We start from the raw sequence: 56,061 nt of genomic DNA on the forward strand, positions 1-56,061 counted from the left end.
GTCCGGGTGGCGGCGGCCGGCGAGGAAGTCCGCTATCGCGGGCACGAGCAGGTCGGGCGGCACGACGTGCTCTTGGTCCGCCAGGACGATCTGCCGGCCGCCCGGTATGCCGTCCGCGATCCGCCTGCCAGCGTCGATCATCCAAGCGGGGCACGCCCCGCCGTTCACGACGAGGGTGGCCGTCGCCACCCTGCCGACCTGATCGGCGGGTATCGTGCCGCCCCTGCTGATGTCGCCCATGACCTCGGAGTCGTACGCGAGCGTGTGGGCGATCGCCTCCAGCCCCGCCCACCAGGGTTCACCGCGCATCTGGGCGACCGCCTCCGACGGCACTCCCGTCCATGTCATGAAGAGCGCCGCCGCGTCGCCGCGGCGATCCTGCTCCAGGAGGGTCCGGAGCTGCCGCCCCTGCTCCCGCGCGGCCCGCTCCTGCTCGCCGGCGGGTACGAAGGGCGGGTCGTGCAGCGCGAGCCTGGTGATGGGCAGGCCGTGCGCCGCCGCGTGCAGGGCGAGGCCCGCACCTGACGAATGGCCGTACACCGACACGGTGCCGCCGGCCTCGGTGATGAGCGCACCCAGATCCTCGATCTCGCGCTGCACCGCGTACGGCGCGGTGTCGCCGCTGTCGCCACGCCCCCGGCGGTCGTAGTTGATGACGGTGAAATGGTGTGCGAGCCGCTCGGAGACCTCGCGCATCTTCGCCCGGTCGCAGGTCGCACCGCCCACGACGACGACCGGACGGCCGGAACCGAACCGCTCGAACGCGATGGGGGTACCGTCCGCCGAGATCACCTTGTTCATGACGCCTCTCTCTCCGGTGTACATCCGCGTTCCTCTCCTTTGTCGTACACGGGGTGTCTGCCACTCATCAGTGAGTCGAGGCCGTGAGAGGCGAAGGCGACATCATCATGCACAGTCCGTGACGCTGAGCCACGACGCCGGCCCCGGCGAAACGGACTGCCTATCGTGCGGTTCGATCTCGCAGGGCTTTGCCGATCAGGTCGTGGATCAGGAATTCGCCCGGTGAGCGGTTCTCTTTGAGCCGGTCGAGGTCGGCGGGGCCGAACCAGTCATAGGCCGAGTGCTTGGACCACTCCAGTGCCGGGTGCTCCAAGTCGCCTGCCGGACGGCTGACCGGGCGGTAGCCGAGATGGAGAATGTTTCACGACCCGGTGCGGTGGACGTCCGAGACGGGCCGATGGCTCCGACGTCTCCGGTGCGAGGCACCGGAGAGGTGCCGACGGAGAGGAGAGATCGTGAAATACATGATCATGATGTACGGCTCGCAGCAGGACTACGACATGCTGTCCGGGCAGCCCACCGACGGCTCGGCCTGGTCCGCCGAGGACGTCGCGGCGATGCACGGGTTCATGGAGTCGTGGAACACCGAACTGGTGAAGTCCGGGGAGTTCGTCGACGCTCAGGGCCTGAGCGAACCCGTGCACGCCAGGAGGATCGAGTTGAAGGACGGGGTTCCTGTCGTCACCGACGGGCCGTACCCCGAGACCCAGGAGGTCCTCGCGGGCTACACGATCGTCGAGTGCGAGAGTTTCGATCGGGCGACCGAGATCGCCGCACGCCTGACGAACACGCCGCACCCCGAGAACGCGGATCTGGGCCGCGAATGGTACGTGGACGTGCGCCCGATCCTCGACGGCATCGGTGATCTGGAGATCTGATCGCCTCCGTGCCCGGCACCGAGATCGAGGGCCTGTTGCGCCGGCTGGCGCCGCAGGTCCTCGGCGCGGTCGTACGACGTTACGGACATTTCTCCACCGCCGAAGACGCGGTGCAAGAGGCACTCCTCGCGGCGGCCGTGCAGTGGCCGAGGGACGGAGTTCCGGACAGTCCGCGCGGGTGGCTGATCAAAGTCGCCTCGCGCAGGCTGACCGACCTGCTCCGCAGCGAGCAGGCCCGCCAACGTCGTGAGGACGCCCTCGCCCAGTGGACGCTGCCCGACGAATGGCTGGTGCCACCCGCCGATGCGGCCGTGGCCGGTGGCGGGGGCCGCGCCTCGGAGGCCGACGACACGCTCATCCTGCTGTTGATGTGCTGTCACCCGTCACTGTCGCCCGCCTCGCAGATCGCGCTCACCCTGCGGTCGGTCGGCGGCTTGACCACCGCCGAGATCGCCCGTGCCTTCCTCGTGCCAGAGGCGACCATGACCCGGCGGATCACCCGGGCCAAGCAGCGGATCAAGGACAGCGGTGTCCCCTTCGGCATGCCGCCCGCCCCGGAGCGCGGCGAACGGCTCAACGCGGTCCTCCACGTGCTCTACCTGATCTTCAACGAGGGCTATGCCAGTACGTCGGGGCCGAGGCTGCAGCGCGGTGAGCTATCGGCCGAAGCGATCCGGCTGACCCGCATGGTCCACCGGCAACTGCCGGGCGATGGGGAGGTGACGGGACTACTCGCCCTCATGTTGCTCACCGACGCGCGCCGGCCCGCGCGTACCGGACCGGACGGCGAGCTGATACCGATGGCCGAGCAGGACCGCGGCCTCTGGAACGCAGACTTCATCGCCGAGGGCGTGGCCCTCATCAGCGAGGCGCTTCCGCAGGGCGCGGTCGGGCCGTACCAACTGCAGGCCGCGATCGCCGCGGTGCACGACGAGGCGCCGAGCGCCGAGGCGACCGACTGGCCACAGATCATGGCACTGTACGAGCTTCTGCTGCGCATCTCCGACAACCCCGTCGTAGCGCTGAACCACACCGTCGCGGTGGCCATGGCGCACGGCCCTCGGGCGGGGCTCGGCCGGCTCGAGAAGCTCGAGGACGACGAGCGGATCGCCGGGGACCACCGCCTGCACGCGGTCCGCGCGCACCTTCTGGAGATGGCCGGTGATCGGCCGGCGGCGCGCGACGCCTACCGGGCGGCGGCCCGGCGTACGACCAGCCTCCCGCAACAGCGCTACCTGCACGCCAGAGCCGCTCGCCTGGCAGCCGACGAGTGAGGCGTTCGCCGTCGCGGGAGGCCGCTCGAAGTCCCCTGAGGCGTGCGGCGCCGAGGCCGCAGTGGGAGGTCGGTCACGCCGGGCGGGTCATTCGAAAGCGGAGACGTTGCGCCTGGCCCACTCGGCGAAAGTGCGCGGGCTCCGGCCGAGAATCTGCTCGACGACCGGGCTCACCCGCTGTTCGGCCTCCGACGGCGCGCCCAGGATGTCGAGAGTGCCGTCGATGACCGGCCCGGGCATGAACCGCATCATGTGCGCTCGGGCCTCCTCGCGGCTCTGCTCGACGAACCGCACAGGTGTCCCCAGCGCGTCCCCGATCGCCTGGGCCCGCTCGCGCGGAGAGATCGCCGACGGCCCGGTGAGCTCGTAGGTACGGCCGGCATGAGCCCCGTCACGCAACACCACGGCCGCGACCTCGCCGATATCGGATGGGTCGATGTCCGGCAGCGCGACGTCGCCGAACGGCGCTGAAACGGTCCGCTGCGAGCGGACCGCCTCAGCCCACAGGAAGGCGTTGGAGTGGAAGCCTCCCGGCCGCAGGATCGTCCAGGCCGGACCGGACTGCCGGAGTGCGTCCTCGAACGCCCTGAGGCGGGAATGGGAAGGGTTCTCCGGCCGCCCTCCGGCACCCTGGGAGGACAGCAGGACGACCCGCCCGACCCCGGCGGTCCTCGCGAGATCGAGGATGTCGTGCGGCTTCAGGTCCTCACCGGCACCGGCGACGAGCAGGAACAGCGCGTCCGCTCCGTCGAGGACCGGCCGAAGGGTTTCCGGTTCGGCCAGGTCGGCTCGCCGGAACCGTACGCCCTCGGGGCCGTCGGCCGCCGAAGGCCGTCGCGAGACAGCTGTCACCTGCTCGCCGGCCGCGGCGAGGGCCCGGACGAGTGGCCGCCCGACGTTCCCGGTCGCTCCCGTAACTACGATCATGAACTGCTCCTCTTCTGGGTATCCACTGTGGTCGCTCACGCCGACGGCGCCGCGACTCGTCGACGCTAACAGCCTGCGTATAGTAGGTACCTAGAAGAAAGTGACTATCTCGTAGGGGATCCGCATGAGCGGCAACACGACCCGGCCGGCCCGCATGCCGGTCGACTCCGAGCAGGCCTGCCCGATCGCCCCGGTGGTCGACATCGTCTTCAGCCGCTGGACCACGCCGATCCTCTGGACGCTCAACGAGTACGGCCGGCAGCGTTTCGTCGAGCTTCAACGACGCATCTCCACGATCACACCCAAAGTGCTGACCCAGCGTCTTCGACAGCTGGAACGCGACGGCCTGGTCATGCGCGCTTACCACGCCGAGATCCCACCGCGGGTGGAGTACGAGATCAGCGAGCTCGGGCGCAGCCTGGCGCCTCTGTTCGCGACGCTCGCGACGTGGTCCGCCGTCAACCTCGACAAGGTCGAGCAGTCGCGACTGGACTACGACGCCGCCGACCGGCCCCCGGGCCGCCGGTCCTGATCCCGGTCCGGGCCGCCCGCCGGGCGGGCTGGAGACCAAGACCGTACGACCCTCGGCGGCCAGCCGGCGGAACAGGCCGCGTACCCACAGCACGCCTTCGGGTCGGACCGTCGGCCACATCTCGCGGCGACGCCTGTGGCCCGTGGGCGTACGCCCACGGGCCGATGCCCCGGCCGGGATCGGGTGTTTACGATCGGTGGGTGCCCGCCACGTCATGTCCCCCAACGCTCCCGCTGCTGAAGCGCGTGCTCCCGGTTGCGTGGTCGGCTCTGGCATGGTGCGGGGCCATCGCGTTCCCTTTTGTTCTGTTCGTCATGTTGAAGAATGGTTCGCAGGACCCGGCCGGCTTGCGGCTGCTTCTCCCTGCGATCACTACGGTGCTGCCCACGGGTCTCCTGCGGCGGAGACCACTGCCGGCCTTGGCGCTGATGCTCGCCGGTTCGTTCGCCGCGACGACGACGGTCCATTCGTGGGAGGTCGGGTATCTGCAGGTTCTGGCGAACGACGTCGCCGTCGGCTTCATCGTGGCCACCCGGCCGCGCCGGATCTGGATCGTCGCCGCCGTCATGGCGCTCAGCGTGCAGATCGGCTCCGCCACCTACTACACGTCCGGGTCGGATTTCTTCGGCAGAACCGTCGCGTTCCTCGTCATGGCGATCATCACCGCCTGGATGATCGGTCATTCGATCCGCGAGCGCCGCGAGCACTCCGCGGCCCTGCGTTCGCAGGCCGCGGCTCAGGCCGTCACCGCCGAACGGCTCAGGATCGCCCGCGAACTGCACGACATCATCGCGCACAGCGTGGGCATCATCGCCATCCAGGCCGGAGTGGGCAGCCGGGTCATGGACACCCAGCCGGCCGAAGCCCGCAACGCGCTCACCGCCATCGAGGCCACCAGCAGGGAGACGCTCGCCGGGCTGCGCCGTACGGTGGGAGCACTACGCCGGACCGAACCCGGTCCGGGGCCGGGCTCCGCGCCTCTCGACCCGGCACCGGGGCTCGCCGACGTCGACCGGCTCGTCGCATCGACGATGGACGCCGGTGTTCGTGTCGAGGTGCGATGGCGGGGCAAGCGGCGCCCGCTTCCCGATGACATCGACCTGGCCGCGTTCCGGATCATCCAGGAGGCGGTCACCAACGTCGTACGCCACGCGGGCACCCCCGACTGCCGCGTGACCATCGACCATGGGGACACGGAGCTGCTCATCGAGATCGACGACGACGGCCAGGGCGGCGGCTCGGTCACCGGATACGGCATCGTCGGCATGCGGGAGCGGGCCGGCCTGCTGGGCGGCCGGTTCAGCGCCGGGCCGCGTCCCGAAGGCGGCTTTCGGGTGGCGGCTCGGCTGCCGTTGCCATCGGAGCGCCGATGACGGTCCGCGTCCTGCTCACCGACGACCAGCCGCTGGTGCGCGCCGGACTGCGCGTGCTCATGGCCGACGCCCCCGATCTCGAGGTGGTGGGCGAGGCCGGCACGGGAGCCGAGGCGGTCCGCCTGGTGAAGGACGCCCGTCCCGACGTGGTGGTGATGGACCTCCGCATGCCCGGCATGGACGGTATCGAAGCCACCCGGATCATCACGGGCTCAGGCGCGGCACGCGTCCTCGTCCTCACCACGTTCGACGATGACGACCACGTCTACTCCTCCCTTCGGGCGGGCGCCAGCGGTTTCCTGGTCAAGGACATGGCGCTGGAGGACATCCTGGCGGCGATCCGCGTGGTGGCGGCCGGAGACGCCCTGATCGCACCGAGTGTCACCCGCCGCCTGATCGAAGAGTTCGCCGCCCGTCCCCGGCCCGCCTCCGCGCGACGCATGCCCGACGGCATCACCGCACGGGAATGCGAGGTGCTGACCCTCGTCGGACGCGGCATGTCCAACGCCGAGATCGCCGCCCACCTCTTCATCAGCCCCGCCACCGTCAAGGCGCACGTGGCGCGGCTGTTCACCAAGCTGGGCGCCCGCGACCGGGTCCACCTCGTCATCATGGCCTACGAGACGGGGCTGGTATCGCCGCCCCGACGACCGTGCACTTAGCGGCGCAGGGCGGTCTCCCGCTCCATATGTGACAGCTTCTCGGGATTGCGCACGGCGTAGAGCCCGGTGATGAGGCCGTCGTCGATGCGCACCGCCATGACGGTGTCGATCTCGCCGTTGAGCCGCATGATCAGCGCCGGGTAGCCATTGACCGGTGCCGGCTGCAGCGACGCCGCGACGTGGAGCCGTGCTGGGGTGATGCACGCGGTGGCGGCCAGCCCTTACCCGACCCGCTGCAGGGCCTTCTCGCGGCGCTCCGCCACGCTCGAACCCGACTCCCGCCGCGCCATCCGGCGCAGGACGATCGGCGCCACGGCCAGGCCGAGTACGGCCCAGGCCCCCAGCACCCCGGCGGTCTCCAGGTGCCGCCAGGATTCGCCTATCTCGACGCCCACCGCGGCGTCCGGGAGCAGGGCCGAACGCATGCCCAGGCCGAGCCAGTAGATCGGGGACACCTGCGCGACCCATTGCAGCCACTCCGGCATCGAGGTGATCGGGTAGAAGATGCCGGAGATCGCGATCATGCCCAGGATGGGCAGCTGGATCAGCCCTTGGCTGCGCGCGCTGGGGAACACCGATCCCAGCACAGCGCCGATGGGCAGGGTCGCCACCATGCCCAGTACCAGCACCCAGGCCAGGGTCAGCCAGGCACCCGGGCTGCCGGCCACCAGGCCGTCGACGATGAACAGTCCGGGGATCAGCAGGATCGCGAGGTCGGCGAGCAGGCCGCCGGCCACCGAGACGACCTTGCCGACGAGATATCCCCGCATCCCGTTCGGCGTCGCCTTGGCGCGCAGCAGGGTCCCGTCCTCACGTTCGGCGGTGAGCTGCTGGCTCATGCTCACCATGCCGAGGGCGGCGTTCATCCCCAGAATGCTCGGCAGGGCCAGGGTGCCGAGCAGGAGTCCGCTGGAACCGAACCCCGTGTCTCGCATGAAGTACATGACGATCAGCATCAGTACCGGCCAGAGCAGGTGGGACAGCAGATCCGCGCCGTTGGTGAACGACTGCCGCAATTCGATCAGGCCGCGAGCCCACCCCGCCCGTATCGCCGTGGTCGTCGGGTTCATCGGGCCGTCTCCTTCGACTCGCGCGCTGCGGCTTCGCCCTGGCGTACCAATGCCATGTAGGTGTCCTCCAGCGACGCCCGGCGGACCTCGAGTTCGCTGATCCCCTTGCCGTACCGGCTGAACAGCCCGCGTACGAATTCAGTGGATTCGGTGGTCGATGTCACGAAGTGCTGCCCGTCGTGCGTCCAGCGCACCTCGTCCTCGCCCGCGATCCGCCGAGCCAGTTCGTCCGCCGAGCCGTCCGCGATGATCAGGCCGCCGGTCAGGATCATGATGCGGTCGGCGAGCTTGCCGGCTTCGTCCAGGTCATGCGTGGTGAGCAGGATCGTGGTCTCGTGGTCGTCGGCGAGACGGTGGACGAGGTCGTGGAACTCATGCCGAGCCTTCGGGTCGAAGCCGGCGGTGGGCTCGTCCAGGAACAGCAGCTCGGGGCGGCCCACGATGCCGATCGCCACGTCCAGCCTGCGTCGCTGCCCTCCGGACAATGTCTTGATCTTCTTGCCCGCGTGCTCGGTCAGGCCGACCGCCTGAATGAGTTCGTCGGCGTCCCACGGCCGCTGGATCATGTCGCTGGAGTACGAGGCGTAGTAAGTGCCGAGGTGGGCGAGCAGTTCACGTACCCGCCACTTGCCGTGATCGCGCCAGGACTGCAGGACGACCCCCAGCCGCGCCCGCCACCGCTCGTCGCCGTGCGCCGGATCCGAGCCGAGCACCTGCACCCGGCCCGCCGACCGCATCCGGAAACCCTCGAGGATCTCGATCGTGGTGGTCTTACCCGCCCCGTTCGGGCCGAGCAGGGCCAGCACCTCCCCGTGGCGCGCTTGGAACGTCACATCGTTCAGGACGTCGGTCGTGCCATAGCGCATGCGCAGGCCGTCGACATCGAGTACGACTTCCTTGCTCATGGTCACGTTCTCACCCTCGTCATGGTCCGCGCCTCGTGTTCAACAATCACGAAAGCTACGTTGCGTTTCACATGTGGTCAACAGAAATGCGCGGAATCAATCGCATCGCACCGGGCTTTTATCGCGAAAATTGCAATGGCACTGTCAGTGAATGCAATGCCCGGCCGATCGATCGTTGCAATGTGTTGACGGTGAATGCACACTGGACCCGACCATCGACCCAGCAGGAGGCGAGCGCGGATGCCGGGAGGCAGGCTGACTCACCAAGATCGCCGGGACATCGGCGCGGGGCTGACCGAAGGGCTCGGGTACGCCGAGATCGCCAGGCGGCTGGGCAGGCCGACGTCGACCATCAGCCGGGAGGTCGCCCGGAACGGCGGGCCCGCCGGATACCGGGCGGACCACGCACATCAGGCCACCGACCGGCGTGCCCGCCGGCCCAGTCCGGCCCAGCCCCTGGAGCCACCGGCGGCCGTCGACGCCGACGGGCGTGACCCCGAGGCGGTGCGAAGCTTCGTCGAGCAGTTCGCGGAGCTGATGGTCCACGCTGGGCTGCCGCGGATGGCGGCCCGGGTGCTCGCCTGCCTGTTCACCACCGACTCCGGCACTCTGACCGCCGCCGAACTGGTCCAGCGTCTGCGGGTCAGCCCCGCGTCGGTGTCCAAGGCCGTCGGTTATCTGGAAGGGCTGGAGGTGGTCCGGCGCGAACGCGGCCACCCCCGGCGGCGCGAGCGCTACGTCGTCGACGACGACGTCTGGATCCGGGCCTGGACGACCGACGCTCGCAGGCACGCCATGTGGGCGGACGCCGCCCGCCGGGGAGCCGAGCTCTTCGATGTCACCACACCCGCCGGGGCGCGGCTGGACCACATGTTCCGGTTCTTCGCACGCCTCAGCGACGACATGGCCGGCGGCCTCACCGAAGCCGCCGTCGGTGACGCACTGACGGTGCTCGCCGCGCTCGTGCACGCCGGCGCTCCACTCACCGTGGACGGACTGGCGACCGCGCTGGGCTGGCCCCCGGGCCGCGTCACCGGCGCCTTGGACGACGCCGAACAGCACCCGGACATCACCGACCCGGTCGCTCTCCGGCGCATCCCGACCGGCAGCTACACCGTCGCCGCCAGACCCGACCGGCTCACCACGACACAGCGCGAGGCCCTCGGCCAGCTCCGGTAGGAGACCCCTGGCCTCGTCTCCGTGTCGCCGTGCCCACCAGACGGACGCGGCCGGCCCCACGCCCCTGGACCCTCGTACTCTGGGGAAACAGGCACCGAGGGTTGTGGGAGGTCGGCGTGTCGGTCGGCGTAGACGGATCGGCCGCGTCCGGGGCGAGGCGGAGACCGGGGTTGTACGGACGATTTCTGGCCTTGGCCCTGACCGTCCTCATCGCAGATCAGGCATCCAAGCTGTGGGCCGTCTCCGCGCTCTCGGACGGCCGGCACATGGCGGTCCTCTCACCCTTGCTCGAACTGCGGCTGGTGTACAACGCCGGGGCGGCGTTCTCCTTCGGCGAGACGATGACCTGGGTCTTCGCCGTGACGGCGGCCGTCGCGGTGTTCGGCATCCTGTACGCCGGCCGGCGGCTCGGTTCGGGCGGCTGGGCGCTGGCGCTGGGAATGATGCTCGGCGGTGCGACCTCCCATCTGGGCGATCGGCTGTTCCGTGCCCCGGGCTTCGCCCAGGGACATGTGGTCGACTTCATCGACTACAACGGGCTGTTCGTCGGGAACGTCGCCGACATCGCGCTCACCGCCGGTGCCGCCGTGATCATGCTGCTCGCCCTGCGCGGCGTTCCGCCCGGCGGCCACGCCGACGACCGGCCGCCCTCCGGCAAGTGATGTTCTGTTCCGATCCGAAGCTCCGCGATGAGGACGTGACTTCGCCGTCGATCCGGTGACTTCGTCACCGCCTCCATGGCCTGCCGGTCCCGTTCCACGACCCCCCGCTTCGCGAATTCCGGCCACGAGATGTCGAGACCGGGCCTCCGTGCTCCGACCTCTGCTCTGAGGCGCCCGCACGCGACCCCACCGGACGCCGTAGACATCATTCGCATACCTGGATAGGAGCGCTGGACATGGACCGTGACGAGATCCTTTCGTGGGTGAAGGCCGAACGGCTCGGCCTCGCCGACCTCCTCGACGACCTCGAGGATCACGAGTGGGAGGCGGCCTCCCTCTGCTCCGGCTGGACGGTGCGGGATGTGGCCGCTCACCTGACGCTGTCCACGGGCTCCCCGCTCCTCGGCACGATCAGGGACGTGATCCGGGCGCGAGGCGACTTCAACCGGATGGAGGCCGACAAGGCACGGGAGCGCGCGGCCAGGTTCGAGCCCGCGGAGCTCGTCGCGCATATCCGTGCGACTGCGGGCTCGGCTCGTCGCAGTCTGGGCTCCCGCCCGCTGGACCCGCTCGTCGACATGCTGGTGCACGGGCAGGACATCGTGCGACCGCTCGGGCGCGTACGGGAGATGCCCGTGGAGCGGGCGATCGCGGCGCTCGACCACGTCCGGGTCGACATCTCACCGGCCTACGGCGCCCGTAAGCGCTTGCGCGGCACCAGGCTGGTCGCCACCGACGTGGAGTGGTCGGCGGGTAAGGGGCCGGACGAAGTCCGGGGGCCGGTGGGCGACCTGCTGCTCGTGGCGACCGGGCGAGCCGCGGGACTCGCAGGCCTGTCCGGGCCGGGTGCCGAACGGATCGCGGCCACCCTGTAGGAAGGTGGCCGCCCGGCCGTACAGACCACTGGTCGTACGGCCGGGCAGGAGAGGTACGACCTGGCTCACACGCGATGTTGGAGGGCGGTGGCGAGTTCGCTGAGGTGCTCCGAGACCGGGCCCAGGGTGAGCAGGCCGCTGCCCGCCCCGGCCAGCTCCGCCGCCGCTGGGGTGAGCTCGGCGTGGGCGCGCTCCATCGTCTCCAGGTCGCCGACGGCGATCGCCGCACGGGCGGCGAGGCACCACAGGGCCTCGAACAGCAGGTCGCGCGGAGGGTCTGGGAGGCGGCGCAGCGCCGCTGCGGCTGCACTGCGGCGGCCTCGGGCCAGCAGCATCAAAGGGCCGGCCCACGGCTCGTACGGTCCCCAGTCGGTACGCTCGTCGGCCTGGACCGGCAGTCCGTGCAGCAGGCGCAGGCACAGCAGGGCCAGTGGCAGCAGCCCGCGTTCCAGTCCGGGCATGCCGGCGCCGTCCAGTCGCGCGGCGGCGTCCTGGTAGGCGACCTCGACCTCGGCCGCCGGCGCTGCGGGTGCCGCCGGTACCTGCCTGGTCGCGGCGAGCCGGAGCGCCCGGTACCACTGGGTGAACACGCCCACCAGCGGCAGTTCGTGGCGCTCGGCCAGGTGGTCGGCGGCGGCCGCGTGCCCGTCCGCTTCGGGGAAGTCCGCGAGCGCGCTGCGGGCCTGGAGCCGGATGAGGTGCCCGAGCACCTCGTATGTGGCCAGGCCGTGCCGGACGGACAGGGCGACCAGTTCGGCGCCGATCGTGTCCCGGCGCCGAGCCAGGCCGGCGCGGTGGAAGGTCTGCATGAACACACCGTTGAGGGCGAACGCCAGCAGCGCGGGGTCGTCCAGGCGGCGGGCGATCTCCTCAGCCTGCCGGGCCGCTTGGGGCCCACGTACCGAGCGGGTGCCGCGTGACTCCAGGGCGATCGTGGCCAGCAGACGGGCCCGCGCCGCTTCGTGCACGCCGGGCGGGAGGGCGAGCAGGGTGCGCTCGGCCGCCGCCACGACGCTCGCGGCCTGCTGCGGGTCGTCGACACGGGTCCAGATCGCCGGGACGTCGTAGGCGCCGATCACGCGGGCGGTCAGTTCCGGATCGCCCAGCTCCTCCGCCGCCGTGATGGCCGCCACGCGGTGCCGGCGGGCCGCCTCGAGGCCGCCGCCCCCGGTCACCGCGAGATTGCGCAGCAGGCCGACCGTCGACTCCAGCCGGGCGCGGGCACCGGCCGCCACGGTGCGGTCGTAGGCGGCGGCCGCCTGTTCCCACACCCGTCCCGCCGGATCGCGCGGCCCGAACGCGGGGTCGAGGTGGCCGGCGTGCTGGAGGATGTCGGCCTCCAGGCGGCGTAGTCCCGGTCCCGGATCCACCCCCAACTGCTCGATGAGGAGCGTTCGTGCCCGGCGTAGCACCGCGAGCGCGTCGCCCTGGCGGCCGGTGCGGTACAGCGCGAGGGCCAGCTGTCGCCAGGCGTCCTCGCGCCAGGGATGCTCGGCCACGTGCGCGTCCAGATCCGGCACCGCCTCGGCGGCGAGTCCCAGGGCCAGCCGGGCCTCGGCCTGACGCTCGACGGCGTGCAGCCGCAGCTCGCCGAGGCGGGAGCGCTCCGCACGGGCCCAGGTCTCCTCGGTGAACTCGGCGTAGGCGGGACCGCGCCACCATCCCAGCGCCTCCTCCAGCCGGGCGAGCGCGTCCTTGGGCGGCAGCGTCGCGGCCGCGGCCACCGCCTGCTCGAAACGCCAGGCGTCCACGGCGCCCGGCTCGGCGCGCAGCGCGTACCCCGGGCCCTCGGTGACCAGCAGCCGGGCCGGCGTACGGGGCGGGCGCTGCGGTTCCAGTGCCCGGCGCAGCGCGGCGACGAAGGTGCGCACCGAGCCCACGGCGCCCTCGGGTGGATCCGTCCAGAGGTCCTCGGCCAGGCGGGTGACCGGGACGACGCGGCGGCGAGCGACGATCAGCCGGGCCAGCACCGCGCGGTGCCGCGGCCCCTTCAACGCGATCGCTCCCCCGGCACCGTCCCAGGCCGCCACCGGCCCCAGCACCCCGAACGCGACCTGCACCCTTGACCACCCTTTCCGGCGCATCGCCCCTGGTCACGGTAGCGCGCTCATTCGATGCTAATCCGCGCCCGGAAGGCTCTAGAGCACCTGGTCACCTATGAAGAAGGACGAGATCATGACGCCTGCCATCGACGGCTTCACCTACGAGCGCGTTCCCGTCGCCGACGGCGTGTGCCTGAACGCGGCCGTCTCCGGCTCGGGCAGTCCGATCGTGCTGCTGCACGGCTTCCCGCAGACCCACCTCATGTGGCGGCATGTCGCCGCGGACCTCGCGGTCGACCACACCGTGATCTGCCCCGACCTGCGCGGCTACGGCGCCAGCGACAAGCCCGCCGAGACCGACGGGGCCACCTACGCCAAGCGCACCATGGCCGCGGACATCGTCGCCCTGGCCCGAGCGCTGGGCCACGAGCGTTTCGCGCTGGCCGGACACGACCGCGGTGCCCTGGTCGCCTTCCGCGCCGGGCTCGACCACCCCGAGACGATCACCCACCTGGCCTGTCTGGACGTGCTTCCGACCCCGGACATGTGGGAGGCGATGCGCGGGGTCACCGCCGCCGTCGGGTTCCACCTTTACCTGATGGCCCAGCCGCCGGGCCTGCCCGAGCAGATGATCGCCGCGGGCCCGGACGCCTTCTTCGGCCACTTCCTCGACATCTGGGCAGGCGACCCGCAGGCGATCCCCGGCGATGTACGCGCCGCCTACCTGGACGCCTGCCGCGAAGCGGTGCCCTCCATCGTGGCCGACTACCGCGCCTCCGCCGGCATCGACATCGTTCACGATCAGGCCGACCGGGACGCCGGCAACCGGCTGCGGATGCCGGTCACCGTGCTCCAGCAGGACTGGGGCGCCGCCCTCGGCTTCGACGCGGCGGCCCTGTGGAGCGTCTGGGCGGCGGACCTGCGGCATACCACGGTCACCTTCGGCCACTTCATGGCCGAAGAGGCCCCCGCCGACATCGCCAAGGCCCTTCGAGAACTTCTCGCCCGCTGAACGACCGGGGCACGTACCGGACCCGGGCGGCAAGACCATCGCGAAGCATCGCACCGCCCGGGCCCATGCCCTACTCGCAGACGTTCGTTTCCGGTGCGCAGAAGTCGACCTCGGGGTAGCGGGCCGACGGCCGTTCCAGCAGTGGTTGGCGTCCTGCGCAGGTGCAGGTCAACGAAGGCCCGGACGTACCTGCGGGTGAGCTCCACGGATCGGGGTCCGGCCAGGTCACTGCCGAGGTTCACGCCGCTGCCGATCGTACTTTCGACTGGTACAGGATGCGGGTCGAGATCTCCTAGCCTGAACGGTCGTCAACGTCGGGATCCGCCATCCACCCGCTCGGAGCCGACAACCCCGATGACGGCGTACGGCCCCGGCGCCGTCACGCGTTCGCGTACCGCCGCCCAGGCGGATCTACGGGCACGTTGACGCCGCGGGAGCGCGCCGGGTCGCGGCGCGCCCGCCGTCACCGATAACGCCGGGAACGCTGCACCGCGGTGTCTTCCTGCCGCACCCGTGTCGGGTCCACGCGCTCGAGCTTGGTCCAGCCGGTCCAGCCCCGCTTCTCCAGCAGCTCGATCAGTCGACGGGCCGGCGGCGCGGCGTCGAACACCAGCGTGTCCCCGAGCTCGACGAACGGTGGCTCGATGTCGTCGTCGACGTAGTCCTCGCCTCGCTCGTCGGCCATCCGGGTGATGTAGGCGGCCAGCCTGTCGGCCAACTCGACCAGCCGTGGGTCGTCGGCGGTCCAGTCGAGAGCCTGGCCCAAAGTGAGATAGAAGTCGATGAGCTCCGGGTCGGCGATCTGCTCCCGCTTGAGCGCCATCCACTCCGAGGCCAGCTCGGGCGAGTGCGCGGCCAGCAGGATCCAGCCGTCGCGCTCGACCTCGACGATCCGCTCGTCGACCCCGAGCGCCCGCAGTCGGTCGAGAAACTCGACCACCTCCGGTGGCAGCGCCAGGTTGTCCCCGGCGGCGAGCCGGGCCATCCGCTCCCGGTTCCGCTGCCGCTGCCGGATCTCCGCCCGCAGCCGCTTGTCGATGTCCGCGACCGCCGTGGCGAACTCCTCTTCGTCGGCCTGTAGCAGCTCCCGTACCCGCGCCAGCGGGACCCCGGCCTCGGCGAGGGTCCGGACCTTGATCAGCTCGATCACGGCGGCGGCGTCGTACCTCCGGTAGCCGGAGTGGTCCCGCTCCGGCTCCGGCAGCAGCCCCTTGGCGTGATAGTGCCTCACCGCGCGCACCGTCACTCCGGCGTACGACGCCAGCTCGCCGATAGTCAGCATCGGACCAGTCTCCTAGTTCGCGGCGCGGGTCCGGTAGAGACGCCGCGACCAGAGGTAGCCGACCAATCCGATCACCACACACCAGCCGATGGCCCAGAGCGCGTCCGAACCCCCCGGCGATCCGGCCAGCAGACCGCGGAAGGCGTCCATGATCGGCGTGAACGGCTGGTGCTCGGCGAACCACCGCAGCCCGGTGGGCATCGACTCCACCGGCACGAACCCGCTGCCCACGAACGGCAGCAGCACGAAGATCATCGGCCAGTTGCTCGCGGTCTCCGGGTTCGGGCTGGCCAGCCCCAGCCCCACGGTGAACCAGGTCATCGCGAACGACAGCAGCGCGAGCAGGCCGACCAGGCCGAACCACTGCATCGCCGAGGCGGCGGTCTCCAGACCGAGCAGGAACGCCACCCCGAAGACCACCGCGAGCGCGAGCGCGGTCTGGATCATCGCGCCGAGCACGTGGCCGGTCAGCACCGAGACCTTCGCGATGGCCATGGTCCGGAACCGGTCGATGATCCCGTTGGTCATGTCGGTGGCGACCGAGACCGCGGTGCCGATGGACACGCTTGCCACCGTCATCATCAAGATCCCGGGAGTGATGAACGTCAGGTAGTCGCCGCGGTCCCCCGCCGGGGCTCCCGGCAGACCGGCACCCAGGGTGCCGCCGAGGACGTAGACGAACAGCAGCAGGAACAGCAGCGGCAGGCCGATCAGCATCAGCGTCTGCGACGGGTATCGGGCCATGTGCTTCAGGTTGCGGCGCAGCATGGTCGCCGAGTCGCGGAAGGCGTACGTCGTGGTGCTCATGCCGGCACCCCCTGGGGATGCTCGTCGGTGGTGGGGTGGCCGGTGAGGGCCAGGAACACGTCATCCAGGTCCGGGGTGTGCACGGCGAGCCCGGTGACCGCGCCGTCGTCGTCGATCCCGTCCAGCAGCCGTCGCAGCGCGGTGAGGCTGCCGTCGTGCGGCAGGGTCACGGTGAGTGTCTCGGCGTTCGGGATCGCTTCGGGCAACCGGCGCGCAAGCTCGGCCACCCGCTCGCTGTCGGCGACCTGGAGCTCGATGTGACCGCCGGGGACCAGCCGCTTCAGCTCGGCCGCGGTGCCCTCGGCGACCAGCCGGCCCCCGTCGAGCACGCCGATCCGGTCGGCGAGCTGGTCGGCCTCCTCGAGGTACTGGGTGGTGAGGAAGACGGTGACCCCGCCGGCCACCAGCTCCCGCACGATCCCCCACAGGTCACGGCGGCTGCGCGGGTCGAGGCCGGTGGTCGGCTCGTCGAGGAAGATCATCCGCGGCCCGGCCACCAGGGTCATCGCCAGGTCCAGCCGCCGCTTCATGCCGCCGGAGTACGCCGCCGCGCGCCGGTCGGCGGCATCGACCAGGTCGAACCGCTCCAGCAGTTGCTCGACCACGGTCTTCGCGCGGCGCCGGTCAAGGTGGCCGAGGTCGGCCATCAGCCGTAGATTCTCCCGCCCGGTCAGCAACTCGTCCACGGCGGAGAACTGTCCGGTCACTCCGATCGACGCGCGCACCTGGTCGGCCTCGCGGCGTACGTTGTACCCGGCGACCCGAGCTTCACCGGCGTCCGCAGGGAGCAACGTGGACAGGATCCGGACTACGGTGGTCTTGCCGGCCCCGTTGGGCCCGAGCAGGGCGTAGACGGTGCCTTCGGGGACGGTCAGGTCGACTCCGGCGATCACCTCGTGGTCGCCGTACGACTTGCGCAGTCCGGCGACCTCGATCGCACTGGTTTTCGTGGTCATGCCAACATCCTGAGACGTTGACGCTGCGTCAGTGTCAACCGTCGCGGCGACATGAAGGCCGCCACGCCCTAGCCCGCAAGGTCTTTCACGGCAAGAGCGGACAGCTCCACCAGAATCGGTACGCCGGCGTGCGACCGGCCGTCCCGAAGTACAACGGGAGGATCGGCGGTCAGAAGAGCGTCAGCGGCTCGGTCGGCATGGGCTCGGGCAGCGGCTCGAGTTCGGGTAGCCGGGCGCGCACGTCGTCATGAAAACGACGGGCGAGCGTCAGCGCATCGGCGTTGTCGGGGGTATGGATGAACACCGTCGGCGAGCGGCCTTCGCGCAGCCAGTCGGTGACCGTGCCGATCCACTGCTGCCAGCCCTCGATCGTCCGCGCCGTGGAGTCCCGGCCGAGGTAGCGGACCATCGGACGGTCGGTGAGAGCGACGGTCCGGCGTGGCAGCCGTGGTTTCTTCGTCCACGCATCCCGCTCGGCATCGCTGGTCGGAGGACTCTCGAAGAAGGCGGTGGTGTCGAACGGAACCCACTCGGCATCGGCGTCGGCAAGCACCCTTTCGAGCAGCCGTTCCGACCGCGCGTCATCGAAGAACGCGCGGTGGCGGACTTCGACGGCGTACTTGTGCGAGCGGGGAAGCAGGCGAAGAAACCCCGCAAGGGTGCCGAGATCGGCCGGGGCGAATGACCCTGGCAGTTGGACCCAGAGGGCGTGGGCCCGTGGCCCGAGTGGCTCCATCGTCTCCAGGAACGATCGGAGCTCCTGATCGATGCCGGTGAGGCGGCGCTCGTGCGTGATCGACTTGGGCAGTTTGACCACGAAGCGAAAGTCAGGGGCGGTCTGCCGCGCCCACGACTCCACTGTGCTCCTCGCCGGTGTCGCGTAGAACGTCGTGTTGCCCTCCACAGCGTTGCACCAGGTCGCATAGGACCGCAGACGCTCCCCGGCAGGGAGTGGATGAGGCAGGAAGCGCCCCCGCCATGGCGCGTGAGTCCACATCGCGCATCCCACATGAAGCCGCATGACCTTGACGGTATCCAAGGTCGCCACGGGAGTACCGAGCACCGTTGTAGTGGCCAAGTGACGGGGCTTGAGCAGCAACCACTCGGTCAGTGGCGTTTGGTGGCGGGTGCTGTTTCTTTGACGAGGGTGATCGTGTCGGTGGTCTGTGCGGTCACCTCGAAACCCTCCCTGCGGTAGAAGGCGATGTTGTCCAAGCTCTTCGCGCCGGTGGATAGCACGATGCGCGCGCGGTCGGGTGCGGCGGTTTGCGCAGTGCGCAGCAGCCACCGGCCCAGTCCCTGGCCTCGCAGGTCGGGCACGATGGCGAGCCGACCCAGGTGCCAGTCGGTTCCGTCGGCGCGGACCCTGACCATGCCCAGCAGCCGGCCGTCCAGCCACAGGCCGGTGGCGTGCCAGGCCGTCAGCCAGTCGCGTACTTCGTCGACGGTCTCGTGCAGAGGCGCCAGGGTGATGGTGTCGTTGGCGATGGCCTCATCCATCCAGCAGCACCGCTGCAGCACGGTGACTTCGGGTGCGTCCTCGGGAGACAGGGGTCGCAGGTAGGAGCCCGGCAGCGGGCCGGGCTTGGAGTCTGCATGCTGACGTTCGCGCATGGGGCGCAGGGCATTGGCGACACGGGTGAGTTCCTCCAGCAGCCCTATGGCCGCGTCGTCGCGCGCCGCGTCGGGCCGCAGGCGCCCGTTCTGCAGGGCCTCGGAGATGCGGATGGCGACTGTGGCGCTCACCGGCACCAGGCGCAGCGTGGTCACGACCTGCTTGGCATGCTGGACCGACCGGGTGCCTGCCGAGGTGTTGCCGTAGCTGACGAACCCGATCGGCTTCCACGCCCATTCGCGGCTGAGGTAATCCAGCGCGTTCTTCAGGCTCGCCGGCATTCCGTAGTTGTACTCGGGGGTGACGGCGACGAAGCCGTCCGCCGCATCGACGATCGCGCTCCACCGCCTGGTGTGCTCGTGCCGGTAGACGCCCGAGGACGGGTGCTCCTCTTCGTCCAGGAACGGCAGGTTCAGCTCGGTGAGGTCGACCGGTACCAGCTCGGCGCCGAGCTCGGCAGCGCGTTGCCGCACGGCCCCGGTCAGCCACCGTTGGATCTGGGGGCCCAGGGCGCCGGGTCGGGTGCTGCACGTGAGCACCATGACACGCAATGATTTCGTTGACATGGAAACGAAGTGTAAGTGGTAGATTGATTACATGTCAACGAAATCGCCGGGCACCTCAACGGGTGCGATGCGCTGGCTGGACGCGGACGAGGAGCGGGCCTGGCGCGCGTTCCGGCGGATCATGGTCGCCGTTCAGACCGGTACGGCGCACGATCTGGCCGCGATCGGACTCTCCGAAGCCGATTACGAGGTCCTCAGCACGCTCTCCGAGCGCCCCGGCCACACCAGCAGCCTGGGCGAGCAAGCGATGAAGATGGGCTGGTCACGCAGTCGACTGTCCCGGCACGCCACGCGAATGGAGGCGCGCGGCTTGCTGCGGCGCGCACCCGATGCGGCCGACGGCCGGGGCTGCTTGCTCGTGCTCACCGACGACGGCCTGGCCACACTGCACACTGCGGCACCGGCCCACCTCACCTCGGTACGTCGCCACTTCATCGACCGACTCACCCCAGGCGACCTCACCGCCATCGAACGCATCGCCCAGCACCTGGAATCAGACTGATGTCCACCCCGGTGGTTCGGTCACTCACGGGCTAGTGAAGCAAGCCCGCGCCCTGATCCGTGGGCACACCCGTCACACACATCGGCGCGGTGGGTGGCGGTAACTCCGCCCAGGCCGCCTCGCTAGCGGCGATCGACCCTAGATCAGTCATCCGGCCCAGTAGATCCTCGCGGTCCAGTGTCGGCCAGTGCCTGTACGGGGAGGAGGCGCGGGCGTTTGGCCGTGCGGCCGTCTCCGGACGAACGGCCGCGCAGGCGTCTGCCCAGCCATGGGCCGAGGAAGGCGGCGACCCAGCGCAGTTCACCGGGGACGGCACGCCATCCGCCGGGCGAGGAGGTTTCCGGAGGCAGGGGGTGCGTCCAGGAGTCGTCGCTATCGGGCAGGGCAAGGGCGTGGGCGATGGCGGCGGCGATCCGCTGGTGACCGAGCGGGCCGGCATGAAGCCGATCCAGGGTCCACAGGCGGGCATCGGTGACCACCGGGTGGTGGCCGGTCTCGGCGACGGTGACCCCATGGCGGCGGGCCGCGTGGCGGATGCGGTCGTTGAGGGCGGTGACGCGGGAGGTGAGCGGGCGGGCGAGGGGCGTGATCCGCGCCACGTCCGGGAAGGTGACCGTGGCGACGCGGGCGCCCTGGGCGGTGAGTGCGGCGAACATCGCCTCCAGGTGGCCGGCGACCTCGTCGGCGTCGAACCGCGGCCGCAGCAGGTCGTTGACCCCGGCGACCACGGTGGCCAGGTCGGGGCGCAGTGCGAGGGCGGGGGCCAGCTGCTCGGCGTGGACCTGCCCGGCCAGGCGTCCTCGTACGGCCAGGTTGGCGTATTGCAGATCGGGGCTGTGCTGCGCGAGGTGTTCGGCGAGTCGGTCGGCCCAGCCTCGGAGGCCGACGATGTCGTCGCCGTCACCGAGGCCCTCGGTCTGGCTGTCGCCCAGGGCGACATAGCGCAGGTAGCGCGGGTCAGTGCCGTGCATGGGCGCCTTGCCTCTCCCGCAGGACGGCGGCCGTGCGCTCGCACCAGTCGCGGTTGCCTTGCTCGAAGGCGAGACCGCGCAGGCATGTCAGGTAGGGGCCGATGCGCTCGCCGTGGCGCAGGAACTCCTCTTCGGTGCGGTCGCCCCGCATCGTGTGCAGCAGCCTGCCGAACAGGTCGATCTTGGCCTGCGCGAAGGCGGAGCGCTCGGTCAGTTGCGCGATCAGCGTCTCGGTGTCGACATGGTCTGCGGCCTGGACCTTGACGGCCAGGTCGTCGCGGATGAACGAGGGCTTGGCGGCAAGCGCCGTGAAGCGCTCCAGCTCGGCCAGGCCGGCGCCGGTGACCCGGAACACGCGCTTGTTGGGCCGGGTGTCCTGGACCACCTCCCGGCCTGCGACCAGCCCGTCCCGCTCCAGCCGGGTCAGCTCGGCGTACAGCTGCTGTGGCTGGGCGTGCCAGAAGTTCGCCACACCCAGGTCGAACACCTTGGCCAGCTGGTACCCGCTCAGCTCCTCGTCGAGCAGCGCCGCCAGTACGGCGTGGCGCAACGCCATCGGATCTCCTCCTCCGTGTCCCTGTCCACGAACGCCGTCACATGCTACTCATGAGCATGAGTAGCCATATTCATGACTATAGACGACGGGTCGTGATCTCAGCAGACCGCTTCCGCACTGTTGGCCATCTGGCCAGTCGCGCAGGTCGGCAGCGTCACGAACCGGCCGGGGACGTCAGTCGGTGACCTTGATCTTCTTCATGGTGGGCTGGGAGATCACGCGTGCGACACCGGGGATACCGATGATCTTGTTGGTCTGGAAGGCTTCGTAGGCGGCGTAGTCGGCGACGAGGACGCGCAGGTAGTAGTCGGGGGTGCCGAACACGCGGCGGAACTCGACGACTTCCTCGTAGGCGGCGATCGTGGTCTCCAGCCCCTCCAGGGTCTTCAGGTCGCTGACGGAGACCTCGATGGAGACCATGACCTCCAGCCCCCAGCCGACCGCCTCGGGGTTGATGCGGGCCCGGTAGCCGCTGATGATCCCGGCCTCCTCCAGCCGCTTCACCCGCCGCAGGCACGGCGGGGGCGTCAGTCCGACCCGCTTGGCCAGTTCGACGTTGGTCAGCCGACCGTCCCGCTGAAGGTGAAACAAGATTTCGCGATCAAGCTGATCGAGTTCACGTTCATTACCCATGAGATGATCCTAGGGTCATATTTCGAAACCATATAAGCCGCAATTCTTCCTAGAATTGCCCCCATGGCAACGCCTCCGGCCGAGCGTACCGACTCTCCCCCAACTGCCCTGACGCCTCGCCGTGGGCTGCGATCCGACCTGATGCGAGCACTGAAGGACTCCGGCTCCGTGGGCCTGGGCGCGTTCCCGATGGGCGTAGCCTTCGGCGTCCTGGTCGTTCACTCAGGCCTGCACTGGTGGTGGGCGAGCGTCTTCTCCGGCTTCATCTACGCCGGCTCCCTGGAGTTCCTCTTCCTCGGCCTGGTCCTGGCGGCCGCGCCGCTCGCCTCGGTCGCCGTGACGGCGTTCCTGGTCAACTTCCGGCACGTCTTCTACGCCCTGTCCTTTCCCCTGCACCGCGTACGAGGACGCCTCGGCAAGGGGTACAGCACCTTCGCCCTGTCCGACGAGGCGTACGCGGTCACCACCGGCGAGGCCGCCCAGTCCTTCTCCAGCCGTCGCGTCCTGTGGCTCCAGGGGTTCATCCACCTCTACTGGGCCGGCGGGGCGACGACCGGCGCCCTGCTCGGCTCGGTCATCCCCGCTCAGATCACCGGCCTGGACTTCGCGGTGACCGCCCTGTTCACCGTCCTGGCCATCGACGCCTTCCGCGCCCGCCGCGACATCCCCATCCCCCTCCTGGCCCTTGCGTGCGCGCTGGTCGGCCGGTTCGCCTTCCCCGGCCAGATGCTGCCGGCCGCCTTCGCCATCTTCACCGCCGGCCTGCTGACCCGCTACGCCTGGACACGGAGGGAGCGTGCTCATGCCTGACACCGGCTACCTGATCGCCGCGGTGGCCACCGCCGTCGCGGTCACCTGGGCTCTGCGCGCCCTCCCCTTCGCCGCCCTCGCGCCCCTGCGGTCCAGCCCGCTGGTCGCCTACCTCAACACCGCGATGCCGGTCGGCGTGATGGTCATTCTCGCCGTCTACACCCTGCGTAGCTTCAATCCGCACGTGCCCGATCGGGCATGGCCGACCGCGCTGGCGCTCGCCTTCACCGTGGCCGTGCACCTGTGGCGGCGCAACGTCCTGCTGTCCATCCTCGGCGGCACCGCCGTCCATGTCGCCCTCGCCAGCACTCTCTTCGTCCACTGACCGGTCGCACGCTCACGTGCCCGATATCGAGATGGCCGCTGAGTACTTGGTACCCGACGACGTCGAAGCCGACGTTGTTGGACTCCTCGAAGTCGGGCCGAAACCGACGGCTTTTGGTCGTTTCCCACAACTGGGGCCGCGTAGCGTGCGCTGTCAGCGACATGGCGCTGCCAGCCGATAGACGGAAAGGTGAACACTGCCAGGGGGCCGCCGCGTCGCGGCGCGCACATCGTTGGTCTACAGGAGGGCTCGGTCGGGTGTTCAGTCGTGTCGCCATCGTCAACCGTGGTGAGGCCGCTATGCGGCTCATCCACGCCGTACGGGACATCGCCGCGGAGACCGGAACGCGGATCGAGACCGTCGCCCTGCACACCGACGTCGACCGCACGGCCACCTTCGTCCGCGAAGCGGACCTGTCCTACGATCTCGGTCCCGCGTCCGAGCGCCCGTACCTCGACCTGAAGGCGCTGGAGCGCGCGCTGGTGGAGACCAGAGCCGACGCCGCGTGGGTCGGCTGGGGCTTCGTCGCAGAGGACCCGGCGTTCGCGGAGCTGTGCGAGAAGGTCGGAGTCACCTTCGTCGGTCCGAGCGCGGAGGCCATGCGCAAGCTCGGCGACAAGATCGGCGCGAAGCTGATCGCCGAGGAGGTCGGCGTGCCGGTCGCGCCGTGGAGCCGCGGTGCGGTCGAGACCCTGGACGCCGCCCTGGCGGCGGCGGCCGACATCGGCTACCCACTGATGCTGAAGGCGACCGCGGGCGGCGGCGGGCGCGGCATCCGCGTGATCACGAGCGATGCCGAACTGGCGGATGCCTACGAGCGCACCAGCCAGGAGGCCGCGCGAGCGTTCGGCAGCGGCATCGTGTTCCTGGAGCGCCTGGTCACCGGTGCCCGCCACGTTGAGGTGCAGGTGATCGCTGACGGCGAGGGCACCGCGTGGGCGCTCGGCGTCCGCGACTGCTCGGTGCAGCGGCGCAACCAGAAGGTGATCGAGGAGTCGGCGTCGCCGGTGCTCAGCCCTGTGCAGACAGCCGAGCTCAAGGCGTCGGCCGAACGGCTGGCCGTCGCGGTCGGTTACCGCGGCGCGGCGACCGTCGAGTTCCTCTACCACCCCGGCGACAAGCTGTTCGCGTTCCTGGAGGTCAACACCCGCCTGCAGGTCGAGCACCCGATCACCGAGTCCACCACCGGGTTCGACCTGGTCAAGGCGCAGCTGCGGGTGGCATCCGGCGGCAGGCTCGAAGGCGAGCCGCCGGTGGAGCGCGGGCACGCCGTCGAGGCCCGGCTGAACGCCGAAGACCCCGACCGCGACTTTGCGCCCTCCCCGGGCCGCATCGTGCGGCTGAGCCTGCCCGCCGGGCCGGGCATCCGCGTGGACACCGGCGTCAGCGAGGGCGACACCATCCCCGCCGACTTCGACTCGATGATCGCAAAGATCATCGCCTACGGCCACGACCGCGACGAGGCGCTCGGCAGGCTGCGCCGGGCGATGGCGCAGACCACGGTGATCATCGAGGGTGGCGCGACGAACAAGAGCTTCGTACTCGACCTGCTCGACCAGCCCGAGGTGATCGACGCCAGCGCGGACACCGGCTGGATCGATCGCGTCCGCGGCGAGGGCAGGCTCGTCTCGCACCGGCACTCCGCCGTCGCGCTGGCGGCCGCCGCCACCGAGGCGTACGAGGAGGAGGAACGCGTCGAGCGGCAGCGGCTGCTGTCGACGGCGTTCGGCGGACGCCCGCAGGTGCAGCACGAGAGCGGCCGACCGCTGGACCTCAAGCTGCGTGGCGTCGGCTACCGCGTGCGCGTCGCGCGGGTCGGCGCGCATCGGTTCCGCGTCGGCGTCGAAGCGGGTGACGACGTCCGCACCGCCGACGTCGAGCTCGACCGCTTCGACCGGCACACCGGGCGGATCGTCGTCAACGGCACCCGGTACCGCCTGCTCACCGGCACGCACGGGCCGATCCACCTGGTCGAGGTGGACGGCGTGACGCACCGGGTCAGCCGCGACGAGGGCGGCGTCGTCCGTTCGCCCGCGCCCGCGCTGGTCGTCGCCACGCCGCTGGAGGTCGGTGCCGAGGTCGAGGCGGGCGCGCCGGTGCTGGTGCTGGAGAGCATGAAGATGGAGACGGTGCTGCGGGCGCCCTTCAAGGCGCGGCTGAAGGAATGCGTCGTGTCCGTGGGCAGCCAGGTGGAGACCGGTGCGCCGCTGCTGCGGCTGGAGCCGCTGGCCGACGACGACGCCGAAGCCGAGGACACCTCGGCCGCCGAGTCCGTCGAGCTGGACCTGCCCGCCGTTTCCGGGAAGATCCCGGCGCGGGAGCGCACCACGCGCGGCCAGGAGGACCTGCGCAGCCTGCTGCTGGGCTTCGACGTCGACCCGCACGACGAACGCCGGGTGCTCGACGACTACCTCGCCGCGCGCCGGGCGGCCATCGAGGAGGGCCACCGGCCGGTGGCCGCGGAGCTCGAACTCGTCGACGTGTTCGCCGACCTCGCCGAACTGAGCCGCAACCGGCCGGTGGGCGAGGGCGGCGGCGGTGACGGCCACGTTTACAGCGCCCGCGAGTACTTCCACACCTACCTGCAGAGCCTCGACGTCGAGCGGGCCGGGCTGCCGGAGGCGTTCCAGGCCAAGCTCGCCAAGGCGCTCGGGCACTACGGCGTCACCGAGCTGGAGCGCTCCCCCGAGCTCGAAGCCGCGGTGTTCCGGATCTTCCTTGCCCAGCAACGCGCGTCCACCGACGCCACGGTCGTCACGACGTTGATGCGCGAGTGGCTGCGGGAGCCGCCGCCGGACGAGACGCTGCGCGAGCCCGCCGGTCTCGCGCTGGAGCGGCTGGTGGCCGCGACGCAGGTCCGCTTCCCCGTGGTCTCCGACCTCGCGCGCGGCGTGGTGTTCGCCTGGTTCGGCCAGCCGCTGCTGCGCCGCAACCGCGCCCGCGTCTACGCCGACGTCCGCAAGCACCTGCGCCACCTGGACGCGCACCCGGACGCGCCCGACCGCGGCGAGCGCATGGCCGAGATGGTGCGCAGCACCGAGCCGCTGGTGCGGCTGCTCGGCCAGCGGCTTGTCCGCGACGACCTGGACAACGCGATCATGCTGGAAGTGCTGACCCGGCGGTACTACGGCAACAAGGGTCTCACCGGCGTCCGCACTGTGCTTACCCCCGACCAACGCAACCCCGACCGACCTCCCGGCGAGGCCGCGGGCTGCACGTTCGTGGTCGCCGAGCGCGCGGGCTCGTGCGTGGTCTCCTCCGCGGTGAGCTTCGAAGCGCTGGGCAGCGCGCTGCGCGGGCTCGCGGAGCTGGCGAGCGGCGAGGACGCAATCGACGCCGACATCTATCTCGCCTGGGAGAAGCAGCCGGAGGACTCCGACGCGATGGCGGCCGCGCTGCACCAGGTCGTCAGCGCGCACCCGCTGCCGAACCAGGTCCGCAGACTCACCGCCACCGTCGCCGGCCGCGGCGGCGCGGTGATGCACCACCACTTCACGTTCCGCCCGTCGACCACCGGGATGACCGAGGAGCGGCTGATCCGCGGCCTGCACCCGTACATCGCGCAGCGGATGCAGCTGGAGCGGCTGAGCAAGTTCGACCTCACCCGGCTGCCGTCGTCGGACGAGGAGGTCTACCTCTTCCAGTGCGTGGCGCGGGAGAACCCGTCGGACGACCGCCTCGTCGCGTTCGCACAGGTGCGTGACCTGACCGAGCTGCGCGAGCACGATGGCAGGCTGGTCGCGCTGCCGACGGCCGAGGACACCATCGCCACCTGCCTCGACTCGATTCGCCGCGCGCAGTCGCTTCGACCGTCGAAGAAACGCTTCAGCACCAACCGGATCGTGGTCTACGTCTGGCCGCCGAGCGACATCACCCGCGCGGAGCTGGCGATGATCGCCGGGCGTGTGCTGCCGACGACCGCGGGTGCCGGGCTGGAGGAGATCTTGTTCATCGCGCGGCAGCGCGACCGGAAGACCGGCGAGCTGACCAAGATCGCCGTGCGCATCTCCTTCGACGCCACCGGCGGCACCGAGCTGACCGTCGGCGAGCCGTCGGACGAGCCGGTCGAGCCACTCGACGACTACCGGCAGAAGGTGCTGCGCGCGAGCAGCCGCAGCACGGTGTACCCGTACGAGCTGACCGGCCTGCTCGGCGACTTCGTCGAGCACGACCTCGACGACGACCACGCGCTGGTGCCGGTCGACCGGCCGAAGGGGCGCAACACCGCGGCGATCGTCGCGGGCGTGATCACCACGCCGACCCGGCGGCACCCGCAGGGCGTCACCAGGGTCGTGCTGCTCGGCGACCCGACGAAGTCGCTCGGCGCGCTGTCGGAGCCGGAGTGCCGCCGCGTGATCGCCGCGCTGGACCTGGCCGAGCGGATGCGGGTGCCGCTGGAGTGGTACGCGCTGTCCGCCGGCGCCCGGATCTCCATGGAGTCGGGCACGGAGAACATGGACTGGGTGGCCGCGGCGCTCAAGCGGATCGTTGAGTTCACCCAGGACGGCGGCGAGATCAACATCGTGGTAGCGGGCATCAACGTCGGCGCGCAGCCGTACTGGAACGCCGAGGCGACGATGCTCATGCACACCAAGGGCATCCTGGTGATGACACCGGACTCCGCGATGGTGCTCACCGGCAAGCAGTCGCTCGACTTCTCCGGTGGCGTGTCGGCCGAGGACAACTTCGGCATCGGCGGCTACGACCGGGTGATGGGCCCGAACGGGCAGGCGCAGTACTGGGCGCCGAACCTGGCCGCCGCGCGGGGCGTGCTGATGTCGTACTACGACCACACGTACGTCGCACCCGGCGAGAAGGCGCCGCGGCGGACAAAGACGACCGACCCCGTCGACCGCGACATCTCCAACTTCCCGCATGCCGTGGCGGGCAGCGACTTCACCACCGTCGGCGAGATCTTCTCCGCCGACGCCAACCCGGACCGCAAGAAGCCGTTCGACATCCGGACCGTGATGCGGGCGCTCTCCGACCAGGACCACCCGGTGCTGGAACGCTGGGCGGGCATGGCCGACGCGGAGACCGCAGCGGTGCAGGACGTGCATCTCGGCGGCATGCCGGCGTGCCTGCTCGGCATCGAGTCGCGGGCGGTGCCGCGGCGCGGCTTCCCGCCCACCGACGGCCCGGACACCTACACCGCGGGCACGCTGTTCCCGCGGTCGTCGAAGAAGGCCGCGCGGGCGATCAACGCGGCCAGCGGCAATCGGCCGCTGGTGGTGCTGGCGAACCTGTCGGGCTTCGACGGCTCGCCGGAGTCGATGCGGAAGCTGCAGCTGGAGTACGGCGCGGAGATCGGTCGCGCGATCGTGAACTTCCGCGGGCCCATTGTCTTCTGCGTGATCTCGCGGTACCACGGCGGCGCGTTCGTGGTGTTCTCGAAGGCGCTGAACCCGAACATGACCGTGCTCGCGCTGGAAGGCTCGTTCGCCTCGGTGCTCGGCGGCGCCCCCGCCGCCGCCGTGGTGTTCTCCGGCGACGTCAACGCCCGCACCGCGGCCGACCCGCGCGTGCGGGACCTGGAGACCCGCGTCGCGGCCGCCTCCGGCGCCGACCGCGCCGCGTTGACCGCGGAGCTCGACGAGCTCCGCTCGTCGGTCCGCGCGGAGAAGCTCGGCGAGGTGGCCACGGAGTTCGACCGCGTGCACAACATCCAGCGCGCGGTCGAGGTCGGCTCCGTCGACGCCGTCATCCGCGCCGCGGAACTGCGCCCACGGATCATCGAGGCCATCGAATCCCGCCTGCGCTGAGTGAGACGCTACGTTGAGGACCTCGCTCAAGCCAGACTGCTCGTACGCCAAGCGCCTGCACCGGTGCGGACGCGTTCTGCGCCTCGCGCCTCGCGAATGGCGGACGGCTGTACGGGACGCTGCCCACCCCTTTCGGCGGAACGAGGAGTCAACGCCCCTGCGCCTCGGGCGTGGCGAGGGCGTCGAGCAGGCCGGGGAACGCCTCGTCCATCTCGGCGCGGCGGAGGGCGTTCATCAACTACGGCTGGTACTAGGCGCCGAGACCGGCGACACCAGCGAACCAGTGATCACATGTCCTCCGAAGGCCGGTTGTTCCTCCACATCCTTGCCGCGGTCGCCGAAGATGACCGCGCGGCCAACCACCAGAGACCAGCCGAGCCGTCTACGTCCCGCCCTCAGTCCGGCATCACATAAGGTGACCGACGACGGAGAGGCGGGCGCGATGTCCGGGGAGATGAACTGCGCAGCAGCTCTCGAGTGAGGGCGTCCAACCGCGCCGCGGCGTCCTTGTCAAAGGACGGATGCAGGAGGCTGATACGTCTGCCCTCCGCAAAGGCGCTCAGTGGTTCACGGGGCGGAGTGTCGACAATTGCAATGATCGGGACGATCCCCACTTCAACCGGCTGCGCGATCCTCTTCATTTCGGCGACATAGGCCGCGGTGGGAGCATCGAACTCGCCCGCGAAACCGGTCCGTGTTCCGCCGGGGAACAGCAGCACATAGCGAGTACGGTATCCGCGATGCTCAGCGGCGAATGAGACCCCGAGGAGGTCGTTCAGCTTACCGCCCTGGAACATGGCCGACCAGCCGTCGTAGCCGTGTTCCATCCCGAGGTCATCCCACTGGATGCTCCCCGCGCCCACCCCGGGGCCAGCGACGTTCATGATGACAGGATCGTCGGCCTTCTCCATCTGGTCGACCAGGCCGTATCCGAGCAGGAACCGACTCAGGTAGTACAGCGCAAAATTGTGCTCGAACCCTTCGGAGGTCACCGTGCGATAGGAACGGAAGTATCGCGCGCACAGCACGAGAACGTCCACTACCGCGAATCTTGCTTTGATTTCCCCGATTGACGCGTTGGTTTTCGCTGACGAGGCTGAGGTCCGCCCGTATGAAGAAGGCCCGGCCGCCGGAACCTTCCTTCTCCGCCGCGTCGAGAAACCTCTTTCCCTTCGCCGAATCGGGACCGATGATGATCACTTGATCGCCCCGGTCGAGGTAGGTATATCCGAGCGCCTCCCCGATACCCGAGGTGCCTCCTGACACAACAATTGTTTTCAATGCGATGCTCCTCCGAATACAGTCGCCGCCCGGACACTCCCTCACACCGACTCAGGAACGTAAGCGACGTCCGGATCCTGGCCGTCTCCGGTCGTCTCGGTGATTCCGTGATCACGGGGTACCAGCAGTTTTCCGACCTGTGTCCCAGGCATTCACATGGTTAAGACTCAAGCTGGTGGACCTTCTCCGCGTCGCGGGACGGCGTGGCCGCGGGGGCTGCCGCGGGACGCATCCGGAAAGCGACGATCAACGCGAGGACGACGACCACGGCCATGGCCAGGAAGGCATCGGAGAAGGCAGCGCCTTCGTGACCGGGGTACAGGGGGTTGATGGAACCGCTGCCGCTTTGCTGCCTTGCGGTCACCAGCACGCCGAACAGAGCCGGGCCGGTGCCGGCGCCGAGAAACTGGGCTCCTTGGAGGATCCCGAGGCCGACGCCGACCTGGTCGGCCGGCAACACGCTCGCCGCGGCGCTGATGATCGGGGTCATCACGAAGATGAAGCCGACACTGAGCCCGAGAATCCCGACCCCCGCGGGGATCACCGACGTACCTCCCGCGAAGGTCGAGAGGAACAGGGTGAACAGTCCCATGGCCGCGAGGCCCGTCAGCACGAGGGGTCGGGTGCCAATGCGGTCGGCGAGGCGCCCGATCAACGGCGAGAGGACGGCGACGGCAACCCCGGCCGGGATCATGACCAGGGCCCCCTCCCCCGGGCCGAGACCGTTGACGTCGACCAGCAGCAGCGGAACGAATACCAGGCCGCCAAGGTTGACGATCATGGCCAGGAACGCGACGACGATCGCGGTCCGGTAGACCCGGTTGGTGAACAGCGCGGGCGGGACGAACGGCTGCGCGACGCGGACGGTGCGCCGCCCGAAGAGCGCGATGGCCACGACCGCCACCACGAGGCTGACCCAGGACGAGGGTGCGGCAAAGCCGGCGACCTGTGCCTGGGTAATGCCGAACAGAACCAGCCCGGCGCCGAGACCCAGGAGGATGCCGCCGGGAAGATCGAACCGACCCGCACCCGCCGGGGGCTCGCCCGGTAGCACGCGCAACACCGCGGGAAGCAGCGCCAACGCGGCCACGAGCATGAGCCAGAACAGCGCGGGCCATCCGAGGAACTGGCCGATCCCGCCGCCAACGGCCGGTCCGGCGGCGGTACCGATACCCGCGGCCGCGGAGACGACGCCGATGCCCATCCCCCGCTTGTCCAGCGGCATCAACCTGGTGACGGCAATGATCGAGAGCACGGGTATCGCGGCCGCGCCCACCCCCATCACGATCCGCCCGAGCACGAGCACGAGGAGATCCGGGGCGAGCGCGCAGATCAGGCTCCCGGCGGCGTAGGTCAGCAGAGCGAAACCGAAGAGTCGCCGCAGGCTCACTCGGTCGGAGATGCGGCCGTAAAAGGGGATACCGACCGAGAACATCAGCAGGAAGCCGGTGACGACCCACGCGAGCTCCGCCTCGGAAGCCCCGAACTCCGCTCCGATCGACGGGAGCACGAGATTGACCATGTCGCTGGCGATGACCGTGACGAGCATCGCCGGCATGAGCACTGCCAACAGGGCCAGCCCTGAGCCGGTTCGTTCGGTTGTGGTCGACGTGGGTGTCATCCGACGTAATCCTCCGCGCCATCTACTGCCACTGTCATAGTTACAGTTAGGACAAAAGAACGGCGGAGGACCTGCCTCCGCCACTGCTCAGCTAGCGATTCTGTAGCGCGAGTTCACGCTCCCTGGCCAGCACCTGCCGGAGCAGGTGGGCGATGGTCGTTCGGCCGAGCCGTTCTTCCATGGCCCGTTCGGCGTCCCGGAACTCCGCCTCGAGCAGGGCCTGCATGTGGCGCCCGACCGCGCACGCGTCGCTGGGTGGATGGGCGTGCCGCGACAGGATCGGCCCCGCCTCGACGGCGGTGTACGCGTCGTAGAGCGTGATCTCGCGTGGGGCGCGGGCAAGGGACCAGCCGCCACCACGCCCCTCAGTGGACCACACCAGGCCGGCGTCCCGCAGGCTGCCGAGGATGCGCCGCACGAGAACCGGATTGCTCGCCAGGCTGTCCGCGATCTCCGCGGAGGTCAGCGAGTGGTCACCCCAGCGCGCCAGCATCGTGAGCGCGTGAATCGCGACCGCGCTCCTGCTACTGAGACCCACTGTGCCCCCTTCGCGCTCCGTCGCGGCACCGATCAAACTGCAATAAGGCTAGTTGCAGTTCGATCGCTCGTCAATCCGGCACCTGATGGGCTGGGGCACGGAGGCCCGACGATGCCTCACCGGAACCGAACTGCAGGGGTCGCACGACCCGTCCGGGATCGTTTCACCGTGCTGACCTCGTCCAGCAGGGTGCGCAGCAGCCGGAACCAGACACCGACGTGTACCGCTCTGCGGGGCAAGGTGACCGTGCCGGTGGTCATGCCCTGATGGGTGAGCCGGTCCATGGCCGGGATGGGCTCGGTTGCGGCGCGGTCGGGCGCGGGTTGTCCCAGGGCGGCCGCGACAGCGACGGTGCCGGCGTTCTCCAGGCGGCGGCCGTGCCCGGGGCAGCTGAGCGTGAGCGGGATCGTGGCGGTCAGTGGGACGCCGCAGTCGGGGGCGGACAGCGCCTCACTGTGAAACTCGGCGGCGTTGTCCACGTAGATCACGCGCGGCTTGCCGCTCATCGGCCAGGTCGCCTGGACCTCCAGCCGCTCCAGCCAAGCCCGCTTATCCGTCACCATGTGCGCCAGGCACAACCCCACCGACAACGCCGACGGAGCCTCCAGCGTCACGACCAGACCGACCACGCAACGCCGCCGACGATCGAGGTCCTGCTGACCGTAGTGCACACGAGTACGGACAGCAGGAACATCCGAAGTTCCCTGCAAATCGACCCATAACCGCAGGACGTTAGTGCAGAGGAGTTCGGACATCGACAGCAGAGCGATCTTCAGAAAACGAAGGGTTTTTGAAGATCGTCGGGCGCGATCCCCCTCCCCGACTGGCCGTGATCGGGACCGGAACCCGCCAAGGGCGTGATTTAATGAATGAACGGACATTTATTAACGAGGGTGGCAATGGTGGGACGTCCCCGAGGGGTCGAGGATGCGGTGATCCTGCATGCAGCGGCGCAGGTCATGGGCCGGGTGGGTCCCGCGGGTCTCACCTTGGCCGCCGTGGCGCGCGAGGTCGGGTTGGTGCCGGCAACCCTGGTACAGCGATTCGGTTCCAAGCATGGTCTGCTTCTGGCACTCGCCGACCTGTCCGAGAAGAACGCGAGCGAGATGGCTGAGCGAGTGCGGCAGTCGCACGACTCGGCGCTCGGGACCTTGGTGGCGCTGACGGTGGAGTCGGCGGCTGTGATGGCCACGCCGGAGAGCTTCGCCAATCATCTGGCGTTCTTGTGCATGGACCTTGGCGATCCGCAGCTCTACGAGCGTGCGCTGGCCATTCACCGTACCCAGAAGCGGGTGATCGAGGAACTACTGACGGAGGCGGCCGGTACGGGCGAGCTCCGCGCCGGAAGCGATGCCGCGGCGCTGGCCCGCACCGTACAGGCGATCATCGCTGGTGCGGGCCTGACCTGGGCGCTCGAACGCGAAGGCACCCTTGAACAGCGGCTCCGGCAAGAGCTCGACGTCGTGCTCTCCCCTCACCTTCCGCCCCGAGAGAGTCACAACTTGGAGGAATCATGACGACTGACGCACGCCCACTGGCCGGAAAGGTGGCCCTGGTCGCCGGCGGTACCCGGGGCGGCGGACGGGGTATCGCCGTCGAACTCGGCGCCGCCGGCGCGACGGTGTACGTCACCGGTCGTAGCAGCACCGGCGGGCGCTCCGACCTGGACCGCCCGGAAACCATCGAGCAGACCGCTGAGAAGGTCACCGCAGCAGGCGGCCTGGGCATTCCCGCCCGGACCGACCACAGCCGTCCCGACGACGTCCAGGCCCTCGTCGACAAGATCGCCGCCGAACAGGACGGACAGCTCGACATCCTGGTGAACTCCGTATGGGGCGGAGACCCGCTGACCGACTGGGAACACCCTTTGTGGGAGCAGGATCTGGACACCGGTCTACGGCTGCTGCGGCAGGCGGTGGAGACCCACGTCATCACCAGCCGGTTCGCGCTTCCCCTCATGGTCGCCCGCAAGAGCGGCCTGGTCGTGGAGGTCACCGACGGCAACACCGCCCGCTATCGCGGCACGTTCTTCTACGACCTGGCGAAGTCCGCGGTCATCCGCCTCGCCGTCGCCCAGGCGGCAGAGCTCAAGCCTCATGGCGTCGCGGCCGTGGCCATCACGCCCGGCTTCCTGCGCTCGGAGGCCGTGCTGGAACACTTCGGTGTCACCGAGGCCAACTGGCGCGACGGCGCGGCCCAGGACCCGAACTTCGCCCACTCCGAGACCCCTGCCTACCTCGGCCGGGCCGTCGCTGCACTGGCCGCCGACCCCAACATCATGGCCAAGACCGGACGGGCCCTGGCCACCTGGGGCCTGTACCAGGAATACGGCTTCACCGATGCCGACGGCACACAACCGGACTTCGCCGCTCACTGGGCCAAGAACCTGGAAGAGCAGTACGGACCCCTCGGAGACCCGCTGTGACCCTGGCCGACAAGGGACAGCTGCCGGATGCCGCCGGTTGCCTACTCCTCTTCGGCGTCGTCCTCGTCGGAGGCGTCCGGGTCGCGCAGCGGGCGCAGGCCCTGGCCGGGGCCGCTGGTCTTGATGTACCGAGCCAGCGCGGACAGCCGGTTCACCGGCACCCTTGGACAGGTTCACCTGGAGTCGTGATCACGTGGCTGGGAAAGGGTTGGACGGGATGGTGCTTGGGCTTGTAGCTTGCGGCTGACTTTGACACCGCCTGAGGAGGTGAGACCCATGAATGGTGTATCGATGTGGGTGCTCCCCCTTCCCGTCACGGTCGGGCGATTGACGTAGGTGTCGCTGGGAGCGCCTCGCCAACAAGGCACTCCCGAAAGGCAACACCTATGCACTCTCCGCAGTTCACCGCCGAGCCGTCGTCGAATGACAGGGTCGAGCGTGACTTCACGGTGGGCGACGTCCCCGGACTCTGGTCGTCGGCCTCCGGCGCCGATCGCGCGCTCCTCATGTTCGATGTGATCATTGCGGGGTGCGGGCCGACTGGTGCGATGCTGGCCGCCGAACTGCGGCTGCACGATGTGCGGGTACTCGTTGTGGAGAAGGAAACCGAGCCCGTGTCGTTCGTCCGCATAGTCGGTCTGCATATCCGCAGTCTCGAGTTGATGGCGATGCGCGGACTGCTGGATCGCATTCTCCAGCATGGAAGACGGCGTCCGGTCGGCGGTTTCTTCGCCGCCATCACCAAACCCGCGCCCGAGGGCCTGGATTCCGCGTACGCCTATCTGCTGGGCATCCCGCAGCCGGTCATCGAGCATCTGCTTGAAGAACATGCGATCGAACTGGGTGCGCAGGTCCGGCGCGGTTGCGCGGTGGCCGGTTTCGAGCAGGACGACGAGGGTGTGACCGTCGAGCTGGCCGACGGGGAACAGCTGCGTTCGCGCTATCTCGTCGGCTGTGACGGCGGGCGCAGTACGGTGCGCAAACTGCTCGGCGTCGGCTTCCCCGGCGAGCCCTCACGGACCGAGACGCTGATGGGCGAGATGGAAGTGGGTGTGCCGCAGGAGGAGATCGCCGCCAAGGTGACCGAAATCCGCGAGACCCATCAGCGATTCTGGCTCCGGCCCTTCGGCGAAGGGGTCTATAGCGTCGTAGTCCCCGCCGCGGGAGTCAGCGACCGCGCGGAACCGCCCACCCTTGAGGATTTCAAACAACAGTTGCGCACCATCGCCGGAACCGATTTCGGGGTGCACTCCCCGCGCTGGTTGTCCCGCTTCGGGGATGCCACCCGGCTGGCCGAGCGTTATCGGCTGGGGCGGGTGCTACTGGCCGGCGATGCGGCGCACATCCATCCACCCGCCGGCGGTCAGGGCCTCAACCTGGGCGTTCAGGACGCATTCAACCTCGGCTGGAAACTGGCCGCACAGATCCGCGGCTGGGCGCCGGAAACACTGCTGGACACCTACCAGGCCGAACGTCATCCGGTCGCCGAGGACGTGCTGGACAACACCCGCGCCCAGATGGAACTGCTGTCCACCGAACCGGGCCCGCAGGCCGTGCGCAGGCTGCTCACCGAACTGATGGACTTCGACGAGGTGAACCGCTATCTGATCGAGAAGATCACCGCGATCGGCATCCGCTACGACTTCGGCGAAGGCCCCGACCTGCTCGGCCGCCGCCTGCACGACATCGACGTGAAACAGGGCCACCTCTACGGTCTGCTGCATCGCGGCCGCGGCCTGCTGCTGGACCGCACCGAACGCCTGACCGTCGGCGGCTGGTCAGACCGGGTCGATTACCTCGCGGATCCCACTGCGGAACTGGATGTTCCGTGCGTCCTGCTACGCCCCGACGGCCACGTCGCCTGGATCGGCGACGATCAGCAGGACCTGGACGACCACCTCTCCCGCTGGTTCGCCAAGCCCGCCAACTGATTTCGCCTGAGCAACCGAAAAGGCCCGTGAGAAGGATCGGAACGGCCAGTAGCGACTGACCATCGGAAGGCTGGAAGCAGCATCAGCCGTGGTGCTCTGGCGCCAGGGTCGGCCTGCGAGGAGGGTTAGCCTCCGAGTGACGACCGGAAGACGGCGGAAGAGCACCGCGGAGTGGATCGGCGCAGGCGGCCGTGCGTTCGTCTAACGGCCGTTTGGTGAACGCCTAGACACCCAAGCCGGTCACCACCGGTGTTCTTCTGCCGCGTTTCGGCTGCACCCCATCCGAGCCCTACTTTGGGGCTGGGGTCAGCTTCGGGAGTAGGACGCCGGCGCTGAGAAGATCTTGAAGGGGTTCGCTCTGCTCGGCGGGCGACTCCAGCACGTGGGTCGCGCCTTTCTGCCGGGGTGGAGTGGGATTTCGTGCCCCCTCGGTGGGCCGGGTTTCGGCGGCAGGCCGCTGTGTCTCCAGCCGAATCGCCGCGGCCTCAGCCAGCGGTCGCCGCGTCTCCTCGCCTGCGGCATCCACATAAACCAGCTCAAACCCCTCCGGCCTGTGTCCTGTCTCGTTGGCCTTGAGGCATTGTGGCCCTCCTGACCTGGGTGCCTCATGATCAAAGAGATAGTCCTTTGAACTGGCCGTCTCGTTGATCACGAGGCATCTGTTGGATTCGATGGTGTCAGTGGATGGCTCTGGGATGTTGTATTAGCCGAGCTGCTCGGCCAACCCGACGAAGATCCCCTCGGGGCCGCGGACGTAGCAGAGCAGGTAGCTGTCCTCGTACCGGGCCACACCACCGACGAGTTCGGCGCCGTGAGGGCGCAGGCGGGCAAGAGTGTCCTCGATGTCGTCGACGGCGAACATGACGCGATGCATGCCCAGCGTGTTATGCGGCTGGTTATGCTGCCCGGCGCTGATCGCCGCGGGGGTCTGGTACTTCGCCAGCTCCAGCCGGCCGTGGCCGTCTGGGATCCGCATCATCGCGATGTCGCAGCGGACGCCGTCGAGTCCGACGGTGCGGTCCACCCAGGGGCCCTCGACCTGCGCTTTGCCCTCCAGCTCCATGCCGAGTTCGGTGAAGAAAGCGATGGCGGCATCCATGTCGTCGACGACGATGCCGACGTTGTCCATCCGCTGAATCGTCATGGTGGTTCTCCTTCGTTCTTTGTCGCGCGGCCCGTCGTGGCCACTGGTGTACCTGGGACGGAGCCAGCGCCGCATTCTCGACACCCGGAAACCTGCTGATTTCCAGGGACCTGCTTCTGGCCGTCACGGTCCTGGGGCGCCCACACTGCCGAATGAAAAACCCGCCCGCACGCATGCAAGCTGAGTCCGCTGGCCGACGCGCTCCAGCCCTGCCAGGCGGGACGATCAGACGAGGGCGCCGCGGACGCGCAGCGGCCGGAACCCGATGGGGTCGAGCCGGGCGAACTCGCCCTCTGCGTCGACGTTCTCCAAGCGTTGGATCGTCATGCCGACACCCTGTCCAGGCTCGCCGCCGACCAACAGATGCAGATGTGGGTCTGTCAATTACCGTACAGTCCCGCAGCGCGGCGCAACCAAGCTCGGGTTCGCGTTGCTGCTGCGGTTCTACGCGATGTACGGCCGGTTCCCGACGGGCCGCTCGTCATGCGCTTGCGCCTCGCTCGCCCCGATGAATGCCGCTACGCCGCTCGCACCGACGGCTCGTGAGACTTATGGGGTAGATGCCGATTGGCTCAGCAGCGTGGTGACCGTTCGGCTCGCCCGTTCTTAGCGTGCGACTAAACATTCCCTCCCTTCAAGGAGGCCGTCTGTGGCCGGACACACGAGAAGGACGATCCTGCGGGGCGGCGCGGTGACCGCCGCATCGGTTCCCCTGGCGCAAGTGGCCTCGCCTCCCGGGAAGGCGTCTGTTCAGGGGCCGGTCAGCGTGAGGCCGGGAGATCCGCGCTATCCCTCGATGGTGCGCCGAGGCTACAACCGGCGGTTCGAGGGGCGGCCAGAGGAGATCCATGTGGTGCACTCCGCTGAAGACGTCGTACGCGCGGTGGACGATGCGGTGCGTACCGGCCGGAGGCTCGCCGTGCGCAGCGGAGGTCACTGCTTCGAGAACTTCGTGGACGCCCCGGACGTCCGGGTGGTCATCGACCTCTCCGAGATGACGGCCGTCCGCTATGACCGGCGCCGTAGGGCCTTCGAGGTGGAGGCGGGCGCCACGTTGGGCGAGATGTACCGGAGGCTGTACGTCGGGTGGGGCGTGACCGTCCCGGCCGGAACCGCCAGCTCGGTGGGAGTCGGCGGCCATGTCAGCGGCGGCGGCTACGGTGCCCTGTGCCGTCTGCACGGCCTGTCGGTCGATCACCTGTACGCGGTGGAGGTCGTCGTCGTCGGACGGTCGGGCAGGGCCAGGAGCGTGGTGGCCAGCAGGGAGCGGTCGGACCCCAACCGGGACCTGTGGTGGGCACATACCGGAGGCGGCGGCGGGAACTTCGGGATCGTCACCCGCTACTGGTTCCGGTCGCCGAGCGGCAGGCCGCTGCCGGCTCCTCCGGCCACGGTCTTGGACTTCACCCTGTCCTGGCCGTGGGAGCGGCTCGACCGGGAGACGTTCGTCCGGCTGGTGCGCAATTACGGGGAGTGGGGCGAGCGCAACTCGGCACCCGGGTCGCCCGCGTGCGCGCTGTACGGCGAGTTCTTGCTGAGCACCAGATCCGCCGGACACCTCACGCTGATCGGCCAGGTCGCCGCCGACAGCGGCGCCACGCGGCTGCTGGACGACCTGACCACCGCGCTCGGAGGCGGTGTCGAGGTACGCCCGGCGCGCCAGGCGTCCACCCTTCCCTGGCTGACCGCGGCGATCCACGGTCTCGACGACGCGCCGGGCCCCTTCTACAGCGTCAAGATCAAGTCGGGCTATCTGCGGCGGCGCTTCACCGATCGGCAGGCCGCCGCCCTCCACCGGCATCTGACCAGGTCCGACTACGACCATCCGGGCGGGACCGTGTTCGTGAACACCTATGGCGGCCAGGTCAACACCGTGCGGCCCGGCGCGACCGCCACCGCCCACCGTGACTCGATCTTCAAGGTCGGCTTCCTCGCCGGCTGGGAGGACGCGGCCGAGGAGGCCCGGCACCTGGCGTGGATCCGCGAGCTCTACCGCGACGTCTACGCCGACAGCGGCGGCGTCCCGGCCGACGGCGCGTTCATCAACTACCCCGACAGCGACCTGGCCGACCCGACGTGGAACGGCTCGGGCATCCCGTGGCACACCCTCTACTACAAGGACGGCTACGCTCGGTTGCAGCAGGTCAAACGCCGCTGGGACCCGCGCGGCGTGTTCCACCACGCCCTCTCCGTCCGCCCCTCCTGAAGCGAGGACCTACGCGATCGAGATCGGGTTCCCGCCGAGCGGAGGATGACCTTGCTCGGCGTGGAATCCGAGGCGGAAGGAACGCCGCACCACTGCTGGACAGGGGATTTCGTCAGTTGCCCACAGCCCGGGTCGTCCAGCAGGGTCATGGAGATCTTTAGGAAGGGCCCGTGCTCGCCGGGGGCAGGGTTCCGGCGGTCAGCCCCCACTCGGCCAGCGGGACGGCCAGCGGAGGCAGCCGGGTCGGCTTCGCCAGCAGTTCAGTTGAGGGCGGGGGGTGGCTGGATCGGGTCGCGGGCCGCCGCATCGGCGGCTTCCTTCGGCGCGGGAGGCGCTGCAAGGCGTTCTGTCTAGGGTTTGCGGCCGATGCCGCCGTGCGCCGAGACCTCCTTCGGCGCCGCGGGGCTGGGGTCGGGGTGCCAGGAGGCGATGGGGACGATGCCGGGGTCGAGGAGAGTTCGAGGCCGGTGAAGTAGGCGCGGATCTGGTCGGGGCTGCGCAGCCGGTAGGGGACGGTGCAACTGAGCCGTCATCAGGATCACGGAGCCAGGACACGGCCCTTGAGCAGCAACCGACCGGTCAACGGCGATAGTGAGCCGGGGCGGGCGGAGGTACCGCCGTCCACCGGTCCGATGTGGCTGGCGCTGCGCCCCACCACCGTTCACTCGGTCCAACTACAGATAACGCTCTATTACCTGCAGCAGCGTTGATCGCAACCTGGGCCGACGTGCCGGAGCCCAGACGCGAAGAGGCCCTGTTATCTGTGGCACAGCGGTGGAGGGTGCGGGGGCAGACCAAGTAAGCCTGGAAGGGGCAACGGGGGTTGGCGCAGGCGTTCGGGCGTTCGGCTAACGGCCGTTTGACGAACGCTGGCCGGATGCCCGCCGGAGATACCACCGTGTCCGGTTCCGGCGTTCATTTTGGCGTTCATTTTCCACTAGGGTTCATCTACTCCACGCACCACGTTTGATGAACGAAAGGTGATCGCCGTGGCGCTCATCGGTCTCGTCTGGGTCAGCACCGACAAGCAGAAAACCCAGCGGCAGCACGACGCCCTCGACCCCATCTGCCTGAAGGTGTTCGAGGAGAAGATCAGCGGCAAGCTCAACACCGACGACCGGCCCGCGCTGCTGCAGGCGCTGTCGCACATCCGCACCGGGGACATGCTGACCGTCCAGGAGGTCGACCGCCTCGGCCGCAACCTCCTCGAAGGCCTGATCGTCCTCAACGACCTGTTCCAGCGCGGCGTCGCCGTCAAGGTGCTGGAGGGGATCGCGGCCGGCGAGCACACCGAGCGCTCCCTGATCCTGGATCTGGCCCTCGCCCTGTCCGAAGACCGGCGCCGCGACATCGTCCGCAAGACCAAAGACGGCCTGGAGGCGGCCCGGCGCCGGGGCCGAGTCGGCGGCCGACGCCCCGTGGTCGACGACGACAAACGCGCCGCGATTCTCGCCCGCCGCAAACGCGGGGAATCCATCCGCACCATCGCCGCCGGAGTCAAGGTCTCGGTCGGCGTCGTGCACAAGACCCTGACCGACGCCGGGCAGGAACAGCAACCGTAGCCCCGCCGCTCCGCCAATCCACCCCTCAACTACTCAGCGTTAGTTTGGGGCCAGCCAGCTTCGGGAGGAGTGAGGCCCACCCCTCAGGTTCCTGCGACAGGCCCCAAACTGGGTCTTTCTGAACAGGTCAGCACCGTGATCGCTTCATCGTCTATCGCAGATGATCGCCATGAGCTGTGCGCCGTATGCAGACGCGTCGCCGCAGGTCGCCGGGCACCAGGTTGGGGCACGTCGCGCCGACCCGAGCGCCGCTCCTGGCATGGAGACGCTCCTCAGCCCGTCGTCCAGCGACGGAGTTTCTCGGGGTTGCGTACTACCCAGATGTGTTTGATCCGGTCGCCCGCGACCTCGAACGCGAACACCGTCACGGTGACGCCGTCTTGCTGAGCCACCAGACCGGGCTGACCGTTGACCGTACGCTCCAGGAACGTCATGTTGCCGGGCCTCCGGTCGGCGATCTCGACCCAGGCGCGCGCGATCTGCTCGCCGCCTTCGATGGGGCGCAGGAAGGTGGTGGCGAGGCCGCCGCCGTCGGCGATCGCCGTGGCGTCGGGGTCGAGCAGGCCGATCAGGGCGTCGATGTCCTTGGCCTCCCATGCCTGCTTGAAGTCCCTGACGATGCCGGCCTGCTGCGCTGTCGGACTCGCGGGGCCCTGCGATTCGCGAATGCGGCGGCGGGCCGAGGAGGCCAGCTGGCGGCATGCCGCCGGAGTCCGGCCGACGATATCGGACACTTCGGCAAAGGAGTGGCAGAAGACATCGTGCAGGATGAACGCGACGCGTTCGGCCGGGGTCATCGATTCGAGCACGACCAGGAAGGCCATGTTGACCGACTCATCCAGGGTGACCCGGTCGGCCGGGTCGACGGTCGCACCGCCCGGCCGCCCGCTGATCCACTCCGTACACTCGGGCAGCGGCTCGGGGATCCACTCGCCCACATACCGCTCCCGCCTCGCGCGCGCCGAGCCGAGCACGTCCAGGCAGATGCGGCTGGCGACCCTCGCCAGCCAGGCGCCGGGGGACTCGATGGCGTCCTGCTGCTGCCGGGACATGGCGTACCAGCGGGCGTAGGTCTCCTGTACGACATCCTCAGCCTCGGCCAGGGAGCCGAGGAGCCGGTACGCGAGATTGATCAGCTGACGCCGCTCGCTCATGATCGCACTCAGGCCGGGATCGGGCCGGCCGTGTCCTGGCTCGGATTGGGTGGTCATGGTGTCGACGGCTCCCTTGGTCGCATCTGCACTCACCTGTTCGACGAGATAGCGCGCCGAACTGTGAGGTTGGCGCGTCGCCTGACATTCCGGGGGGCTGTGTCGTCGTACTGCCGAGACGAACACATCATCCAGCAAACAGGAAGCTCAGAGACATCATGACTACCTCAATGCCGGCATCACCGTTCACCGACCCGGCACCCGCGCAGCGCCTGGAGCGGGCGGCCGCTGCGCTGACGGAACACGGTTTCACCGTGGAAATCCTCGACGACGCCGCCGCCGCGCGTACCCGCATCAAAGAACTGATACCCGAGGGCGCCAGCGTGTTCACTGGGGCCAGCGAGACCCTCCGCCTGTCCGGCATCGAGGAGGACATCAACACCAGCGGGCGCTACGACGCCGTCAAGCCACGCGGCCTGGCCATGGACCGCGCCACCCAACTGCGCGAGATCTGGCGGCTGATGTCTACCCCCGACGTCATCGTGGGCAGTGTCGCTGCGGTCACCGAAACCGGCTCCCTTGTGGTCGCCTCTGCCAGCGGAAGCCAGCTGCCCGGCTACGCCGGCGCCGCCGCCCACGCGATCTGGATCGTCGGGGCGCAGAAGGTGGTGTCCGACCTGCCCACCGCGCTGCGCCGCATCGAAGACCACTGCCTCCCGCTGGAAAACGACCGCGCCATGAAGGTCTACGGCAAGCCCAGTGCCCTCAACCGCCTTCTCATCCTCAACGAAGAACCCCACCCCGGGCGCGGCACCGTCCTGCTGCTCCGCGAAACCATCGGATTCTGAACCACCAGCATTCCTCGTCGGGGGGACCCAATACATCGGCACCGCGCTCCTCAACACCATCGCGGCCAACGCCACCGCCCACGACCTGGCTGGCCACCTGCACGGACGGCCGACACCGCAGCTGGTCCAGCTCGCGGCGGTCCACAGCTACCCACGGTGTTCTGATGGTGCGCCGGCATCTTCGCAGCCGGCGCCGTCATCTGCGGCACGCTGCTGCGCGGCGGCCCGCTGACCCGGCCCGCAGATATCCCCGCCCGAGAGCCGTCGCCGCAGGCCACGGCGGGCGTGTGACACGTCGCTGAACCCCGGAGAGTGCCCGGTGCCACGCCGGCGCCGGGCACTCTGGTCCTCGCGGCCAGGTCTCATCGTGCCGGCAATAGCAGGACGCCAACGAACCCCTCAGCGTCTGGCCGGCGACGGTCGCCGGGCGCATCCGCCTGGACCCGCTCGGCCGATGACGCCCCGGTCAGCACGGACAGGGGCGTCACCGGCAGCACCGCCGCGCCCCGGCCTGCGAAACCAGGCCAGCGGCTTAACGGCGGCAGCGCCCGCGACGCCCCCGAACTTCGGCGACTCGTCAGGGCTCGAGGTCGGCCACGCCCTTGCCGCTTGCGATGTCGAACGGCACAGAGACCTGGTCGTGCGCGATCAACCAATGGTCGTCGGTCTTCCGGAAGCAGAACGTGGCCCGGACCCACATGCCACTCGTCGCCGTCCCGTTCTTCAGCGTGCCGCTGAGCCGACCGAAACCGTGGCCGAATGCCACGTCATCGCCCACGGTGAGTGTCAGGTCGCGAAGCTCATAATTCACATCCTGGAAGAGCGTGAACGCCCTCGTCCAGTTCTCCAACTTCGCCTCTATCCCTACGTGCTGCAGCGGCGGCTCGACGTCGAAGGAGACGACGTCTGTCGCGTAAAGCTGCCTCAGGCCCTCGAGGTCCTTGGCGCGGATTCCTTCGACGATCTTCTCGACCTGCTGCTTGATCTTGGCTTCGTCTACCTCGCGGTGCGCAGGCATCGCTACCCATCACTTCCAATCGGGTGTGGAATCTTTGCTTGTCACCAGTTCGACGACACAGCACCCCGGGATGTCAGGCCCGCGGCAACCGGCACCTCCTGGCAGTACCGGTGAGCACTGTCTTGAGCAACTGTCCGCTGGGGACCCCTCGATAGGTCTTGTCGTCTTCGTCTTCGTCGTCGTCGGCCGCGTTGGGGTCGCGCAGCTCGCGGATCGCACCGGGGGGCAGGTCGGGCAGGGCGAAGCTGTAGGCGCCATGGACGCCCAGGTGTTTGCTGACAAACGGTGACAGCCGGGCCATGTCCTCCTCGCGGAGCGGGTAGCCCTGCGCCCGCAGCTGCTGGACGGCGGCGTCCAGGTAGACGGTGTTCCACAGCACGCCGCAGTTGAGGACCAGGCCGAGCACGCCGAGCTGGTTCTCCAGGCCGCGCTGGTAGCGGTGGTAGAGCTCGCCCTTCTTGCCGTGGCAGATCTTGCGGGCCAGCGAGTGGCGGCCTTCTTGGAGGTTGCGGATGTGCTTGATGTCGCGGCGGTAGGTCTCGTCGACGTCGATGTAGGCCAGGATGTGCAGCGATTTGAAGATCCGGCCGTAGGCGGCGATGGCCTCGCCGAGCGCGGTGGGGTGCCCGTCGCGCTGCAGCATGGTGACCACGTCGTAGGCGCGGACGGTGCCGGTGTAGATGGAGGCGACGACCCGCAGGATGTCCTCCCAGTTCCGGCGGACCTTGCGCAGGTCGATCTTGCCGCGGGCGAAGGTGTTCAAGGCGCCGTAGCCGGCGTCGGCGTTGATCCGCCAGCCCTTCTGGTCGGGAAGGTCGGCCAGCGCGGGCCGATACGAGATGCCCAGTAGCTCCAGCAGCCCGAACACCACGTCAGAGTAGGAGCCGGTGTCGGTGACCACGATCTCGGGCAACTCGCCGCCGTCCAGGCCGAAGATGACGTCGACCATGTGCAGCGAGTCGCGGACCGTCCCCGACACGACCTTGGCGCCGCGGCCGATGCCCCGGTCGTTTATGGCGTTCAGCCAGGTCATGCCGCGTTTGGAGCCGAAGAACTTACGGTTGGGGCGGGCGAACGCGGCCGGGACCGGGACGATGAACCGCATCCCGTCCACCGCGGCGACCATGCCGCCACCCCACGCCTGCGCCAAACCGAGCCCGGCCTGGCGAGCCACCAACGGCACGTTCGCCGGCGCGAGCGTCTCAGGCCGGAAGTAGTTCTGGAACACGTGCGACAGCCGTGACCGCTCCAGGGCGGGCACGCCGTTCTTGGCGATCGGCCGGTACCCGACGTTCATCGAATGTGCGGCCAGGCACGCGGCGATCGAGATGGGCAGGTCCTCCAGCCGGGACCGGCCGCCGGAGACGGCGGTGAACGCCTCGGCCAGCGATGGCTCCCACGACATCACCTCCAAGATGACCTCGGGCAGGTCCACCCGCGGCAGCATCGCGGTGGTCCGGTTGCGCAGGTCGACCAGCGACGGCGGCTCCTCGACGGCCTTGACCCCGTCAGGTGGATCTTCCCGGCGTCATCGACGCGGACCTCGGTGTTGACCGGCAGCCGCCCGCCGACCTCGCGGTAGGCGGCATCCAGGGTGCGGGCATGCCCGGCCAGCAGCGCGTCCGGGCTCTCCGGCAGGCCCCCGGTGTACCGCTTCACCACCGACGGATCAGCGATCCCCAGCTGCTCGGCCACGAAGTCCAGCACCACCGTCGGCACATCCAGCGGATCCTCCAGAAACGAACCCACCCACCGGACCGTCACCAGCTGAAGCGCGAACCCAGCTTCATGTGCTCGCCACGCCGCCGCTCGACCAGCGCCCGATCCTCGTCATCGAGGAAGAACACCCGCTCCAGGTCCGCCAGCGACGGCGCCCCGGCGAACCGGCCATAGGCCGCCGCCTCATCATCAGTCAGGAAATCCACCGGCATGCGCCGCAAAGTAGGACCGACCCACCGGTAACCAACCCACGGCCACCGAACCGTTACAAGGCTCCCCAGCCGATTACCCCAAAGCAGGCGACCCGCATCGGACCGGTGGACGGCGGTAACTCCGCCCGCCCCGGCTCACTATCGCCGTTGACCGGTCGGTTGCTGCTCAAGGGCCGACACTTGGTCTGCCCCCTAGAGGTCTCCTGGGATCGATAGCTTGCGGGAATCCTCATTCCCGTGACCTATTTCCACTATTTTTCGGCACTAGTTAATTTCCGGAAATAGAAAACCAGAAAACTGCTACGATCAATCGGTGATGCGAAGGACTACGGGCTGTGCGATGGTGCTGTTGATGATCGAGCTTGATCCACTCGCGGGGCCCGGTTACTACGATCCGCCACCACCACGACCCGGGGCCCGGCCATGAGCGAGAATCCATCGGGCGCGCAGGTCGACGACCCATCGGCTCCCGAGAACGACTCCCCCGCGGTCCGGCCCTGTGGTCACTGCGGGCGGCCGGTGCAACAGCGATCCGGGCGCGGGCGGCCCCGCGCCTACTGTTCGGGCACGGACTGCCAGACCCGGGCCAAGCGCGACCGCGAGCTCAGACGCGCGACTCCCGGCCTGGAAGGCTCGCTGGCCAAGGCCGAGGATCTGTACGAACGGATGGAACAGGGGCTCAGCGCGGCGATCGCTCCACTCGCCCAGGCGCTGGAGAGTGAACTGTCACCGCGTGGCGTCGAGGCGCGTATCAGCGCGGCCCAAGCCGCGGCGCAGGCCCAGGTGGCCTCGGCGCTCGCCGAACGCGAGGACGCCGCCGACCGGGCCGCGCAGGCGGAGAAGGCGGCCCAGAGCGCCCAGGAGCGCGCCCGCTCGGCCCGGCAGCGGGCTCAGGCCGCCGACCGGGAGCGCGACGAAGCTCTCACCGAGGCGGACGAGGCTCGTACGAACGCGGAGCTGGCGGTGCAGGCGGCTTTGGCCGAAGCCGAGCGACTCGAGGTCGCCGTGCGCGAGGAGGCCGACCGGGCCGTCCAAGCCGCGCGCTCCGAGGCTCGGCGCGTCGTCGAAGAGGCGCGTGAGGCCCAGGTACTGGCCGAGGAGCGAGCGCGCCAGGCCGTCAGGGACGCCGAGCGCGCAGGCCGGGAGAGCGAGCAGGCTCGCGCCGACGCCGACCGGGCCCGGCACGAGGCCCGCACCTCGGCAGAGGACGCCGCCCAGGCGCTCGGCGCGCTCGCGAAGGCGCAGGAGGCCGCTGCACAGGCCGACAGGCATCGTCTCAACGCCGAGGCGAGAGCGCAGGCGGCCGAGGCCACCCGCGATGAGGCCGTGCGAGCCGCGAGCGCCGCGGAGGCCGAGCGCGCCGGCGCGCTCTCAGCGCGGGACGCCACCATGGCCGAGGCCGAACGCGCCCGTGCCGAACTCGCCGGCACCCGCGCGGCCCTCGAAGAGCTGCGCGGGCAACTCGCCGAGGCACGCCTGACGCTGGCCGGCGCCCAGGCGCGGGTCACCGACCTGACCTCCGAACGGGATGCGGCCCGCGCGGAGGCCGCGCAGCAACGCGAGCGTGCCGTGGCCGCCGAATTGCGCCCGCCCGCGGAGGCATCGGGCGACCGGCCGTGACTGCCCAACGCCGAACTTCGGCTACGCGGTACCGGCGGGGTAATGCGACATTGCCTTGGCGCTTTCGCGGCATTAGGATCGCCCTTGTGACTGCCGGGTCGGCCATGGGCCAAGAGCGAGTGAGGCACCCGGCCACGGCGTGACCGCCAGGCGGGCGAGAGGCCCGCCCTCCCTCTTCTCCGCGCGTTTCCGCGACGTTTCCACGTGCTTGTCTGGCGGCGTAGACCGCCGACCCTTCTCGAGAGCCGCGCCGACGCCGATCCCACCGGCGATCGACCCGGACGACCTGGGGCTCTGACGCGCGCCTTCCCTCTTTCGCATTGCGGTCGAGGCCATTCCGTAGTGCCCTCATGCCGCCCACCGGGCGGTTCTTCGCCATGCCCGCGAACAGTCCGCGGGCCATTGATCCTGGAGCAGAAGAACAGAATGCCGATCGATTTCAACCAACAGATCATCGATGAGTTCCGTGCCAACGCGGGACGGGTCGGTGGTCCTTTCGAGGGAGCCCGATTGCTCCTGCTGACCACCACCGGAGCGCGCTCCGGAGCTCCGCACACGACTCCGCTCGGCTACCTTCCCGACGGCGGCGAACGAATCCTGATCATCGCCTCGGCCGGTGGCGCGCCGAACCATCCGGACTGGTTCCACAATCTGGTGGCCGATGCGCACGTCACGGTCGAGGACGGCGTCTTCACTTACGACGCGCACGCCGTCGTCCTCGAGGGCGACGAGCGCGACAGCGTCTTCGCCCGCGCGGCCGAGGCGGACCCCGGATGGGCGGCCTACCAGGCCAAGACGACCCGGGTCCTTCCCGTGGTCGCGCTCGATCCGATCGGCGGCGGGCCACCCGCCGGGCCGGCAGGCGACTCTCTCAAGGCGATCCACGACTCGTTCCGCAGAGAGCTGGCGCTGATCCGCAAGGAGATCGCCGAGTCAGGGCCCGGGCTCGGCGCGCAACTGCGCGTCAACTGCCTGACCCTGTGCCGGGGACTGGGAGGTCACCACGTCCGCGAGGACGACCAGATGTTCCCCTTCCTCGAGCGGCGGCACCCGGAACTCGCCCCCGCTCTGACCCGCCTGCGCCAAGAGCACCGGACGGTCGAGCGGCTACTGAACGCCCTCCAGACCCTGCTGGCAGCGGACAGGCCAGATCCCACGGTCCTTCTCAGCGAGGTGGAACGGCTCACCGCGGAACTGGAAGCCCATCTCGACTACGAGGAGGAGCAACTCGCTCCGATCCTGAACGCGGTTGCGGTCTAGCCGGGACGCAGCGCGCCGACCCCCGTCCCGCTGGGGCGCGGGGCCGGCGTGCGAACGCCGGGCCTGCCGGCGCTGCCGTGCGGGTAGTAGCCGTTGGCAAGTAGGACCTACCGCTTCGGCTCGTAGACGAGCACGACGATGCCGGAGGCGAACGACGTGGACCTCGCCAGCGTCAGGTGGGTCGTGTCGATCCCGTCGAAGAGGCGCTGGCCGCCTCCGGCGACGACGGGGAACATCCAGAAGTGGTACTCATCCACCAGCTTGTGCTCCAGGAGCGTGCGGTCGAGTTCGCCGGTCCCGTACTTCAGGATGTTCTTACCGGGCAGCTCCTTCAGCCTCGCGACCTCCGTGGCTGCGTCGCCCTCGATGATCGTGGCGTTCCACGTGGCGTCCTTCAGGGTCCTGGAGGCGACGTACTTGGGGAGGGCGTTCATCCGGGCGGCATCCTCATCCCCGGCCTCCTCCATCTTCGGCCAGACCTGCGCGAACGCCTCATAGGTCACCCGCCCCAGCAGAAGGGCGTCGGAAGAGGAGAAGAGATCGTCACCGTACCCCGCATGCTCCTCGTCCCAGTATGGCGAGCCCCACTGCTCCGGTGACTCGATGACCCCGTCCAGCGTCACGAACGTCGACTCGATGAGCTTTCGCATTGTTCCTTCCTCGGTCCGGCCGTTGGGGACAGTGGCGGGTCCGTCCGGCCCGCTGTCTCATGTGCCTTGAGCTTGGCGGAACCCGTTTACGGATTGTTTACGGCTTCCGTGCGGGATGGACGGCAGCGTCCGGCACGGGCTCGGCGACGGCTAATTCTCCTCTGGTCGCGCGGACCCAAGTCGTGAGCCTGCACGTGCGAACCGCTCGCCGGTCGCACGGAGGTAGTCTCGCAACTCCGCGGGGCGTACGACCTCGAAGTCGGCCCCCACCGAGGTGAGCACCACGGTCGGCCACTCGAACGTGTCCACGCTCATGTGCAGCCGGCACGACGCGTCGTCGAGTGCCTCGACCCTCCCCCAGTGCGACACCACCCGCGCGACGTCGGCCGCGGCCGCCCGGATGTCCACCACGACCTCGTACTGGGTCGGTATCGACGCGATCTGCTCGCGGACGAACTCGGCCGCGTCACCGCCGGCAGCTTACCATCAACCATCTTAGACAAAATTGTTTGACAGCCGATAATTGACCATCATGCGATTCAAATCGTCTGGCCACAGATCGTCTGCAATCGGATGGAGGCCATGACGTCGACGGCCGCGAACGGCGTCGATTCCTGACGCCCTGCCCGCGACGAGGTTCAGCGGGCGGTCGTGGCCGACATCTTCCGCCGCGCGCTGGACACCGGCGGCGGACGACCGCCGACCCGACGTGACCTGGACCGCATGTACGCCAACCCCGGTTCCATGGAACGGATCTCCGAAGGGCTGCGGTACCTCTACGAGAATGTTCACCGCGTCCCGGCGTTCGTCATCCCGGCGGTGGAAGGCCGTACGGAGGAGTCCTCCGTCCTCGACCAGTCCATGACCTGGGGACCGATCCTGCCCGCAGTATGGAGCTTCATGCTCGGCGCCCGCGGGCTCGGCACCGTGTGGACGACGGCGCAGGACCCGCTGGAACGCGAACTGGCCGAGACGCTGGACGTGCCGTACGACGAGGTCACGCTCGCCGCGTTCATCCCCCTCGCCTTCACCATCGGTACCGACTTCAAGCCGGCCCGGCGGATCCCCCGCGAGCAGGTCCTGCATTGGGAGCGCTGGTAGACCTCGGGAGTCCGCTGTGCGCGAGCGAACGCTACCCCTCCTCGGACACCGAGGACCGGCTCGGGGAGGCGGCGTCCGACCGGGCCGGTGTGGTGGGTTCGCTGGCCCAGCCGGCCAGCAGGCGTAGGGCGTGCTCAGAAGGTGAGCCGGGTTCGGCGGTGTGGAGACCGAGTGTCTGACCGGGATCGCCGGTGGGGTTGAGGGCCTCGTAGTCGAGGGTGAGGTCGCCGACCAGGGGGTGGTGATAACGCTTGGTGCCGTGGGTCCGGCGTTGGACGTCGTGGTCGGCCCACCAGCGGCGGAAGTCCTGGTCGCGAAGCGACAGTTCGCCGATCAGCTCGGCCAGCAGAGGGTCGTGGGGGTGGCGTCCCGCGTACAGGTGCAGGGTGGCGACGGTGCCACGGGCGGAGCCCTCCCAGTCGACGTACAGCTCGCGGGCGGCGTCGTCGAGGAAGATGAAGCGGGCCATGTTGCGCTCGCGGTGCGGTAGGGCGTCGAAGTCGGTGAAGAGGGCCCGGGCCATCCGGTTGGCGGCCAGGACGTCCGTTCGGTGGCCGATGACCAGGGCTGGAGTGCCGGTCATCGTCTCCAGCACCCGGTACAAACCTGGGCGCACGCGCTGCGGCGGCATCGGCCGGCGCTTGGTGCGGGTGGGCCTGGCCACGGCGAATAGGTGACTGCGCTCGGTGTCGTTCAGCCGCAGGGCGCGGGCGACGGCGTCCAGCACGGCGTCGGAGACGTTGAGGCTGCGGCCGCGTTCCAGGCGTACGTAGTAGTCCACGCTCACCCCGGCGAGCTGGGCGACCTCCTCCCGGCGCAGGCCCGGCACCCGCCGGGTGCCGGGCTGCGGGAACAGGCCGGCGTCCTCCGGCGTGATCCGGGCCCGGCGCGACCGCAGGAACTCACGGAGCTCGGTGTTGCCCCCGCCGGCGGAGTGGTCACTCATGACGTCCAGGGTAGGCGGGCCCGGTGCCTCGCCCCTGCCTGAGAGGGGGTCTGCTGGACCCCCGGTCGGCCGGACCCGGAGTAGAGCGGGCCCCCTTCACCGTACCTGGCGGACGTCGTACCGGTGATCTGATGGAGGAACGCCGCCTGGAGCCTGCGAGGGGACCCGTACCAGGCCAGGTGGGCGGCGGCGGCACATCGCGCCTGCCGGGCGCCGCCGCCCTCGGCTTCGGGCCGAGCATCACAGAAAGGCGACCCATGACCGAACCGACCCTCATCACCACGCCGTTCAACGCCGAATCCACCGCCGCCGAGGTCGTGAAGGGCATCGCCCTCACCGGCCGTCGTGCCATCGTGACCGGCGGGGCATCCGGCATCGGCGTCGAGACCGCCCGGGCGCTTGCCGGGGCCGGCGCGGAGGTGACCCTGGCGGTACGCGATCTCGAGGCCGGCCGCCGTGTCGCCGAGGACATCGGCGCCACCACCGGCAACGAGCGCGTCCTCGTCGCGCCGTTGGATCTCGCCGATCGAAGGTCCGTCGCGACCTTCACCGCCGCGTGGGACGGCCCACTGGACATCCTCATCAACAACGCCGGTGTGATGATGACGCCCGAGCTGCGGACGCCGGAGGGCTGGGAGCTGCAGTTCGCCACCAACCACCTCGGCCACTTCGCACTCGCAACAGGGCTGCACCCGGCACTCGCGGCAGCCGGCCGGGCCCGCGTCGTGGCGCTCAGCTCGATCGCGCATCTGCGTGACACGGTGGACTTCGACGACATCCACTTCCGGGTGCGGCCGTACGACGGCGGGGTCGCCTACGCCCAGTCCAAGACGGCCAACGTCCTGTTCGCGGTCGAGGCGAACAGGCGCTGGGTCGGCGACGGCATCACGGTCAACGCGGCGCACCCCGGCGCGATCATGGAGACGAACCTGTCACGGCACCTGAGCCGAGAGGAACTCGACAGCGCGATCACCACCGGTGGCTACACGTTCAAGACGCCCCGGCAGGGCGCGGCCACATCCGTACTCGTGGCGACCTCGCCACAGCTCGAGGGCGTGGGCGGCCGGTACTTCGAGGACTGCAACGAGGGGCGCCGCCACGTGGCGGGAATGTTCGGAGGCGTCGCCGACCATGCGCTCGACCCCGCTGCGGCGACACGGCTGTGGGAGGTGTCCCTCGACACGCTCGCCTCGCCATCGCACGGCGAGTGAACCGTGTGAACGGCCCTCGATCACACCTCACCCGTCGTGCCCGTACCGCCGTCACCGGATCTCCCGGACGCATCGGAGATCCGCCCGCCGGCGGCCGGCCGGCCGGCGCGGACGAACCGCTCGCCCGCCTCGCGCAGATAGTGGCTCAGCTCGGGCGGCTGGACGACGTCGAAGTCGGCTCCTACCGAGGTGAGCACCACGGTCGGCCACTCGAACGTGTCGACGCTCATGTGCAGCCGGCACGACGCGTCGTCGAGTGCCTCGACCCTCCCCCAGTGCGACACCACCCGCGCGACGTCGGCCGCGGTCGCCCGGATGTCCACCACGACCTCGTACTGGGTCGGTATCGACGCGATCTGCTCGCGGACGAACTCGGCCGCGTCACCGCCGGGCAGTTCGCGCTGGCGGAACCGGGCTCCAGTGGACGCCGGATCGGCCAGCCGGTCGACCCGGAAGGTCCGCCAGCCATGCCGCTCGACGTCCCAGGCGACGAGGTACCAGCGGCGGCCGAGCGGCACGAGCCGGTGCGGCTCGACCAGCCGGCTCGTCCGCTCACCGCCACGGGCGGTGTATCCGAACTGCAGCCGCTCATCGTCCCGGCACGCCTGGGCGATCGCCGTCAGTGCGACCGCGTCGACCGTCGGGCCGCCGCCCATGACGGCGGGCACGGTGTAGGCCTGCAGCGCGTCGACACGACGGCGCAATCGCGGCGGCATCACCTGCACGATCTTGGTCAGGGCGCGCACCGACGTTTCCTCGATGCCGTCCACGGCACCCCCGGCGGCCGTCCGGAGCCCGACGGCGATGGCCACCGCCTCTTCATCGTCGAGCAGGAGGGGCGGCATGGCGGCGCCGGACCGCAGTTGATATCCGCCCGCGACGCCCCGGCTCGCGTCGACCGGATAACCGAGCTCGCGCAGGCGGTCGATGTCGCGCCGGAGCGTCCGTTCGCTCACGCTGAGCCGGTCGGCCAGTTCGCCGCCGGGCCAGTAGCGATGGGTCTGTAGCAGGGACAGCAACCGAAGCATCCGCGCGCTCGTGTTCGCCATGAACCCAGGCTCCCTCGCATTCAGGTCGGAAAGTGGCCGGAATCGATCCTAGCGTTGTCTTCATGAACGCCACGATGATCCGAACACGGAAGCTGACCAGGCACTTCGTCGTAAAGAAGGAAAAGGTCGAGGCAGTACGCGATCTGGATCTGCATATCGAGTCCGGCGAGATGGTCGCGCTGCTCGGCCCGAACGGGGCCGGCAAGTCGACCACGCTGAGGATGCTCACCACGCTGCTGTCACCGACCTCCGGCACCGCGGAGGTCGCCGGATACGACGTCACGACCAACCAGCGCGGCGTGCGCGGCCGGATCGGCTACATCGGCCAGGGCAATGGTGCGGCGCACAGTCAGCGAGGCCGTGACGAGTTGGTCAGCCAGGGCCGGGCGTACGGGATGAGCGTCGCGGCGGCGCGTGCCCGGGCGGCCGAGCTGATCTCGTCACTGGACCTGGAGGGCGTCGCCGACCGGATCGTGTCGTCGCTGTCCGGTGGTCAACGGCGACGGCTGGACATCGCGATGGGCCTGATCCACGCCCCGGACCTGCTGTTCCTCGACGAGCCGTCCACCGGCCTCGACCCGCAGAACCGGGCGAACCTGCAAGAGCACATCCACCGGCTGCACGCCGAGCACGGCACCACGATCGTCCTGACCACCCACTACCTCGAAGAGGCAGATCACCTCGCCGAGCGAGTCATCGTGATCGACCACGGGCGGGTCATCGCCGACGACACCCCGGCGCGGCTCAAGGCCGACCACGCCGGAGACCGCATCATGCTGACCTTCGACCACGAGGACGACGCCCGCCGGGGCGTCGCCCACTCGCTCGGCATCGCGGCGCCCGCGCACGTCGAGCAGGACGGCGCTCGGGTGCTGATCGAGGCGGACGGCGGCGCGCAACTGACGCCGAAGCTGCTGCTCAGCCTGGACGGAGCGGGCATCACGGTGAACAGCGTCGAGGTCGCCCGGCCCACCCTCGACGACGTCTTCCTCAAGCTGACCGGTCGCAGCCTGCGTGAGGACGCCGCCATCGCCACGCCCCAGTCCGCCATCACGACCTCCCAGGAGAACGCGGCATGAGCACCAACCTGATCACCGACACCGCCACCGTCTTCAGCCGTGAGCTGCGCCCGGTGCTGCGCAACCCGTTCTCCGTCATCTTCACCATGGTGCAACCGCTGTTCTTCCTGGCGCTGTTCGCTCCCCTGCTCCCGGACGGCGCCGGAGACGAGTCCACGTTGCAGTGGTTCATCCCGGGCATCGTCGTGATGTCGTGCCTTTTCGGCACGTCCGCCACCGGATCGAACCTGTTGTACGAGATCCAGACCGGATCGCACGAGCGGATGCTCGTCTCCCCGCTGAGCCGGCCCGCGCTCATCATGGGGAGGGCACTGAAGGAGATCGTGCCGATGTTCGCCCAGGCGGCGATCATCGTCGTCGTCACGATCCCCTTCGGCTTCCGCCTGCACTTGGCGGGCGCCATCATCGGCCTGTTGATCCTCTCGGTCTTCTGTCTCGGACTCGGCGCGCTGTCCTACACGCTGGCGCTGGCGTCCAAAAATCAGGAGTGGATGTTCTGGGCGGTGCAGCAG

At 69.4% G+C, this 56,061-nt stretch carries 54 protein-coding genes and 2 pseudogenes (1 of these 56 only partly in view); 26 read left to right on the forward strand and 30 right to left on the reverse strand.

The genetic code is table 11. The features are described from left to right. Window positions 1-825 (reverse strand): alpha/beta fold hydrolase (locus tag HKK74_RS33605; RefSeq protein ID WP_187247443.1); only part of this gene is annotated, 825 nt, incomplete at its 3' end. Window positions 826-961: 136 nt separating this feature from the next. Continuing rightward, entirely contained in the window at window positions 962-1,114 is a 153-nt protein-coding gene (locus HKK74_RS33610; RefSeq protein WP_222723067.1) for a hypothetical protein, read from the reverse strand. Window positions 1,115-1,265: 151 nt separating this feature from the next. On the opposite strand from HKK74_RS33610, the gene HKK74_RS33615 reads away from it, so the two are divergent. Together HKK74_RS33615 and HKK74_RS33620 are read left to right on the forward strand one after the other, a co-directional pair. Continuing rightward, a complete protein-coding gene (locus tag HKK74_RS33615) occupies window positions 1,266-1,679 on the forward strand; it encodes a YciI family protein (RefSeq protein WP_222723078.1) in 414 nt (137 codons plus the stop codon). 8 nt (window positions 1,680-1,687) lie between these two features. Then, window positions 1,688-2,953, forward strand: coding sequence for an RNA polymerase sigma factor (locus HKK74_RS33620; RefSeq protein ID WP_187247445.1), 1,266 nt, complete (start codon window positions 1,688-1,690; stop codon window positions 2,951-2,953). Between the two features lie 87 nt (window positions 2,954-3,040). On the opposite strand, the gene HKK74_RS33625 is transcribed toward HKK74_RS33620, so the two are convergent. Then, the gene (locus tag HKK74_RS33625; protein ID WP_187247446.1) at window positions 3,041-3,880 is read right to left on the reverse strand and encodes an NAD(P)H-binding protein; all 840 of its coding nucleotides are present in this window, start codon (window positions 3,878-3,880) and stop codon (window positions 3,041-3,043) included. 124 nt (window positions 3,881-4,004) lie between these two features. Between HKK74_RS33625 and HKK74_RS33630 the strand changes: the two genes are divergently transcribed. From HKK74_RS33630 to HKK74_RS33640, 3 genes are all read left to right on the forward strand, one after another. Beyond that, window positions 4,005-4,412, forward strand: a complete 408-nt coding sequence (locus HKK74_RS33630; RefSeq protein ID WP_246492251.1) for a winged helix-turn-helix transcriptional regulator — start codon at window positions 4,005-4,007, stop codon at window positions 4,410-4,412. A 314-nt stretch (window positions 4,413-4,726) separates the two neighbouring features. Next, window positions 4,727-5,785 carry a sensor histidine kinase gene (locus HKK74_RS33635; protein ID WP_246492252.1) on the forward strand — a complete coding sequence of 353 codons (1,059 nt, stop codon included), beginning with the start codon at window positions 4,727-4,729 and terminating at the stop codon, window positions 5,783-5,785. Next, the gene (locus tag HKK74_RS33640; RefSeq protein ID WP_187247448.1) at window positions 5,782-6,447 is read left to right on the forward strand and encodes a response regulator; all 666 of its coding nucleotides are present in this window, start codon (window positions 5,782-5,784) and stop codon (window positions 6,445-6,447) included. The genes HKK74_RS33635 and HKK74_RS33640 overlap by 4 nt, the downstream gene beginning before the upstream one ends. Here the strand turns inward: HKK74_RS33640 and HKK74_RS41155 are convergent. From HKK74_RS41155 to HKK74_RS33655, 3 genes are all read right to left on the reverse strand, one after another. Beyond that, window positions 6,444-6,575, reverse strand: coding sequence for a hypothetical protein (locus HKK74_RS41155; protein WP_281398147.1), 132 nt, complete (start codon window positions 6,573-6,575; stop codon window positions 6,444-6,446). The two genes, HKK74_RS33640 and HKK74_RS41155, sit on opposite strands and share 4 nt — an antisense overlap. Before the next feature lie 93 nt (window positions 6,576-6,668). Then, window positions 6,669-7,517 carry an ABC transporter permease gene (locus HKK74_RS33650; RefSeq protein WP_187247449.1) on the reverse strand — a complete coding sequence of 283 codons (849 nt, stop codon included), beginning with the start codon at window positions 7,515-7,517 and terminating at the stop codon, window positions 6,669-6,671. Beyond that, window positions 7,514-8,422, reverse strand: coding sequence for an ABC transporter ATP-binding protein (locus tag HKK74_RS33655; RefSeq protein ID WP_222723068.1), 909 nt, complete (start codon window positions 8,420-8,422; stop codon window positions 7,514-7,516). Before HKK74_RS33655 ends, HKK74_RS33650 begins: the two co-directional genes overlap by 4 nt. 240 nt (window positions 8,423-8,662) lie before the next feature. On the opposite strand from HKK74_RS33655, the gene HKK74_RS33660 reads away from it, so the two are divergent. From HKK74_RS33660 to HKK74_RS33670, 3 genes are all read left to right on the forward strand, one after another. Next, window positions 8,663-9,601, forward strand: coding sequence for a helix-turn-helix domain-containing protein (locus HKK74_RS33660; RefSeq protein WP_187247451.1), 939 nt, complete (start codon window positions 8,663-8,665; stop codon window positions 9,599-9,601). Between the two features lie 191 nt (window positions 9,602-9,792). Continuing rightward, complete coding sequence (locus HKK74_RS33665; protein WP_222723069.1) at window positions 9,793-10,263, forward strand: signal peptidase II; 471 nt, start codon at window positions 9,793-9,795, stop codon at window positions 10,261-10,263. 236 nt (window positions 10,264-10,499) lie between these two features. Continuing rightward, window positions 10,500-11,138 (forward strand): maleylpyruvate isomerase family mycothiol-dependent enzyme, encoded by a 639-nt coding sequence (locus HKK74_RS33670; RefSeq protein ID WP_187247453.1) that lies wholly within the window; start codon window positions 10,500-10,502, stop codon window positions 11,136-11,138. Window positions 11,139-11,203: 65 nt separating this feature from the next. Here the strand turns inward: HKK74_RS33670 and HKK74_RS33675 are convergent, their stop codons facing one another. Beyond that, entirely contained in the window at window positions 11,204-13,222 is a 2,019-nt protein-coding gene (locus HKK74_RS33675; protein ID WP_222723070.1) for an AfsR/SARP family transcriptional regulator, read from the reverse strand. A 91-nt stretch (window positions 13,223-13,313) separates the two neighbouring features. On the opposite strand from HKK74_RS33675, the gene HKK74_RS33680 reads away from it, so the two are divergent. Beyond that, complete coding sequence (locus HKK74_RS33680) at window positions 13,314-14,192, forward strand: alpha/beta fold hydrolase (RefSeq protein ID WP_187247455.1); 879 nt, start codon at window positions 13,314-13,316, stop codon at window positions 14,190-14,192. Between the two features lie 463 nt (window positions 14,193-14,655). On the opposite strand, the gene HKK74_RS33685 is transcribed toward HKK74_RS33680, so the two are convergent. The 5 genes from HKK74_RS33685 to HKK74_RS33705 form a co-directional block, all read right to left on the reverse strand. Beyond that, on the reverse strand, window positions 14,656-15,474 hold the full coding sequence (locus HKK74_RS33685; RefSeq protein ID WP_187247456.1) for a MerR family transcriptional regulator: 819 nt from the start codon (window positions 15,472-15,474) through the stop codon (window positions 14,656-14,658). Window positions 15,475-15,486: 12 nt separating this feature from the next. Continuing rightward, entirely contained in the window at window positions 15,487-16,281 is a 795-nt protein-coding gene (locus tag HKK74_RS33690; RefSeq protein ID WP_187247457.1) for an ABC transporter permease, read from the reverse strand. Then, window positions 16,278-17,237 carry an efflux ABC transporter ATPase subunit, DrrA-related gene (locus tag HKK74_RS33695; RefSeq protein WP_187247458.1) on the reverse strand — a complete coding sequence of 320 codons (960 nt, stop codon included), beginning with the start codon at window positions 17,235-17,237 and terminating at the stop codon, window positions 16,278-16,280. The genes HKK74_RS33690 and HKK74_RS33695 overlap by 4 nt, the downstream gene beginning before the upstream one ends. Window positions 17,238-17,406: 169 nt before the next feature. After that, on the reverse strand, window positions 17,407-18,258 hold the full coding sequence (locus HKK74_RS33700; RefSeq protein ID WP_187247459.1) for a DUF72 domain-containing protein: 852 nt from the start codon (window positions 18,256-18,258) through the stop codon (window positions 17,407-17,409). A gap of 86 nt (window positions 18,259-18,344) precedes the next feature. Further along, a complete protein-coding gene (locus HKK74_RS33705) occupies window positions 18,345-19,418 on the reverse strand; it encodes a GNAT family N-acetyltransferase (protein ID WP_187247460.1) in 1,074 nt (357 codons plus the stop codon). Between the two features lie 31 nt (window positions 19,419-19,449). On the opposite strand from HKK74_RS33705, the gene HKK74_RS33710 reads away from it, so the two are divergent. Continuing rightward, window positions 19,450-19,920 (forward strand): MarR family winged helix-turn-helix transcriptional regulator, encoded by a 471-nt coding sequence (locus tag HKK74_RS33710; RefSeq protein ID WP_187247461.1) that lies wholly within the window; start codon window positions 19,450-19,452, stop codon window positions 19,918-19,920. A 143-nt stretch (window positions 19,921-20,063) separates the two neighbouring features. Here HKK74_RS33710 and HKK74_RS33715 read toward each other — a convergent pair whose 3' ends face one another. The 3 genes from HKK74_RS33715 to HKK74_RS33725 form a co-directional block, all read right to left on the reverse strand. Further along, window positions 20,064-20,891, reverse strand: coding sequence for an SGNH/GDSL hydrolase family protein (locus HKK74_RS33715; protein ID WP_187247462.1), 828 nt, complete (start codon window positions 20,889-20,891; stop codon window positions 20,064-20,066). Further along, window positions 20,878-21,447, reverse strand: a complete 570-nt coding sequence (locus HKK74_RS33720; protein WP_187247463.1) for a PadR family transcriptional regulator — start codon at window positions 21,445-21,447, stop codon at window positions 20,878-20,880. The genes HKK74_RS33715 and HKK74_RS33720 overlap by 14 nt, the downstream gene beginning before the upstream one ends. A 174-nt stretch (window positions 21,448-21,621) precedes the next feature. After that, entirely contained in the window at window positions 21,622-22,080 is a 459-nt protein-coding gene (locus HKK74_RS33725) for an Lrp/AsnC family transcriptional regulator (RefSeq protein WP_187247464.1), read from the reverse strand. A gap of 63 nt (window positions 22,081-22,143) precedes the next feature. Here HKK74_RS33725 and HKK74_RS33730 point away from each other — a divergent pair, with 63 nt between their 5' ends. The 3 genes from HKK74_RS33730 (at window position 22,144) to HKK74_RS33740 (ending at window position 28,977) form a co-directional block, all read left to right on the forward strand. Beyond that, window positions 22,144-22,890 (forward strand): AzlC family ABC transporter permease, encoded by a 747-nt coding sequence (locus HKK74_RS33730; RefSeq protein ID WP_187247465.1) that lies wholly within the window; start codon window positions 22,144-22,146, stop codon window positions 22,888-22,890. After that, entirely contained in the window at window positions 22,883-23,215 is a 333-nt protein-coding gene (locus tag HKK74_RS33735; RefSeq protein ID WP_187247466.1) for a branched-chain amino acid transport AzlD family protein, read from the forward strand. The genes HKK74_RS33730 and HKK74_RS33735 overlap by 8 nt, the downstream gene beginning before the upstream one ends. Before the next feature lie 257 nt (window positions 23,216-23,472). After that, window positions 23,473-28,977 carry an ATP-binding protein gene (locus HKK74_RS33740; RefSeq protein ID WP_187247467.1) on the forward strand — a complete coding sequence of 1,835 codons (5,505 nt, stop codon included), beginning with the start codon at window positions 23,473-23,475 and terminating at the stop codon, window positions 28,975-28,977. A 395-nt stretch (window positions 28,978-29,372) separates the two neighbouring features. Here the strand turns inward: HKK74_RS33740 and HKK74_RS39420 are convergent, their stop codons facing one another. The 5 genes and pseudogenes from HKK74_RS39420 to HKK74_RS42160 all read right to left on the reverse strand — a co-directional run bounded on the left by HKK74_RS39420 (window position 29,373) and on the right by HKK74_RS42160 (window position 33,088). Next, window positions 29,373-30,017, reverse strand: coding sequence for a Rossmann-fold NAD(P)-binding domain-containing protein (locus tag HKK74_RS39420; protein ID WP_246492253.1), 645 nt, complete (start codon window positions 30,015-30,017; stop codon window positions 29,373-29,375). Between the two features lie 91 nt (window positions 30,018-30,108). Continuing rightward, window positions 30,109-30,303: pseudogene (locus tag HKK74_RS42060) on the reverse strand (hypothetical protein); the annotation flags it as partial. A 115-nt stretch (window positions 30,304-30,418) separates the two neighbouring features. Continuing rightward, window positions 30,419-31,807: an MFS transporter gene (locus HKK74_RS33750; protein WP_222723074.1), complete on the reverse strand. Its 1,389-nt coding sequence runs from the start codon at window positions 31,805-31,807 to the stop codon at window positions 30,419-30,421. Window positions 31,808-31,970: 163 nt separating this feature from the next. Continuing rightward, window positions 31,971-32,417, reverse strand: a complete 447-nt coding sequence (locus HKK74_RS33755; RefSeq protein WP_187247468.1) for an RrF2 family transcriptional regulator — start codon at window positions 32,415-32,417, stop codon at window positions 31,971-31,973. Between the two features lie 116 nt (window positions 32,418-32,533). Continuing rightward, a complete protein-coding gene (locus HKK74_RS42160; protein WP_246492254.1) occupies window positions 32,534-33,088 on the reverse strand; it encodes a TnsB C-terminal domain-containing protein in 555 nt (184 codons plus the stop codon). 228 nt (window positions 33,089-33,316) lie between these two features. Between HKK74_RS42160 and HKK74_RS33765 the strand changes: the two genes are divergently transcribed. The 3 genes from HKK74_RS33765 to rox all read left to right on the forward strand — a co-directional run bounded on the left by HKK74_RS33765 (window position 33,317) and on the right by rox (window position 36,773). Continuing rightward, window positions 33,317-33,934 carry a TetR/AcrR family transcriptional regulator gene (locus HKK74_RS33765; RefSeq protein WP_281398149.1) on the forward strand — a complete coding sequence of 206 codons (618 nt, stop codon included), beginning with the start codon at window positions 33,317-33,319 and terminating at the stop codon, window positions 33,932-33,934. After that, on the forward strand, window positions 33,931-34,842 hold the full coding sequence (locus tag HKK74_RS33770) for an SDR family oxidoreductase (RefSeq protein WP_187247470.1): 912 nt from the start codon (window positions 33,931-33,933) through the stop codon (window positions 34,840-34,842). Before HKK74_RS33765 ends, HKK74_RS33770 begins: the two co-directional genes overlap by 4 nt. A gap of 506 nt (window positions 34,843-35,348) precedes the next feature. Further along, window positions 35,349-36,773, forward strand: a complete 1,425-nt coding sequence (rox, locus tag HKK74_RS33775) for a rifampin monooxygenase (protein WP_222723083.1) — start codon at window positions 35,349-35,351, stop codon at window positions 36,771-36,773. Between the two features lie 703 nt (window positions 36,774-37,476). Here rox and HKK74_RS33780 read toward each other — a convergent pair. Further along, window positions 37,477-37,902 (reverse strand): VOC family protein, encoded by a 426-nt coding sequence (locus tag HKK74_RS33780; RefSeq protein WP_222723084.1) that lies wholly within the window; start codon window positions 37,900-37,902, stop codon window positions 37,477-37,479. A 664-nt stretch (window positions 37,903-38,566) separates the two neighbouring features. Between HKK74_RS33780 and HKK74_RS33785 the strand changes: the two genes are divergently transcribed. After that, window positions 38,567-40,123 carry an FAD-binding oxidoreductase gene (locus HKK74_RS33785; RefSeq protein ID WP_187247473.1) on the forward strand — a complete coding sequence of 519 codons (1,557 nt, stop codon included), beginning with the start codon at window positions 38,567-38,569 and terminating at the stop codon, window positions 40,121-40,123. A gap of 157 nt (window positions 40,124-40,280) precedes the next feature. On the opposite strand, the gene HKK74_RS33790 is transcribed toward HKK74_RS33785, so the two are convergent. Further along, window positions 40,281-40,430, reverse strand: coding sequence for a hypothetical protein (locus tag HKK74_RS33790; RefSeq protein WP_187247474.1), 150 nt, complete (start codon window positions 40,428-40,430; stop codon window positions 40,281-40,283). Between the two features lie 253 nt (window positions 40,431-40,683). On the opposite strand from HKK74_RS33790, the gene HKK74_RS33795 reads away from it, so the two are divergent. Next, the gene (locus HKK74_RS33795; protein ID WP_187247475.1) at window positions 40,684-40,833 is read left to right on the forward strand and encodes a hypothetical protein; all 150 of its coding nucleotides are present in this window, start codon (window positions 40,684-40,686) and stop codon (window positions 40,831-40,833) included. Window positions 40,834-41,112: 279 nt separating this feature from the next. Further along, window positions 41,113-41,685, forward strand: coding sequence for a recombinase family protein (locus tag HKK74_RS33800; protein ID WP_187247476.1), 573 nt, complete (start codon window positions 41,113-41,115; stop codon window positions 41,683-41,685). A gap of 272 nt (window positions 41,686-41,957) precedes the next feature. On the opposite strand, the gene sigJ is transcribed toward HKK74_RS33800, so the two are convergent. Beyond that, on the reverse strand, window positions 41,958-42,896 hold the full coding sequence (gene sigJ / locus HKK74_RS33805; protein WP_187247477.1) for an RNA polymerase sigma factor SigJ: 939 nt from the start codon (window positions 42,894-42,896) through the stop codon (window positions 41,958-41,960). Window positions 42,897-43,066: 170 nt separating this feature from the next. Here sigJ and HKK74_RS33810 point away from each other — a divergent pair, with 170 nt between their 5' ends. Next, window positions 43,067-43,684, forward strand: coding sequence for an LUD domain-containing protein (locus HKK74_RS33810; protein WP_246492255.1), 618 nt, complete (start codon window positions 43,067-43,069; stop codon window positions 43,682-43,684). 577 nt (window positions 43,685-44,261) lie between these two features. Here the strand turns inward: HKK74_RS33810 and HKK74_RS33815 are convergent. The 3 genes and pseudogenes from HKK74_RS33815 to HKK74_RS33825 form a co-directional block, all read right to left on the reverse strand. Then, entirely contained in the window at window positions 44,262-44,702 is a 441-nt protein-coding gene (locus HKK74_RS33815; protein WP_187247479.1) for a YybH family protein, read from the reverse strand. A 73-nt stretch (window positions 44,703-44,775) separates the two neighbouring features. Then, the gene (locus HKK74_RS33820; RefSeq protein ID WP_222723076.1) at window positions 44,776-46,137 is read right to left on the reverse strand and encodes a Tn3 family transposase; all 1,362 of its coding nucleotides are present in this window, start codon (window positions 46,135-46,137) and stop codon (window positions 44,776-44,778) included. Further along, window positions 46,107-46,633, reverse strand: a pseudogene (locus HKK74_RS33825) (DUF4158 domain-containing protein). Before HKK74_RS33825 ends, HKK74_RS33820 begins: the two are co-directional and overlap by 31 nt. 423 nt (window positions 46,634-47,056) lie before the next feature. Between HKK74_RS33825 and HKK74_RS33835 the strand changes: the two are divergent. Then, window positions 47,057-48,253 carry a coiled-coil domain-containing protein gene (locus tag HKK74_RS33835; RefSeq protein ID WP_187247483.1) on the forward strand — a complete coding sequence of 399 codons (1,197 nt, stop codon included), beginning with the start codon at window positions 47,057-47,059 and terminating at the stop codon, window positions 48,251-48,253. A gap of 426 nt (window positions 48,254-48,679) precedes the next feature. Then, window positions 48,680-49,513, forward strand: a complete 834-nt coding sequence (locus HKK74_RS33840; protein ID WP_187247484.1) for a nitroreductase/quinone reductase family protein — start codon at window positions 48,680-48,682, stop codon at window positions 49,511-49,513. A gap of 107 nt (window positions 49,514-49,620) precedes the next feature. Here HKK74_RS33840 and HKK74_RS33845 read toward each other — a convergent pair whose 3' ends face one another. Further along, complete coding sequence (locus HKK74_RS33845; protein WP_187247485.1) at window positions 49,621-50,163, reverse strand: dihydrofolate reductase family protein; 543 nt, start codon at window positions 50,161-50,163, stop codon at window positions 49,621-49,623. Between the two features lie 150 nt (window positions 50,164-50,313). Next, complete coding sequence (locus HKK74_RS33850) at window positions 50,314-50,574, reverse strand: WCX domain-containing protein (RefSeq protein ID WP_446678440.1); 261 nt, start codon at window positions 50,572-50,574, stop codon at window positions 50,314-50,316. A 240-nt stretch (window positions 50,575-50,814) separates the two neighbouring features. On the opposite strand from HKK74_RS33850, the gene HKK74_RS33855 reads away from it, so the two are divergent. Next, window positions 50,815-51,264, forward strand: coding sequence for a nitroreductase family protein (locus HKK74_RS33855; RefSeq protein WP_222723077.1), 450 nt, complete (start codon window positions 50,815-50,817; stop codon window positions 51,262-51,264). 31 nt (window positions 51,265-51,295) lie between these two features. On the opposite strand, the gene HKK74_RS33860 is transcribed toward HKK74_RS33855, so the two are convergent. After that, the gene (locus HKK74_RS33860) at window positions 51,296-52,210 is read right to left on the reverse strand and encodes a helix-turn-helix domain-containing protein (RefSeq protein ID WP_187247486.1); all 915 of its coding nucleotides are present in this window, start codon (window positions 52,208-52,210) and stop codon (window positions 51,296-51,298) included. A gap of 257 nt (window positions 52,211-52,467) precedes the next feature. On the opposite strand from HKK74_RS33860, the gene HKK74_RS33865 reads away from it, so the two are divergent. Next, window positions 52,468-53,421: an SDR family NAD(P)-dependent oxidoreductase gene (locus HKK74_RS33865; protein ID WP_187247487.1), complete on the forward strand. Its 954-nt coding sequence runs from the start codon at window positions 52,468-52,470 to the stop codon at window positions 53,419-53,421. 20 nt (window positions 53,422-53,441) lie between these two features. On the opposite strand, the gene HKK74_RS33870 is transcribed toward HKK74_RS33865, so the two are convergent. Further along, a complete protein-coding gene (locus HKK74_RS33870) occupies window positions 53,442-54,470 on the reverse strand; it encodes a helix-turn-helix transcriptional regulator (RefSeq protein ID WP_187247488.1) in 1,029 nt (342 codons plus the stop codon). 74 nt (window positions 54,471-54,544) lie between these two features. On the opposite strand from HKK74_RS33870, the gene HKK74_RS33875 reads away from it, so the two are divergent. Both HKK74_RS33875 and HKK74_RS33880 read left to right on the forward strand, forming a co-directional pair. Beyond that, the gene (locus tag HKK74_RS33875; RefSeq protein WP_187247504.1) at window positions 54,545-55,549 is read left to right on the forward strand and encodes an ATP-binding cassette domain-containing protein; all 1,005 of its coding nucleotides are present in this window, start codon (window positions 54,545-54,547) and stop codon (window positions 55,547-55,549) included. Then, window positions 55,546-56,061, forward strand: partial view of an ABC transporter permease gene (locus tag HKK74_RS33880; protein ID WP_187247489.1) — the 5' portion only. The gene runs 234 nt beyond the window's last position; only the first 516 of its 750 coding nucleotides appear in the window; the start codon lies at window positions 55,546-55,548; its stop codon lies beyond the right edge, outside the window. The genes HKK74_RS33875 and HKK74_RS33880 overlap by 4 nt, the downstream gene beginning before the upstream one ends.

Origin of the sequence: Actinomadura alba, from assembly GCF_014323705.1 — a bacterium.
Lineage (GTDB): Bacteria > Actinomycetota > Actinomycetes > Streptosporangiales > Streptosporangiaceae > Actinomadura_C > Actinomadura_C alba.

Bases quoted from the DNA above. Each gene is read 5' to 3' on its own strand.
- HKK74_RS33650 (WP_187247449.1), bottom strand. From the start codon at position 7,517: ATGAACCCGACGACCACGGCGATACGGGCGGGGTGGGCTCGCGGCCTG.
- HKK74_RS33750 (WP_222723074.1), bottom strand. From the start codon at position 31,807: ATGCTCGTCACGGTCATCGCCAGCGACATGGTCAATCTCGTGCTCCCG.
- HKK74_RS33635 (WP_246492252.1), top strand. From the start codon at position 4,727: ATGTTGAAGAATGGTTCGCAGGACCCGGCCGGCTTGCGGCTGCTTCTC.
- HKK74_RS33735 (WP_187247466.1), top strand. From the start codon at position 22,883: ATGCCTGACACCGGCTACCTGATCGCCGCGGTGGCCACCGCCGTCGCG.
- HKK74_RS33710 (WP_187247461.1), top strand. From the start codon at position 19,450: ATGTCAACGAAATCGCCGGGCACCTCAACGGGTGCGATGCGCTGGCTG.
- HKK74_RS33790 (WP_187247474.1), bottom strand. From the start codon at position 40,430: ATGCGGCGGCCCGCGACCCGATCCAGCCACCCCCCGCCCTCAACTGAA.
- HKK74_RS33810 (WP_246492255.1), top strand. From the start codon at position 43,067: ATGCCGGCATCACCGTTCACCGACCCGGCACCCGCGCAGCGCCTGGAG.
- HKK74_RS33625 (WP_187247446.1), bottom strand. From the start codon at position 3,880: ATGATCGTAGTTACGGGAGCGACCGGGAACGTCGGGCGGCCACTCGTC.
- HKK74_RS33630 (WP_246492251.1), top strand. From the start codon at position 4,005: ATGAGCGGCAACACGACCCGGCCGGCCCGCATGCCGGTCGACTCCGAG.
- HKK74_RS41155 (WP_281398147.1), bottom strand. From the start codon at position 6,575: ATGCGGCTCAACGGCGAGATCGACACCGTCATGGCGGTGCGCATCGAC.
- HKK74_RS33730 (WP_187247465.1), top strand. From the start codon at position 22,144: ATGGCAACGCCTCCGGCCGAGCGTACCGACTCTCCCCCAACTGCCCTG.
- HKK74_RS33660 (WP_187247451.1), top strand. From the start codon at position 8,663: ATGCCGGGAGGCAGGCTGACTCACCAAGATCGCCGGGACATCGGCGCG.
- HKK74_RS33695 (WP_187247458.1), bottom strand. From the start codon at position 17,237: ATGACCACGAAAACCAGTGCGATCGAGGTCGCCGGACTGCGCAAGTCG.
- HKK74_RS33680 (WP_187247455.1), top strand. From the start codon at position 13,314: ATGACGCCTGCCATCGACGGCTTCACCTACGAGCGCGTTCCCGTCGCC.
- sigJ (WP_187247477.1), bottom strand. From the start codon at position 42,896: ATGACCACCCAATCCGAGCCAGGACACGGCCGGCCCGATCCCGGCCTG.
- HKK74_RS33870 (WP_187247488.1), bottom strand. From the start codon at position 54,470: ATGGCGAACACGAGCGCGCGGATGCTTCGGTTGCTGTCCCTGCTACAG.
- rox (WP_222723083.1), top strand. From the start codon at position 35,349: ATGTTCGATGTGATCATTGCGGGGTGCGGGCCGACTGGTGCGATGCTG.
- HKK74_RS33840 (WP_187247484.1), top strand. From the start codon at position 48,680: ATGCCGATCGATTTCAACCAACAGATCATCGATGAGTTCCGTGCCAAC.
- HKK74_RS33715 (WP_187247462.1), bottom strand. From the start codon at position 20,891: ATGCACGGCACTGACCCGCGCTACCTGCGCTATGTCGCCCTGGGCGAC.
- HKK74_RS33700 (WP_187247459.1), bottom strand. From the start codon at position 18,258: ATGCGGCTTCATGTGGGATGCGCGATGTGGACTCACGCGCCATGGCGG.
- HKK74_RS33815 (WP_187247479.1), bottom strand. From the start codon at position 44,702: ATGCCTGCGCACCGCGAGGTAGACGAAGCCAAGATCAAGCAGCAGGTC.
- HKK74_RS33780 (WP_222723084.1), bottom strand. From the start codon at position 37,902: ATGGACAACGTCGGCATCGTCGTCGACGACATGGATGCCGCCATCGCT.
- HKK74_RS33705 (WP_187247460.1), bottom strand. From the start codon at position 19,418: ATGTCAACGAAATCATTGCGTGTCATGGTGCTCACGTGCAGCACCCGA.
- HKK74_RS33685 (WP_187247456.1), bottom strand. From the start codon at position 15,474: ATGCTGACTATCGGCGAGCTGGCGTCGTACGCCGGAGTGACGGTGCGC.
- HKK74_RS33725 (WP_187247464.1), bottom strand. From the start codon at position 22,080: ATGGGTAATGAACGTGAACTCGATCAGCTTGATCGCGAAATCTTGTTT.
- HKK74_RS33655 (WP_222723068.1), bottom strand. From the start codon at position 8,422: ATGAGCAAGGAAGTCGTACTCGATGTCGACGGCCTGCGCATGCGCTAT.
- HKK74_RS33860 (WP_187247486.1), bottom strand. From the start codon at position 52,210: ATGAGTGACCACTCCGCCGGCGGGGGCAACACCGAGCTCCGTGAGTTC.
- HKK74_RS33720 (WP_187247463.1), bottom strand. From the start codon at position 21,447: ATGGCGTTGCGCCACGCCGTACTGGCGGCGCTGCTCGACGAGGAGCTG.
- HKK74_RS33690 (WP_187247457.1), bottom strand. From the start codon at position 16,281: ATGAGCACCACGACGTACGCCTTCCGCGACTCGGCGACCATGCTGCGC.
- HKK74_RS33615 (WP_222723078.1), top strand. From the start codon at position 1,266: ATGATCATGATGTACGGCTCGCAGCAGGACTACGACATGCTGTCCGGG.
- HKK74_RS33765 (WP_281398149.1), top strand. From the start codon at position 33,317: ATGGTGGGACGTCCCCGAGGGGTCGAGGATGCGGTGATCCTGCATGCA.
- HKK74_RS33770 (WP_187247470.1), top strand. From the start codon at position 33,931: ATGACGACTGACGCACGCCCACTGGCCGGAAAGGTGGCCCTGGTCGCC.
- HKK74_RS33640 (WP_187247448.1), top strand. From the start codon at position 5,782: ATGACGGTCCGCGTCCTGCTCACCGACGACCAGCCGCTGGTGCGCGCC.
- HKK74_RS33875 (WP_187247504.1), top strand. From the start codon at position 54,545: ATGATCCGAACACGGAAGCTGACCAGGCACTTCGTCGTAAAGAAGGAA.
- HKK74_RS33845 (WP_187247485.1), bottom strand. From the start codon at position 50,163: ATGCGAAAGCTCATCGAGTCGACGTTCGTGACGCTGGACGGGGTCATC.
- HKK74_RS33670 (WP_187247453.1), top strand. From the start codon at position 10,500: ATGGACCGTGACGAGATCCTTTCGTGGGTGAAGGCCGAACGGCTCGGC.
- HKK74_RS33835 (WP_187247483.1), top strand. From the start codon at position 47,057: ATGAGCGAGAATCCATCGGGCGCGCAGGTCGACGACCCATCGGCTCCC.
- HKK74_RS33675 (WP_222723070.1), bottom strand. From the start codon at position 13,222: ATGCGCCGGAAAGGGTGGTCAAGGGTGCAGGTCGCGTTCGGGGTGCTG.
- HKK74_RS33865 (WP_187247487.1), top strand. From the start codon at position 52,468: ATGACCGAACCGACCCTCATCACCACGCCGTTCAACGCCGAATCCACC.